The following is a 56,907-nucleotide window of genomic DNA, read 5'->3' on the forward strand; positions in this document are numbered from 1 at the left end:
AGGGCACCAGCGCGGAACCAACCGCTTGTGCCAGTATGTCGCGGCGGGCCGGGATCTCCTGCCCGGCGATCCCTGTCTGGGGGAGGACCTCGGGGGCGAGGGCGAGCCTGCGTTTGGCCTCGCCGATGCCGATCCTCAACCGTGCCCGCAAGAACTCGGCCGCGTTCCGGTACCCGTCATCCAAAACACTGGCCTTGGCCGCGGAACCCCAACTAGCTGATCCTGTTCCTGCCACGGAAGCCTCGCCACCCACGGAAGGGGTGCAGCGTGCTTCACCATCGGGCGCCGGAGCACTGGCAGTTCCCGTCCTAATCAGCGAAGCTGCCGCGGCGTCGGTTCCAAGCTGCGGTGCTGTCCAGCCTGTCCGCCATTCCGGCGCTGCTGCCGAGGACCCCGGACCGGCCCGTAGTGCTTCGGTCCGGGCCCGTTCCACCGCGCGGGCAGCAACAACTTGGAGGTACTCCAGTACCCGTGAGACGTCCTCGACCTTGCCGGCAAAGTCAGCCGCGTCTTCGAACCCAAACAGGGAAGCCTCGCCGGGAGCGGACCGGCGGGCAGTGTCCAGAAGTGCCGCGCTGTGGGTAAGAAGCGCCTTCAGGTCCAGCCCGCCAGCCGCGTTGGGGTCCGGACGCTGGGTGTCGAAACGTTGGACTGGTTGAGCAGGCTTGGAGCCCTGGCTGGTCCGGGGATTCCGCTGTGGTTTAGGGATCGATCCCGTATTTTGGGCCGAAACGTCGGCCGGGCCGGGGTTGGTATGCGATGAAGCCCGGGCGGACTTGGTCTTGCCCTTTAGTAGCCCAGCGCCGTGGAAGTGGCCGACCCAGGTGACGGGCGCTGTCGAATCCTTGAACCCGGCCTTCAGCAAGTCCGGCATGCTCAAGGAGCGCCGTGACCGGACGGCGGACAGGGCAGCGACAGCAGGGGACAATTCCCCCTTCAGTGCTGTCAACTGCCCTTGATCTTCCATAAAAACATCATGTCAGGGGGGTACGACATTATTAGCTGACCATGGATGACGTCCGCAGGCACCCGAAAAAACAAGACAGTCATGCCGAAGTGAGAGCAGCCAACGCCATCTGTTCCAGGATGGGCCTGGCTGACTTTGCGGCAATTTTCCTGCCGTGGTGGCGCACCGAGTGGGGTGTGGAGTTGATCAAGCCAAAGGCTGCGTGCGCCCGGACGCGGAGGCCGGGGACATCGGCGTCGGTATGGATGCGGGCAAGGACGTCCACCCACGTTTCAACGTAACTCCGCTGGAGGGACCTGACTTCTGCCTGGTCGGCATCACTGAGACTTCCGAAGTCCCGGTCCTGGACGCGGATGACGTCGGGATTGCTGAGCGCGAAGTCAACCTGGAACTGGATCAGCCCCTTCAGGGCGGTCAGGGAATCGCCCGACTCTGACACCACCCGTAATCCACCGTCCAGCAAGTCCCGGCTGACGCTGAGGAGAAGTTCGCCGAGGACCGCTTGCTTGCCGGGAAAGTGCCGGTAGACGGCGGGTCCACTGACGCCCGCTGCGGCGCCGAGATCCTCAAGCGACACGCGGGTAAAACCGTTCTCCGCAAAAAGTCCCGCGGCAGCGGACAACAACGCCAATCGTCGGAGTTCCTTGGCCTGCCCCCGTTGCGTGGCGGCGGCACGGGTGCCGTTGTTGCTTGCTTCCGGACCTCCGGTCACTTTTCCTCCTTGGCGCCAGGGCTGACCCGATACTTGCGGGATTTGCCGTGCTGGACATCACAGTTAATAAAGACTAACCTAAATTTCAGTTACGAGGCACTAACCGAAATGGCCTGTGGCCGGGAATGGGACAGGGGTCAATGGAGACAATTGCCAGCCTGATGGGAACCGCCGGCGGCACCTTTGAAGCCAACCACGAGGCGCAGTTGGCCCTGGTGGCAGAACTGAAGGAACGCCTGGCGACGGCGGCCCTCGGTGGTCCGGCCGCGTCGCGTGAGCGACACATCGCCCGGGGGAAACTTCTGCCGCGGGAACGCATTGACTATCTGCTGGATGACGGCAGCCCCTTCTTGGAGATCGCTCCTTTGGCTGCCAATGGCATGTACAACGACGATTGCCCGGGTGCCGGGGTCATAGCGGGCGTTGGCCTGGTCCATGGCCGCCATGTCCTGGTGATCTCCAATGACGCCACAGTCAAGGGCGGCACCTACTATCCCATGACGGTGAAAAAGCACCTACGGGCCCAGGAAATCGCCTTGGAGAACAAGCTCCCGTGCATCTACCTCGTGGATTCAGGCGGAGCCTTCCTGCCCAAGCAGGACGAGGTGTTCCCGGACAAGGAGCACTTTGGCCGGATTTTCTTTAACCAGGCCAAGATGTCTGCGGCCAAGATCCCGCAGATCGCTTCCGTGATGGGGTCGTGCACGGCCGGTGGCGCCTATGTGCCGGCCATGAGCGATGAGACGGTCATTGTCCGTAACCAGGGCACCATCTTCCTGGGTGGCCCGCCCTTGGTCAAAGCCGCGATTGGCGAGATCGTCACCGCCGAGGAACTGGGCGGCGGGGACGTCCATTCAAGGATTTCCGGGGTCACCGACCACCTGGCCGAGAACGACCAGCACGCGCTGGAGATCGTTCGGGACATCGTGGCCACGTTACCGAAGCCGGCGCAGCCGGCATGGGACATACTCGACGTCGTCCTGCCGCCCGTCGTCGATCCTTCAGGGCTTTACGGTGTGGTTCCCACGGACGTCAATGCACAGTACGACGTCCGCGAAGTCATCGCGAGGCTTGTGGACGGTTCCGAATTCCACGAGTTCAAGAAGAACTACGGCACCACTCTGGTGACCGGGTTCGCGCACCTGCACGGCCACCCCGTGGGCATTGTGGCCAACAATGGCGTCCTCTTCAGCGAGTCCTCGCTCAAGGGCGCCCACTTCATCGAGCTCTGCGATCAGCGCGGCATTCCCTTGATCTTCCTGCAGAACCTCTCAGGCTTCATGGTGGGCAAGGACTACGAGCAAGGCGGCATCGCCAAGAACGGCGCCAAAATGGTCACCGCAGTGGCTACAGCCCGGGTACCCAAGCTGACGGTGGTCATCGGTGGTTCCTTCGGAGCGGGCAACTATTCCATGTGCGGCCGCGCGTACTCGCCGCGGTTCCTCTGGATGTGGCCGGCCGCCCGGATCTCCGTGATGGGCGGAAATCAAGCGTCGAGCGTCCTGGCAACAGTCAAAAGGGACCAGTATGAGGCGGCCGGCCAGGAATGGTCCACCGAGGATGAGGAAGCCTTCAAAGCCCCCATCAAGCAACAGTATGAGGACCAAGGAAGTCCGTACTACTCCACTGCCCGCCTGTGGGACGACGGCATCATCGATCCCGCCGACACGCGGCGCGTCCTGGGGATGGCCCTGGACGTTGTCTCCCGCCAACAACTGCCGGAGACCTCCTTCGGTCTCTTCAGGATGTGACCATGACCCTGCCAACAACCACAGCCCCACCCACCCCGGCCATCGCTGCCCGAACCTTCAGCGCTGTCCTCGTAGCAAACCGCGGCGAGATCGCTTGCCGCGTCATCCAGACACTGAAGGAGATGGGCATACGCTCCATCGCTGTGTACTCGGACGCAGACAAAGACGCCAGGCATGTGGCCCTCGCCGATACCGCCGTCGCCATCGGTGGCACGGCACCAGCCGAAAGCTACTTGAAGATCGGCGCCATCATCGACGCGTGCCGCCGCACCGGAGCTGAAGCGGTCCACCCGGGCTACGGGTTCTTGTCCGAGAATGTGGAGTTCGCCAAGGCGCTTGACGCCGCGGGTATCACCTTCATAGGGCCGGGAATCAATGCCATTGACGTCATGGGCGACAAAATCCGTTCCAAGAACCACGTCATGACCTACGGCGTGCCCTGCGTTCCCGGCATCGCACAACCAGGACTTACCGACCAGGAACTGATCGATGCTGCAGCAGCGGTAGGTTTCCCCCTCCTGATCAAACCGTCCGCGGGTGGTGGCGGCAAAGGCATGCACGTGGTGGAACGGGCTGAGGACATGGCGTCCACGCTCGTCACAGCGAGGCGCGTGGCTGCATCCGCTTTTGGCGACGACACTCTCTTCCTGGAACGGCTCATCAGCACGCCCCGGCACATCGAGGTCCAGGTGCTGGCGGACAACCACGGCAATGTGATCCACCTCGGCGAGCGCGAGTGCTCACTCCAACGACGCCACCAGAAGGTCATCGAAGAAGCGCCGTCGGCCCTTTTTGAGTCACTGCCCGACGGCGTGGAGCAGAGGGCCCGTATTGGCGAGGCGGCCTGCAACGCGGCCCGTTCGGTCAACTACAGCGGTGCCGGTACCGTCGAATTCCTGGTGTCCGACGAGCACCCCGACGAGTTCTTCTTCATGGAGATGAACACCCGCCTTCAGGTGGAGCATCCTGTCACTGAGATGGTCACCGGCATCGACCTCGTTGAATGGCAGGTGAGGATCGCCGCCGGTGAGGTGCTCACCGTGGCGCAGTCCGACGTCGTCCTCCAAGGCCACGCCGTGGAGGCGCGGGTTTACGCCGAGGTCCCGGAGCGGAACTTCATGCCATCGATGGGTAGGATCGTGGCGCTCGCAGAGCATGGTCCCGCGGACGCAACCGTTTCGGGCCGGCAACAGGCGCAGGCGAACGTTCGGATCGATTCCGCCATGCGCGACAACCTGGAGATCACAGGGGACTACGATCCCATGCTGGCCAAGGTCATCGCATGGGGTGAGGACAGGATGGCGGCGCTGGATACCCTTGACGCTGCGCTGGGCCGGTACACGCTTCTTGGGGTGGATACGAACGTGGAGTATCTGCGGTTGCTGATCAACGATTCCGAGGTCCGCGCCGGGCAGTTGGATACCGGATTGATCGAGCGCAAACTTCCGTCGATGTCGTTCCGGCACGCAGGTTCGGACGAACTGATCGCTGCCGCCCTCACGCTGTGGCTGGAGCGCACGGGATCGGCGCCGGCGGGGGACGCCTGGGCAACACCGGACTCCTGGCGTGTTGGTGCCCGGGGTGCCTGGACTGCCACGCTGGGGATTCCCGGAGGCAGCGTTGCCACGGTGTCCGTCACCGAAGAGCACGGTACCGTCACGGCAAGCATCGACGGCGGGCAGCCGGTCAACGTCCGGGTAGCGGACCGCCGCGTGGATGGGATTGTCCTGGAGTTCGACGGCGGCCTTGTCACCTACGCGGTTGGCGTGGTGCCACGAGGGCAAAACGGTGTCAGCGGGCTGGGCACTGTCCGTGAAATCCACCTCGGCACCGATGGCTGGTCCTGCAGGCTCGAGGTCCTGAACCGTGCCGGGCGTCTGCGGCGGATGCTTGCGGGCATCCAGCGCGATGAAGGGGCAGCGGACCCGGAAGTGCGCTCGCCGATGCCCGGAACGGTGGTGTCGGTGTCGGTTGCCGATGGCCAGATGGTGGAAGAGGGCCAAGTGCTCCTGGCTGTCGAGGCCATGAAGATGGAGCATCATCTGGTGGCGTCCGTCGCTGGAACCGTCCACCTCACCAGCAAACCCGGCGACCTGGTCAAGGCCGACCAGGTGCTCGCCACCATTCACGTGGACGCAGAGACCACAAGCACAGACAAGGAAATCCAAGCATGAGCACCTTTGAACTCAACGAGGAGTACCAGGACCTCAGCGACTCCGTCCGCGAGTTTGCCGACGAGGTTGTGGCTCCCGTGTCCGCCAAGCATGACGAAGAGCACAGCTTTCCCTACGAGGTTGTGAAGCAGATGGGGGAGATGGGCTTGTTCGGCCTGCCCTTCCCTGAGGAGTTCGGCGGAATGGGCGGCGACTATTTTGCCCTCGCACTGGCATTGGAGCAGCTGGGCCGCGTTGACCAGTCGGTGGCCATCACACTCGAAGCCGGTGTCTCGCTGGGCGCCATGCCGGTGTACCGCTTCGGAACGGACGCGCAGAAGGAAGAATGGCTGCCGGAGTTGGCGTCCGGACGGTCCTTGGCCGGGTTCGGCCTGACGGAGCGCGAAGCAGGGTCTGATGCCGGCGGCACCAAAACCAACGCCCACCTGGAAAACGGCGAGTGGGTCATCAACGGCAACAAGGAGTTCATCACCAACTCGGGCACGGACATCACCACCCTGGTGACGGTCACTGCAGTCACGGGCGGGAAGCAGAACGCGGACGGCAGCACCAAGAAGGAGATCTCCACCATCCTGGTACCAACGGACACGCCCGGGTTCAGGGCGGAAAAGCCGTACAACAAGGTGGGATGGAACGCCTCGGACACGCACCCGCTGACCCTGGACAACGTCCGCGTTCCCGAAGAGAACCTCCTGGGCGAGCGAGGCCGCGGCTATGCGAACTTCCTGTCCATCCTTGATGAGGGACGCATCGCCATCGCTGCCTTGGCCACCGGTGCGGCCCAGGGATGTGTGGACCTGTCCGTGAAGTATGCCAAGGAACGCAGCGCCTTCGGACAGAACATCGGCAAGTACCAGGCCATCCAGTTCAAGATCGCCCGGATGCAGGCCAGGGCCCACACCGCACGTCTTGCTTACTACGATGCCGCCTCCCGGATGCTGGCAGGTAAGCCGTTCAAGACCGAAGCGGCCATCGCTAAGATGGTCGCAGGCGAGGCAGCCATGGACAACGCGCGGGACGCCACCCAGGTGTTCGGCGGCTATGGTTTCATCAATGAATTCACAGTGGCGCGCCATTACCGCGATTCCAAGATCCTTGAAATCGGGGAAGGCACCACCGAGGTCCAGTTGATGCTCATCGCCCGCGAGCTGGGTCTGTAACCGTACGGGAAGGATCAAGGATGATTGACAAGGTTGTTGCCAGCGCCGCGGAAGCGGTAAAGGACATCCCGGACGGCGCCTCTCTGGCTGTGGGAGGGTTCGGCCTCTGTGGTATTCCCGTGTCCCTGATCGAGGCCCTTCACAGCCAAGGCACCACTGATCTTGAGACAGTCAGCAACAACTGCGGCGTGGACGACTGGGGCCTGGGCATTCTCCTGAAGGACGGTCGCATCCGCCGCACCATCAGCTCATACGTGGGTGAGAACAAGGAATTTGCGCGCCAGTACCTGGCGGGGGAGCTGGAAGTCGTCCTCACCCCGCAGGGAACTTTGGCGGAGAAGCTCCGCGCCGGTGGCGCCGGTATCCCGGCCTTCTACACCAAGGCCGGTGTGGGAACCCAGGTGTCGGAGGGTGGGCTTCCGCAAAAGTACGACGCCGATGGGAACGTTGCGCTGGCCTCGTCGCCGAAGGAGGTCCGCGCCTTCAACGACGCCGACTACGTCCTTGAGGAGTCACTGACTCCGGATTTCGGGTTGGTTCATGCATGGAAGGGTGACCGGCACGGCAACCTTGTGTTCCATGCAACGGCCATGAACTTCAACCCGCTCTGTGCCATGGCGGCAAAGACCACCATTGCCGAAGTGGAGGAATTGGTGGAACCCGGGGAGCTTGACCCTGAGCATATTCATACGCCGGGAATCTTCGTCCAACGGGTGGTGCTGGCGACCTCCAGCGAGAAGCGGATAGAAAAGCGGACTGTGGCGCTGGCCCCCACTACGGGCGCAAGCCAGGCTGACTCAAGCCAAGCGGGCGCAAGCCAGGCAGGAGCGGAACGATGAGCGACAACACATTCCACGACATCCCGCCCCGCCCGGAAGCCGTCCGGCACGAGTACCGTCGCGCCGACGTCGAACATCACGAGGCCAAAGGCTGGACCCGCAACGAACTGGCCGCCCGCGTCGCCAGGGAGCTCACCAACGGTCAGTACGTGAACCTTGGTATTGGCATGCCCACCCTGATCCCCAACTACATTCCCCACGGCGTGGAGGTCATCCTGCACTCCGAAAATGGGATCCTGGGCGTCGGTCCTTACCCTGCGGAGGACAGGATTGATCCGGACCTCATCAACGCCGGCAAGGAAACCGTCACCACGAATGCGGGGGCCGCGTTCTTCGATTCGGCGGCGTCCTTCGGCATGATCCGCGGCGGGCACGTGGACGTCGCTGTGCTGGGAGCCATGGAGGTGGCTGCCAATGGGGACCTCGCCAACTGGATGATTCCGGGCAAGATGGTCAAGGGCATGGGCGGCGCCATGGACCTGGTGTTCGGTGCCAAGAAGGTCATTGTCATGATGGAGCACGTGGACCGAAGCGGCCGACCGAAAATTGTTCAGGACTGCACGCTGCCCTTGACAGGTAAAGGGTGCGTGGACCGGATCATCACCGACCTGGCCGTCATCGATGTCGTCAAGGACCAAGGTGACCCTCGATTGGTCCTTCGCGAACTGGCCCCCAACGTCACTCTTGAGGACGTCCTCGCAGCAACCGGAGCCGACCTGTTCGAGGAAGACCAGGAGCTCACCGTATGACCCGGGTTGTTGAGCAGCGGGGGTTGTACTTCGACGAACTCGAAGAGGGCGTGATCTACGCCCATAAGCCCGGGCGGACCGTTACTGAAGCCGACAACGTTCTTTTCACGACCATGACCATGAATACCCAGGCGCTGCACTTGGACGCGGCGTGGAGTTCCACCCAGCCCTTCGGGCAGCGGCTCATGAACTCCATGTTCACCTTGTCCACCATGGTGGGGCAGTCGGTGACCCAGCTGACCCAGGGGACAATCATCGCGCAACTCGGACTGACCGACGTCACCTTTCCGCACCCGCTGTATCACGGCGATACCCTGTACACGGAAACGGTGATCACGGAAAAGAGGCTATCGTCCTCCCGACCCGGTCAAGGCGTGGTGACCATGCAGCACACCGGCCGCAACCAGGATGGGTCGGTGGTGGCGTTGGCCACCCGGACGTGCCTGATGTGGACCAAGGAAGCGCACACGACGCAGACTTAGAACATAGCGCCGCCACGGAACACAGCACAGCCATAGAGCCGCTCCAGTCCCTTGCCAGAACTACAAGCTAGGAATCCGCATGCCTTCTCCCGACCCGTCGTCTCCCTCAGCGGTTCTGCCGTTCACCATGGGTCCGGCCCTCCTGTTCTGTCCAGCTAACCGGCCGGAGCGTTTCAGGAAGGCAGCCGACCGGTCCGATGCCGTGATCCTGGACATCGAGGATGCAGTAGCGCCGACGGACAAGCCCCAGGCCCGCAAAGCGATTCTTGAGCAGCTGGGTGCCGGCGAGCTGGATCCGGGCAGCACTATTATCCGGGTGAACCCTGTGGGGACCCCTGAGTTCGAGCTCGATCTCCACACGCTGGCGAAGACGCCCTACCGGACCGTCATGCTGGCCAAGGCCGAAAATGCGGACCAACTCAAGGCCCTGGCCGGCTACCAGGTCATTGCGCTCTGCGAGACAGCAGCGGGCATCGTCAATGCCTCTTCCATTGCGGCCGAGCCGAACGCCGTGGGACTGATGTGGGGTGCTGAGGATCTGTTGGCTTCCCTGGGCGGGCTCTCCAGCAGGAACGACGACGGCGGCTACCGGGCTGTCGCACTGCACTCACGGTCCGCCGTGCTGCTCGCCGCAAAGGCAGCGGGCAAGGAAGCCATCGACTCCGTGTATGTGAACATCCCGGATCTTGAAGGGTTGTTGGCAGAATCCCACGATGCCGTAGCCAGTGGATTCGGTGCCAAGGCCTGCATCCACCCCAACCAAGTGGCCGTAGTGCGGGAGGCCTACGCTCCCTCCGCGGAGGTGGTGGCCGAAGCCACCGAACTCCTGGACGCAGCGGCAGCCGCGGGCACGGGGGTGTTCCAGTTCAAGGGCAAGATGATCGACTGGCCCATCCTTAAGCACGCCCAAGCGACACTCCGCCGGGCCGGGCACCCCTTTCAAGGCACAGGCACCTAGCGAGGTGACAGTTAATGCCCATGTCCGTCGACGACATGGGCATTAACTGCCACCTCGGCGGGCGGTCAGAGCGCTAGGCGCGTACCGGCGTCGACAGGGCCGTCAGTTCAACGGCGGCTGGCCGTGCTGCCTCGCTCGTGATGGTTACCGCCTTCCCGCTTTTGGCCGATTCAAGCACCGATTCCATGACTTCCAGCGCGTGGAAGGCCAGTTGTCCGCCCGCGCGGGGTTCCTGGCCCGCAGGGGTAGCTGCGAGGTCGGCGATTCCGAAGCCGCGGCCCGAGTCCACGTAGCCGGCCGAAACGGGGAGCGTCTCCCAGTCCCCGGCGCCCAGCGCGAAAAGCTGTACATCGCCGTCGAAGTGGTTGGGGTCCGGGACGATCAAGGAGCCCCTTTCACCATGGATCTCGATGTTGGGGCTCTTGGTCTTGACGGCGTCGAAGCTCATGAACAGGGTGGACAAAGCCCCTGATGCATGGACCAGGACGCCGGTGACGTGCGAGTCAATGTCCACTGGTACCGTCTGTCCCTGCCGCGGGCCCGAACCGATGGTGCGTTCGTTCCGGGTATGGCTGGCAGCCCCCACCACCGACACCACCGGACCCAACAGGGTGACCAGGGCCGAGACGTAGTACGGTCCCATGTCCAGCAGGGGACCACCGCCGGGCTGGTAATAGAAGTCAGGGTTGGGATGCCAGCGCTCATGGCCAGGAGTTGCCATGGTGGCCGTGGCGGAAACGGGCGCCCCGATCAGGCCGTCGTCGATTGCCTTGCGGGCGGTCTGGATCCCCGTACCCAACACAGTGTCAGGGGCGCACCCTACTGCAACTCCAGCCGCTGCGGCAGCGGACAGGACGTCCCGGGCCTCCGCCGTGGTGGCAGCCAGCGGCTTCTCGCCGTACACGGATTTGCCGGCGGCGATGGATCTCAGCGCGATGTCGGCATGGGCCGCAGGGATGGTCAGGTTCAGGACCAGATCCACGTCCTCGGCGCCGAGGAGTCCGTCCACGGTCAGTGCCCGGACGCCCTCGTAGGAGTCGGCGACGGCCTGCGCCCTGGCCGGGTCCAGGTCTGCGACGGCCACCAGGTTGATGGAATCGAGCCGGCGGAAGTTGGTCAGGTACTGCGCGATGATGGCGCCACAGCCAATCACTCCAACGTTGAGCGGCGCATCGGTGCCGAACTCCTTGGCCGGGGTTATCGGGACGCCCACAGCATGCCCCTTTCAATGATGGTGCGGACGTTGCTGTCCTGGAGGATTTCCACGCGGTGGCCGGGAGTGCAGACGAAGATCCTGCCTTCGCCCCACTGACGTGTCCAGATGGCAGGCGAGGTGACCTCACGGTTCCACGGATCCCATTCGCGCACTTTTTGCGTGGTGGTGGCCAGGACGTCGATGTAGTCATCGGACAGGACCCAGTACTGCTCCGTGACGAGGTCGAAGTCGCTGATTCCCTGCGTAATGGGGTGGTCGGCCGCACCCGGCAGCATGTTCACCGTGTAGGGGACGTAGTTGTCGGACTGCTCGCCGATCCGCTCGTCCGCGTGCTTGCCGGGGTGGCAGGCAAACTGGCCGCCGATCAGGTGCAGGTAGTCCGAGTTGTTTCGGTAGGAATCGGCGATGCCCCCGTGCCAGCCGGCCAGGCCCGTGCCGTTTTCGACCGCAGCGCGGAGACCCTCGAATTCGTGTTTCTCGATGGTCGTCATGGTCATGCATTGCACTATCAGGTCCACGCCCGCCATGTACTCGGAGTCGGCATAGATCTTGGGGGATTCTTCCACCCGGACGTCGTAGCCGTTGTCCTTGAGATAGGGGATGAACAGTTCGGTGGCCTCCACCGGCTGGTGGCCGTCCCAACCGCCTCGGACCACCAACGCTGTCTTGTTCTTGTTTGTCATGTTTTCCTTTCAGACTTTCTGCCAGCGGCTTGAGTTATCCGCGCTCGCCTCGACGGCGGCCAGAACCTTTTGGACCTGCAGAGCGTCAGCGAACGACGGCGACGGCTGCTCACCGGCCCCGATGGCGGTCACGAGGTCCACCACCTGATGCGTGAAGCCGTGCTCGTACCCCAGCCCATGGCCGGTGGGCCACCAGTTGCCGACGTAGGGGTGGGAAGGCTCGGTGACCATGATTTTTCGGAAGCCCGCGTCCGGTTCCAGGGCGGCATCGTAGAACTGGAGGGAGTTCATGTCCTCGAAATCGAAGGCAAGGGATCCCTTGGTACCGTTCAGTTCCAGGCGCATGGCGTTCTTGCGGCCCAGGGCAAACCGGGTAGCTTCGAAGATGCCGATCGGGCCGGCGCCGGCACCGGCGTCGTGCCTCCCCTCAAAACGTGCCGTAAACAGCGCAGCATCGTCCACGGTGACCGGCCCCTTGGGGCCGTCAGAGCCGCCGTGGCCGCCCAGCCCCACAAAATCTCCGCCCGCCGGGCGTTCCTTGACGAATGTCTCCAGCAAGGCCGAGACGCCGCTGATGTTCAGGCCGGTGATCCACTGTGCGGCATCGATGCTGTGCGCGCCGATATCGCCCAGTGAACCGGAGCCGGACTTGGATTTATCCATCCGCCAGGTCAGTGGCGCATCCGCGTCGCTCAACCAGTCCTGCAGATACTGTGCGCGGACGTGGCGGATGTCGCCCAGCCGGCCGTCGTCGACCATCCGCTTGGCCAGTGCCAAGGCCGGCGTGCGGCGGTAGCTGAATCCGCACATGGACAGCACCCCACGGTCGGCTGCTGCCTGGGCCACTGCCGTCATCTTCTCCGCTTCCTCCACGGAATTGGCCAGGGGTTTTTCGCAGAGGACATGTTTTCCCGCTTCAAGAGCGGCGATGGCGATTTCGGCGTGGGTGTTGCCCGGCGTGCAGATATCAATGAGGTCGATGTCGTCGCGCTCTATCAGGCGACGCCAGTCGGTTTCGGTTGAGTCCCAACCAAATTTGCTGGCTGCTGCCCGGACACCGGCTTCGTTGCGGCCGGCCACGGCAGTCAATTCAGGCCTCAGCGGCAGGTCGAAGAAGCGGGGCGCTGTCCGCCAGGCGTGGGAGTGGGCGGCTCCCATGAATGAGTAGCCCACCATGCCTACGCGCAAGGGTCGTGGCTGTGTCATATGTGGTCCCTTTCTTACTGGCAGCAGCCAGTTATTTGCTGAAACCGGCGGTCAGGCCACTGAGCAGTTGGCGCCGTGCAACGACGTAAATTACCAGCAGCGGGAGCGTTGCCAGGACAACCGAGGCGAGCACCGCAGGAATGTTGACGCTGAACTCGCCTTGGAAGGTCCAGAGCGACAACGGCAGAACGCGTGTGTCCGGGCTCTGGGTCAAGATCAGCGGGAACAGGAAGCCGTTCCATACATGCAGTGCGTTGTAGATGCCAACCGTGATGACAGCAGGCTTGGTCATCGGCAACGCCAGGCGCCACATCATGGCCCAGTCGGAGCAGCCATCCAGCCGCATCGACTCGAAAAGCTCGTTGGGCACGTCCCTCATGAAGTTGGAGAGAATCAGCACGGAAATGGGGATGGCAAACGCAATCGAGGGCAGGATGAGTGCCAGCAAGGTGTCGTACATGTGGGCTTTGGTGATCATCCAGTAGATCGGGATGATCGTGGCATGCAGGGGAATGGCCAGGCCCAGGAGGAAGACGTTGTTGGTCCAACCCAGAAACTTCCCCTTGCCGCGCACGATCGCGTACGCCGCCATAAAGGCCACAAAGAGGGCTGGAACCACACTGCCCACCGTCACGATCAGGCTGTTGGTGAAGTACTTGGCGAACTCGTTCTCCACCACCAACTTGTAGTTATCCAGCGTTGGTTCCGCCGGTGGCAGCAAGGGATTGGAGGTGAAGAAGCCTGCCTGGTTCTTCAAGCTGGTGATCACCACGTAGTACACGGGCACGATGATGACTGCGAGCCAGAGCCAGCCGCCCAGTCCGCCGAGGAAGTTGGGCCGCGAGCGGCCCGTTTTCTGCGGACGACGGCGGGCTGCCGCCGGTTCAGGCAGTGGTGCCGGTGCTGTGGGGAGTTGTGTGGTGGAAGCCATTACGCACCTTCCAATTGGCTGGCGTTGCGGTTCTTGCCGCCGAGTCGTTGAAGGAACAGTGCCAGGGCCAGCCCGATGACTACCAGAATGACTCCCAGCGCGCTCGCCGCGCCCATGTCGTTGGCTTTGAAACCGGTGAGGTACATGTGCAGCGGCAACAGCCTGGTGGAATAGCCGGGGCCGCCTGCGGTCAGCACGAACACCAGGTCGAAGTACGCCAGGGATCCCACCAGCATGAGGGTGGAGGAAGTGATGATGGTGTACTTCAGCTGGGGGAGCGTGATGTTGACGAACTGCTGCACGCGGCCGGCGCCGTCGATCTGCGCGGCTTCGTAGAGGGAGGCGGGGATCTGGCGGACGCCGCCTTGGTAGATCAGGGTGTGGAACGGAACAAACTGCCAGGCGATGACGAAGACCACCACGAACAGGACCAGATCGGAGTTGCCCAGCCAGTCCTGCGCCAGGAACGGCAAACCCAAGCCGGGGCCGAGGCCGAAGTTCGGGTCCAGCAGGGCCTTGAAGGCGATGGCCACAGCGGCAGAGGAGAGCAACAGCGGAACGAAGTACAAAACGGCCAACGCGGCACGGTACTTCTGGTTTGCTGCGGTGAAGACGCCCAACAAGAGACTGATGGGTGCCTGGACGATGAAGGAGAAGAACATGATCTTGGCGGTGACCAGCAGGGCGTTGCCCGTCACAGGATCGGCCAGGACGGTGTTCCAGCTGGACAGGCCGTCGAGCTTGATCTCGCCCAGGCCATCCCAGCGGGTGAAGCTCAGGAACAGGACTCCCAGGAGCGGGAGGATGGCGAACAGCATGAAGAACGCGAGCGCCGGGGCGGCCAGCCACCCCGACGGACCCTTCTCAAGGGTCCGTCGGGACGGCTGTACCCGGGCGGTCCGGCGGTGCGCAGTAGTGGACGACACCGGGCTACTTTCCGATCGTTGCGTTCATGGTGGAAGCGAACTGTTCCGGGGTGATCTTCTTCAGGAAGATCTGGTCCAGGTTGGCCAGCATGGCATCGCCTTGCGCGGGGCTCAGAGCCTGGTCCCAGGACAGGGTGAAGTCCGGTGCATCTTTGGCGAGCCCATAGACATAGGTCAGGAAGTCCTTGTCGGGGGATGCCGCCAGCTTGTCTTCGATACCGGTGACTACAGGTACGGCTCCTGAGTCGATGAGGCCTTGGACGTTCTCATCGGTGAACATTCCGTCCTTGACGTACTCAAGGGCCGTTTTCTTCTGTTCTTCGGTGGCTTTGGAGGAAACGGACCAGAAGTTGGTGGGGTTGCCCACTACGTTGGCCGGGTCGCCCTTGCCGCCCTCGACGGTGGGGAACGGGGTGTATCCGAGCTTGCCGCTGGTGACGAAGTCCGCTGCGTCCTTCTTCATTCCCTGGTAGATCCAGCTGCCCTGCAGGATCATGGCGGCCTTGCCGGTGTAGAGCAGGGCTTGGTCGGCGTTGCTGTCCGCAGCTATGGAGGAGAACCCGTTGATGAAGCCGCCGGCGTCCACCAGTTCCTGGATTTTGGTCAGTGCTTCGATCACCGCGGGATCGGACCAGGCGCCGGGTTTGTTGGCGGCAATGTTGGCGAACACTTCCGGGCCGCCGATGCGGTCCACCAGGTATTCGAGCCACATGAGGTCCGGCCACTTGGACTGCCCACCCAAGGAGAAGGGTGCCACGCCTGCGGCCTTGAACTTGGGCACCAGTGCCATGAGTTCGTCCCAGGTCCTGGGTGCCTCGGCGCCGATCTTGTCGAAGACTTCCTTGTTGTAGTAGAGAACTACGGGCTGCACTTTGTTGTTGGGGAGGGCGTAGGTCTTGCCGTCGATCACGCCGCTTTCCAGGATGGAGGGAAGGTAGCGGTTCTGGACTTCCGGGTTTTCCTTGAGGAATCCCGTGAGGTCATCCACCTGGCCGGCATCAACGTAGGACTTGAGGACTCCGCCGCCCCAGCCGTAGACGAGGGTAGGTCCCTGGCCGGCTCCGACGGCGGTGCGGACTTTGGTCTTGTAGGCATCGTTGGCGAAGAAGTCGAGCTTGATGGCCGAATCGGGGTGTGATTTGTTCCAGGAGTCCACGGCAGCCTGGACAACGGGCTGGTCACCGCCTGTGAGGCCCCACATGGATGCCGAGTCTCCAGAGGCCCCTGTTCCGGCCGGACCCGAGGACCCGCAGGCTGCGAGTGCGATCGACAATGCGGCTGCAGAAACGGCCATTCCGGCGGTACGCAACTTGAGACTATTCATGTGCAGTTTCCATTCGTCCTTCGGGCTCGACGCTGATGGCCCGGTTGTTCGTGTAAAAGCCGCACTCCGCGGTGGTGGGGATCAGCTTCGATCGTCCCTTTCCGCTGACTTTTCGAAATGTTTCGAAGGTCCTTTCGGAAGTGCCCACCAAACTTAGCGGTGAGGCACGTCACCGTCAAGGGCCAGTATCCAGTAACTGCCACGACCCTGAGCCCATGTTGACGAGCGTACCGACGGCAATGCACACTATCTGCAACCGAAACTTTTCGAAAGCGATAACTGTGAGCATCGACGATCGACCCTCCAAACTGACCCTTTCTGCCGTCGCGCAGGAGGTGGGAGTATCTGTACCCACGGTCTCCAAAGTGGTCAACGGACGAGGGGACGTAGCCCAAGCCACGCGTGCCCGGGTGCTGGCGGCACTGCAGCGCACAGGCTATAAATCTCCCCTCCAGCGCAAAAGCAATCCGGTGCAGCGGACCGTCGAAGCGGTTTTTGATTCCCTCAATTCGGCCTACAACATGGAAGTCCTCAAGGGGATCATGGAGCAGGCAAACGTCTCCGACATGGAAGTGATCCTGTCGGTGACGGGTCTCCAGGCGGCGCCTCCGTTGGGTCCGGAAGAACGGGCCCAACGCATGGTCGATGAAGGCCGCAGCGGGATGATCGTGGTGACCTCAGCCTTTGGCACAGCCCACTTGGAAGCCTTCCAACGGCGTCAGATTCCCATCGTGGTCATCGACCCCCTCAACCCGCCCCCAGCCGACCTGTTCAGTGTGGGCGCCAGCAACTGGGCCGGTGGGAAAGCCGCCGCGACGCACCTCCTGGGGCTGGGGCACCGACGGATTGCATTCATCGGCGGACCTGCCACCGCCGAATGCAGCCAAGCCCGGCTGCACGGCTACATGGCCGCGCTCATGGCCGCAGGAATCGCGGTTGAACACGAATACGTTTCGGCAGGCCCGTTCCGGCCCGAGACCGGGGCCGCCGCCTTCAAGTCCCTGCTGGCGCTGGAGGATCCACCTACGGCAGTCTTTGCCGGCAGCGACAGCATCGCCATGGGCGTCCTGGCCGAGGCCCGCAGGCAGGACGTGCGCATCCCCGAGGAAATGAGCCTGGTGGGGTTCGACGGCACCTACCAGGCCGAAGAATCCACACCGCCCCTCACCTCCGTGAGCCAGCCGCTTCAGGAGATAGGGCGATCGGCGCTGAACTTCATCCTTCGCCAGATGCAGGGCGAAGACATCGACTCCCGGCGCGTGGAACTCGCAACCCACCTGGTGGTCCGGGAATCCACGGCACCCCCCGTGGATCTGCGCTCACGAAAGAAAGCGGCGTCGCGGAACTAGCTGCACGGGCCCAACGGCGTCATACAGCAACACCCGCACCCAACGCTCGCCGTTCTCGCGGAACTCCGCACGGCTGGCGAAACGGTACAGGTAGCTGCGTGCGCGCACCCAACGGGGGCGTTCGCCGTCGAACGGGTCATGGCGAAGCAGCCCAAGCGTGGGTTTGTCTGCCTCCAACAGTTTGTCCAGGAAAGCGTAGAACCAGTCCTCATGGACAGTCCGCAGGGGCAGGAACCACATCAGCCAATCGAGCCTTAGGTGGTACGGCGCCCACTGCCGCGGCAGCCGCCGCACCTCGCCGGGCTTGCCCTTGAAGCCGTACTCCAGCCAACTGTCATCAGGAGCGTCCGGGTCCTCAGCGGTAGTGCCCTCCACCACGATCTCGATGCGCTGCTTGGTGACCGTCCCGAACGCCCCATAGGCGTTGACCAGACGCCAACGGTTGAAGCTGGCATTCATGAGCTGCCGGCGGGAGAACAGGTTCAGGAGTGGCCGGTAGCTGAACACCAGCAGCACCACAGTCACCAGCACGACGACGGCGAGCCACCACACCGGGGTATCGGCGCCCTGGTGCCACTCCAGCGGGATGAACGGAAAGACCGCATGGGCGAGGGGGTCGCTGACGGCCGCGAAGGCAAGGACGATCGCCACCCAGTTCAACCAGGCAAAATTCCCGGTGCCCACCAGCCACAGCTGGGTCACGATGATGATGCCTGCCGCGATGCCGGCCAGGGGCTGTGGCGCGAAGAGGAAAAACGGCACCACCAGTTGCGCGAAATGGTTGCCCGCCACTTCCACTTTGTGCAACGGACGCGGCAGCAGATGTGCTTGCCTGCTGAGCGGGCCAGGCATGGGTTGTGTCTCATGGTGGTAGAACATTGCCGTCATGTCGCGCCACTCGCGGCCGCCGCGGATCTTGATCATGCCCGCCCCGAACTCAAGCCGGAAAACCAGCCACGCAATGAGGATCAGGATGGTGGTGGGCGGGGGAGTCTGGTCCGATCCGAGGAAGGCCACGGTGAACCCGGCCTCGAGAAGAAGGATCTCCCAGCCGAAGCCGTAGAACGTCTGGCCAACGTTGACGATCGACATGTAGAGGAACCACAGGATCAGGAATGCCAGCATGGGCAGCCATGGAGGGCCCGTTTGGGGGAGGCCGATCACAAGCAAGGCAGCTACGCCGATCCCCGCCCAGCACACCGACTTCAGGAGCGCATCGGAGTAGAACCAACGGAAGAGGGTGGGCCTGGCCAGTCTGCGGGCCATGTCCAGGAAAGCCGGCACCGGCAACAGCCCGCGCTCGCCGAGGAGTGCCGGGAACTGGTTCATGGTGGAAAGAAAGGCGACCAGATACAGCGCAGCCGTGCCGCGCTGCAACACCTGCCGGGCGAATTCATAGTCCCGCGCATCAAACCAGGACAGCCACTCCACCTTTCCACCGTACGCGCGGGTTGTGGATGGTCAAGCGATGTAGGTTTCCCAGCATCGTCCCCGCTCTGTTCGCCGCCCGCGTTACTGGCTGGGATACTTGGAGCATGCAGCCGCGCAAGATCGTCATCCTCGGGTCCACCGGTTCCATCGGCACACAAGCGATTGACGTTGTCGATGCTGCCCCGCACCGTTTTGAGGTGGTGGCGCTCAGCGCAGGTGGAGGGAACCTGGAACTCATTGCCCGGCAGGCGGTCCACACCCGGGCGCAGGCTGTGGGCATTGCCCAGGGAGATCCCTCGGTCCTGCGGCAACTGATTGACGCGGCAGCCTCGGCTGCGGGGGTGCCGGATTTTGCGCCGCAGATCTTCGCCGGCCCGGATGCCTCCACACAGATCGCAGCCATTGAATGCGACGTTGTCCTCAATGGCATCACCGGTTCCATTGGCCTGGCACCTACCTTGGCCGCGCTCAGCACCGGCGCCACTCTGGCACTGGCCAACAAGGAATCACTGATCGTGGGCGGTGCCCTGGTCAAGGCCGCTGCCCGGCCGGGACAGATAGTGCCCGTCGACTCTGAGCACTCCGCCATCGCCCAGTGCTTGCGGTCCGGGACCGAACAGGAAGTGGAGAAGCTGATCCTGACGGCTTCCGGCGGTCCGTTCCGCGGACGCACGCGCGATCAGCTTCACGGGGTCACGCCTCAGGAGGCGCTGGCCCACCCCACCTGGGACATGGGCCTGATGGTCACCACCAACTCCGCCAGCCTGGTCAACAAAGGCCTGGAAGTCATCGAGGCGCACTTGCTGTTTGATGTTCCCCTGGACAGGATCGACGTGGTGGTCCACCCCCAGTCGGTGGTCCACTCCATGGTCCAGTTTGTCGACGGGTCCATCATTGCCCAGGCATCACCCCCGGACATGCGCCTGCCTATCGCGCTGGGACTGGGCTGGCCGGATCGCGTCCCGCACGCTGCCAAGCCCTGCGACTGGTCCAAGGCCACCAGCTGGACGTTCGAGCCCCTGGACACCGTGGCATTCCCCGCCGTGGACCTGGCCAAGGACGCCGCCAAACAAGGCAGCACCTTCCCTGCGGTATTCAACGCCGCCAATGAGGAGGCCGTCCATGCCTTCCACGCCGGGCGTATCCGCTTCACGGACATCGTGGATACCGTGGAGTCCGTCCTCAGTGAACATTCAGGCTCCTCCGAGCTAACGGTGGAGTCCGTGCTGGATGCTGAGAAGTGGGCACGCGCCCGCACCCTTGATCGTTTAGCCAGCAGCGCCCTGTAGCTCAGAACCCTTATGGAAGCAGTCCCACCGGCATGAGTCCCGTCCTTCTCTTCATTCTCGGAGTCGTCTTCGTCGCCATCGGCGTCGCCGTTTCCATCGCGCTGCACGAGGTAGGCCACCTGGTGCCGGCGAAGCTCTTCAAAGTCCGCGTCACCAAATACATGATCGGCTTCGGCCCCACCCTCTGGTCCAGGAAGAAGGGCGAGACGGAGTACGGATTCAAAGCCCTTCCACTGGGTGGATACGTCTCCATGATCGGCATGTACCCACCCAACAAGGTGGACGGCGCCGTCCGCCCGTCCAGCACGGGGATGTTCCAAACGCTGGCCACCGAAGCGCGCTCCATGGCGCACGAAGAAGTGGGGCCGGGGGACGAAAACCGCGTCTTCTACAAATTGCCCGTGTGGAAAAAGATCATTGTCATGCTCGGTGGCCCCGCCATGAACATGATCATCGGGTTGATCCTGTTGGCCGTCCTGCTCATGGGCTTCGGCACGGCGCAGGCGACCACCACCATCGCGGACGTTTCCAAATGCCAGGTTGCCGCGGGCGAAACCGTGGACCCGGACTCAGCGGACTGCAAACCCACACCGGCAGCAGCCGCAGGACTGCAGCCGAACGACACCATCACGTCCTTCGACGGGAAGACCGTCACCAGTTGGGAGGAACTGACCGGCTGGATCCGTGCCTCGGCAGGCAAGGATGTGGCCATCACCGTGCAGCGCAACGGTTCTCCCGTGGAGACCACCGTGACCCCGGTGCTCTCCTCCCGTCCCGTGGTTGGCTCCGATGGACGCCAGGCGCAGGACGCCAACGGAGTTCTGCAATACCAGGAGGTCGGCTTCCTCGGGATCGGCGCCCAGAGCGCCTTGGTTCCCCAACCGGCGTCGGCCGTTCTCCCCATGGCGGGGGAGAACATCAAACAAATTTCCGGTGTGATCTTCAACCTGCCGGCCAGGGTGGCCGGAGTGGCGAAAGCAGCCTTCAGCGAGGAGCCCCGGGATCCGAACGGCCCCATCAGCGTAGTGGGCGTCGGCCGGGTAGCCGGCGAAGTCGCGGCCATGGAACAGGTGCCGATGCAGGCCCGCATCGGAACCCTGATCGGGCTGCTTGCAGGGCTGAACTTCGCGTTGGCCATCTTCAACCTCATCCCCTTGCTTCCCCTCGACGGCGGCCATGTGGCCGGGGCTTTGTACGAGGGCGCACGGCGCCAACTGGCCAGGTTGCGGGGCAAGCCCGATCCGGGCTCGTTCGACATCGCGAAACTGTTGCCGCTGACCTACGTGGTGGCTGCGCTGCTGATGGCCATGGGCGCCCTGCTCATCTACGCGGACATCGTGAAGCCCGTGAACATCTTCGGCTGAGCCATGACCATTTTCGGCAGCGCACGAATATTTCCGGCGGATCAGGCGGGATAGGCTATCACCATGACTGTTTTCGCTGTTGAGTACGTATACGTCGCCGACTCCGGCGCCCTCCGCGACGAAGCCCGCCCCGCACACCGCGCCTGGCTGGGCGAACTGGCCGAGGAAGGCAAGCTCCTTACCAGCGGCCCGTACGGTGACGGTGCCGGTGCCCTCCTGATCTTCAAGTCCGCGGATGAAGCCGGGCTCAACGACCTCCTCAAGCAGGATCCGTTTGCCGAAGCTGGCGTGATTGCCGGCATCCGCACTACAGAATGGGCCCCCATCATCGGGGTCCTGGCAGCCCACGCGTCCTAGCCGGGCGTCCTCCACCACAACGATCCACCCCAATCCAAGGAGTCCACGTGACCTCGGTCAGCCTGGGAATGCCAGCAGCCCCACCCCCCGTCCTTGCCCCGCGCCGTAAGACGCGGCAGATCAAGGTGGGGTCCGTTGGTGTTGGTTCTGATTCGCCCATCAGCGTTCAGTCCATGACCACGACGCCCACCACGGATATCAACGCCACTCTTCAGCAGATTGCTGAACTGACGGCATCCGGCTGCGACATCGTGCGTGTTGCGTGTCCTTCGGCGGATGACGCCGAAGCGCTTCCCATCATCGCCCGCAAGTCCCAGATCCCCGTGATCGCCGATATCCACTTCCAGCCCAAGTACGTTTTCGCGGCCATTGAGGCCGGATGCGCGGCTGTTCGTGTGAACCCGGGCAACATCCGTAAGTTCGATGACCAGGTCAAGGAAATCGCGGCAGCGGCCAGGGACCACGGCACGTCCATCCGGATCGGCGTCAATGCTGGTTCCCTGGAGCCGGGCATCATGAAAAAGTACGGCAAGGCAACGCCGGAAGCCCTGGTGGAGTCCGCTGTGTGGGAAGCGTCCCTGTTCGAGGAACACGGCTTCCATGACTTCAAGATCTCCGTCAAGCACAACGACCCCGTCATCATGGTGGCCGCGTACGAAATGCTGGCCGAGCAGGGCGACTGGCCCTTGCACCTCGGTGTGACCGAGGCCGGGCCCGCGTTCCAAGGCACGATCAAGTCCGCTACCGCCTTCGGCGCCCTCTTGTCCCGCGGTATCGGAGATACCATCCGGGTTTCCCTCTCGGCGCCGCCGGTGGAGGAAATCAAGGTGGGAAACCAGATCCTGCAGTCGCTTAACCTGCGCCCCCGCAAGCTGGAAATCGTCTCCTGCCCGTCCTGTGGCCGTGCGCAGGTTGATGTGTACACGCTGGCGGAGCAGGTAACGGCCGGCCTGGAAGGCATGGAGATTCCCCTGCGCGTCGCCGTCATGGGTTGCGTCGTCAACGGACCCGGTGAGGCCCGCGAAGCAGACCTCGGCGTGGCCTCCGGAAACGGCAAGGGCCAGATTTTCGTGAAGGGCGAAGTCATCAAGACTGTGCCTGAGAGTGAAATTGTTGAGACACTGATCGAAGAGGCCATGCGCATCGCCGAAGAGATGGGGGAGGCCGATGGCGAAGATGCTGTCAAGGGTAGCCCCGTGGTTAGCGTCTCGTAACGAGAACGGCTTGGGAGTCAGGGTGCTCGGCAAAGCCGACACCCTGGCTCTGCGCGCGCTGGCAAGCGAAGACGCGGTGGCCAACGTTTTTATCCTGGCCCATTTGGACAGCACGGGCACGGCTGCGCCCACCAGCGGTGGTGCCAGTATTTTCGGTGTGTTCCACGATCAAACGCTCCTCGGTGCCTGCTGGGCCGGGGCCAACCTTGTCCCTGTGCAACTGGATCCCGCCTTGGCCGGGTATGCAGCCACGGCGGCCCATCAAACAGGACGCCGCTACGCTTCCATTTTTGGCCCCGCCGACACCGTCCTGGCCCTCTATTCGCGTTTTGAACAACTGGGCCATGCCGCCCACGAGATCCGGTCCCGCCAACCCCTCCTGACCATCTCCGGAGGACCGGCCATCGGCGCCAATCCAGCCCTGACTTTCGGTGCCATGGAGGACTTCGACCGCATCCTTCCGGCCTGCGCAGCCATGTTCGAGGAAGAAGTTGGTTATTCTCCCTTCCTCGGAGGCCAGGAGTTCTACAGCAGGCGGGTGGCCGGACTGATCCGGCAGGGGCACTCCTTGGTCCACATTGACGCCGGAGGCACGGTGGTCTTCAAAGCTGAACTCGGTGCCGTCACGGCGGACGTGACCCAGGTCCAGGGTGTGTGGATGAATCCGGAACTCCGGGGACGCGGCCAGAGCGCCGGCTACATGGCCGCCGTCGTGAATCTCTCAAAGACCTTTGCCCCGGTGACGAGCCTGTATGTCAACGACTACAACGCCAAAGCCCGCGCCACCTACGAGCGTGTGGGCTTCGAGCAAGTGGGCACGTTCGCGACGGTCCTTTTTTAGGCTCCTGCCGGAAACTTGTAGTCTTGTCCCGGTTGGCGGACGCCAGCCATCACTCGAACTTCCTTGGGGAACAAATGAAGAAGAATGCGCTGCGCGGTTTTGCCGTGTCAGGACTGTTGGTCATGGGCCTCACCGCGTGTGGCGGTGCCGGTACCTCTACGGATGCTGCATCAGCTCCTGCCAGTGAGACGCCGGCACCTGCGCCCGCCCAGGCAAGGCAGTACACCACCCAGGAACTCACGGACCTGGTGAAGCAGATCAAGGCTGCCGACGGAACGGCGCTGATGGTTTCCTCCGTCGACGACCTCGCCGGCCAGCAGGACCCACTCAAGGAGCTGCTGGGCTCCATGAACATTGAGCCGGCCGAGTGCAAGGACCTGGCCATGGCCGGCGCTTCGCAGCCGATCGAGGGCGCCACCGGCGCCAGCGGTGCAAAAATCGACGCCGCTTCCGGCGTCATTTCCAGTGTGACCCTGGCATCCGGCGTCTCCAAGGACGTGCTGGAGAACAACGTCAAGAGCAACGAAGACCAGATCACCACGTGCGCGAACATGTCGATGTCCATGGCCGGCACCACCATGACCATGAAGACGGAAAAGTTCGACGGCATCGGTTCAGTACCCGGGACACTGGGCATCAAGACCACCATGACCCTCCCGGACGGCCAGACTCAGTCCACCCTGATGGCCGCTGCCATTAAGGACGGCGTCCTCATTTCCGCCACAGCCTCGGGCAAGAACGCCGAAGACGGCGGCGCAGCAGCTGCCGGGGCACTCATGGACCAGGCCGCAGCGCTGATTAAGTAACACCGGTCAGCAGCACCCAACTGTGTAGCAGCACAGGCCGTTTTTGGGTTCACTACGGCCTGTGCTGCTGGCTGCGGCAGGCTCAACGCGTCTGTCGGCGTAAAGTCAACGAGGCCAAGACAAGGACACCCACCACGATCCCGCCCATCACGGCGGCGTCCTGCCACATCGCTGCCGTGGCTTCTGCATTCCCGGCAATTTCCTTCAGTGCCTCCACGGAAAATGTCAACGGCAAAGCACCGGCGATGCCACTCAGGGCGTCGTTCATGTCCTGCCGGGCCACGAACAAGCCGCACAGCAGGATCTGTGGGACGACAACCACGGGCATGAACTGCACGGCCTGGAACTCGGTGCGGGCAAAGGCCGAGCACAGCAGGCCGAGGGCAACGCCCAGCACTGCGTTGATCACAGCGATCAACACCACCAACCCGGGACTTCCCTTGATGTCGAGGTCAAAAATCCAATACGCCACAGCCGTAGCCACCAAGGACTGCAGGGCGGCCATGATGGAGAAGGCAACAGCGTAGCCGAACAGAAGGTCGGCTTTGTGGATGGGTGTGGTCAGGAGCCGTTCCAACGTTCCGGACGTCCGCTCGCGCAGCATCGTGATGGAGGTGACCAGGAACATCACCACGAACGGGAAGATGGCCAGCATCATCAGGCCCACACGGTCGAAGGTGCGCGGGAATCCCGGTGGCAAGGTCTCGTTTTCAAAGAGGAAATAAACCGCTGTCAGAAGAAGCGCGGGAACCACGAGGATCAGCGCGACGCTGCGGTGGTCGTGCCGCAGTTGTCCCAGGACGCGGGCGGTCGTGGCGAGGGTCATGCGGAGGTTCATGGGGCCACAGGGCTTTCTTCCTGGCCGCGGTCAGCGGCTTTGATGATGGTCAGGAAGGCCCGCTCCAAATCGGCGCTGCGGCCGCGCTCAGCGAGTTCGGCGGGGGTGAGTTGGGCCAGGAGCAAGCCGTCGCGCAGCAGGAGCAGCGATGAGCAATGCGACGCTTCTTCCATGACATGGCTGGACACCAGCAAAGTTGTTCCAGCGGCCGCCATGGCCGCGAAGCGCTCCCAGAGTTCAGCGCGCAGGACAGGATCAAGACCCACAGTGGGCTCGTCCAGGATCAACAACTGTGGATGTGCCACCAGCGCGCAGGCAAGGGAAACACGGCTGAACTGCCCGCCGGAAAGGTCCGCCGCCTTCTGTCGCGCCAGTGATTGAAGTCCGACGGCGTCAATCGCCGCAGCGGCGTCAGCCGCCGTCGCGCTGTGCATGGCGCCGAAGTACCGGACGTTCGCTTCGACGCTCAAGTCCGGATAGACACTGGCGCCTTGGGTGACGTAACCGACGTCGTGCCTGAGCGGCGCGCTTCCGGCCGGCAGGCCAAGGACCGTCAAGGTGCCCCGCGTGATCCGCTGGACGCCAACTATTGCCCGCATGAGGGTTGTCTTGCCGCTGCCCGAGGGACCCAGCAACCCCGTAATCCGGCCGGAATCCACGGTGAAATCCAGGCCGCGAAGGATGGTGGTCCGCGCACGTGAGACATGAAGGGCGCTGGCCTCAATGGCTGCTGGACGTGGTGGCATGCGGGCCTCCGGGGCCTCCAGTAATTCACCAACTGATGATTTCAACGGTAAATCCGCTGGTCAGGACGGTCAATGCTGCTGATGCGCTGTATGGCACCAACCTTGAAAATGTGTCTGCGATCACATAGGTTCTTCCCAAGCCGTGTCGTTGGGGTGCGGGTGGTATCGGGGGGACACATGAACAAGACCTTGACGGGCGTCGTTGGCGCCCACGCCATCCGTGAGCTCGGCAGTGACCCATGCTTCCCAGCCGCAGGTGATCCCGTTCCGCTGGAGGGAACGGTGATCTAGTCCCAGGACAGAGTCTGCGGCCGGCCGGCCGCTGAGCCACGCCATCGCAGGATGACCAGCCCGTCGGGGCCAGGGGCTTCCACACGCGACGGCGTGGCTCTTCTGTGTGTGGGCACCCGGTAGATTAGTAGACAGTTGTTTTTGCCACACCTGCCATAGAAACGGATACGTACCCGTGGTCCTTCGCCTTTCCCAGTTATTCCTGCGCACCCTGCGTGAAGATCCCGTTGACGCTGAGGTCGCCAGCCACAAGCTCCTGGTCCGCGCCGGGTACATCCGCCGCGCAGCACCCGGCATTTATACGTGGCTGCCGCTGGGACTGAGCGTCCTGCGCAAGGTCGAAGAGATCATCCGCCAGGAAATGTCGGCCATCGGCGCCCAGGAAGTCCACTTCCCGGCGCTGCTGCCCCGCGAGCCCTATGAGGCCACCAACCGCTGGACCGAATATGGCGACGGCCTGTTCCGCCTCCAGGACCGCAAGGGCGCGGACTACCTCCTTGCCCCCACGCATGAAGAAATGTTCACGCTCCTGGTGAAGGACCTGTATTCCTCGTACAAGGACCTGCCGCTGAGCCTCTACCAGATCCAGAACAAGTACCGCGATGAAGCACGTCCGCGGGCCGGCCTCCTCCGTGGCCGCGAGTTCATCATGAAGGATTCGTACTCTTTCGACATTGACGACGCCGGTTTGGATGCCAGCTACGCCGCCCACCGCGCCGCATACCTGAAGATCTTCGAGCGCCTCGGCCTGGAAGTCATCCCTGTTGCGGCTACCGCGGGTGCCATGGGTGGCTCCAAGAGTGAGGAATTCCTGTTCCCCACCGAGATCGGCGAGGACACGTTCGTGCGTTCGGCCGGTGGCTATTACGCCAACGTCGAGGCCGTGACAACTGTCGTCCCGGACGAGATCGATTTCAGCAGCGCACCGGCCGCCCAGGTACTGGACACCCCGAACACTCCCACCATTGATACTTTGGTGGCCGCAGCCAACCAGTTGGCTCCGCGCAGCGAGGCCGACGGCGGCGCCTGGACTGCCGCTGACACGCTCAAGAACGTTGTCCTTGCCGTGACGCTGCCCACGGGTGAGCGCCAGATCGTGGTGATCGGTGTCCCCGGCGACCGCGGAGTGGACCTTAAGCGCGTGGAAGCCAACATCGGCTCCCACCTGCCGATTGCCGGCGAGATCGGCCTTGAGGCCGCCAACGAAGAGGACCTCAAGAAGCTGTCGTGGCTGGTCAAGGGCTACATCGGCCCCGGCCTGTCCCTGGATCAGCCTGTGCTGGGCCTCGAGGGCTCGTCCAAGGTGCTGTTCCTGGTGGATCCCCGTGTCGTCTCCGGCACCAGTTGGGTTACGGGCGCCAACGCCGAGGGCAAGCATGTCTTCGGGTTGGTCGCGGGCCGCGACTTCACCTGGGATGGCGTCATTGAAAGCACCGAGGTGCGTGCAGGCGACCCCGCCCCGGACGGATCCGGTCCGCTGGAAACCGCCCGCGGCATCGAAATGGGCCACATCTTCCAGCTGGGCCGCAAGTATGCCGCGGCCTTGGACTTGAAGGTGCTGGACCAGAACGGCAAGCAGCAGGTTGTGACCATGGGCTCCTACGGCGTTGGTGTTACCCGCGCAGTGGCTGCCTTGGCTGAAGCAAACCATGACGACCGCGGTCTCGTGTGGCCGCGCTCCGTGGCACCGGCGGACGTCCACGTGGTGGCCGTCGGCCGTGGTGATGACATCTTCGAGGCTGCTGAAAAGCTCTCCGCTGAGCTTGAAGCCGCCGGCCTGGACGTCATTTTCGACGACCGCCCGAAGGTTTCTCCCGGCGTGAAGTTCGGCGACGCCGAGCTGGTTGGCGTGCCCACCATCCTGGCCGTTGGCCGGGGACTTGTAGACGGCGTCGTGGAAATCAAGGATCGTCGCAGCGGCGAAGCCGAGAACGTTGCGGTGGACAAGGCCGTGGATTACGTGGTCAACGCCGTACGAAACCGGTGATTTCCGGCTTCGAATCAATCCAGCTCACCACGCTCATCCTGATTGTGGTGGCTGGATTCGCCGCCGGCTGGGTGGACGCTGTAGTAGGGGGCGGGGGACTGATCCAGCTCCCCGCCCTGCTGCTGGTTCCCGGCATCACGCCTGTGCAGGCTTTGGCCACCAACAAGATGGGGTCCATTTTCGGCACCACCACCAGCGCCGTCACCTACTACCGGCGCGTGGGGCCCGACCTCAAGACGGCTGTGCCCATGGCGGTCATTGCGTTGGCGGGAAGCTTCGGCGGGGCCATCCTGGCCGCTTCATTGCCGGCCAGCGTGTTCAAGCCGATCATCGTGCTGGCGTTGATCGCCGTCGCCATTTTCACTGCCCTGCGCCCGCGCGCCGGCGAGCTGACCGCCCTCCGCCACGACGGCCACAAGCATTACGTCGTGGCCTGTCTCATTGGCGCCGTGATTGGCTTCTACGACGGCCTGATCGGCCCCGGTACCGGCTCGTTCCTGGTGATTGCGCTGGTTTCGGCCATGGGTTACGCCTTCCTTGAAGCCAGTGCCAAGGCCAAGATCGTCAACATGGCCACCAATGCTGGTGCCCTGATCTTCTTCCTTCCCCATGGCTCCCTGTTGTGGGGTGTAGGGCTGGTCCTGGGTCTGGCCAACATGGCCGGCGGCTACCTTGGCGCGCGCACCGCCGTGGCCAAGGGGAGCGGTTTTGTGCGCGTTGTCTTCCTGATTGTTGTTGCGGCGTTGATCATCAAGCTCGGCATTGACGTCTGGAATGAGAACTTCGCTGCCTGATTTTCCCGCCGGCGTCAGATGAAGCTTCCGCTGGGATTGGCCAGCGACTTCAAACCGCGGACGACGGCGTGCGGCACCAAAGCGCTGGACGCCGGGTTTCCGGGGGATGCCTCGTTGGTGACGCTGATATCGAACGTACCCAGGCTGGTCTCCGCCACCACATGATGAGTCGTCTGGCGGGCGCCCGGATCTGCGATGAGCACGGCCTCCACCACGTCCCAGTTGCCCGCGGCCAAGGCAAGCGCGGACACCACGTTGGTGGACTTGGGGAAGGCCTTGATCAGCTCCGCAGGGCCACCCCGCAGAAGCTCCACGGGCCGGGTTGCTGCGAGGAGCCCCTCCTTGGTTTCCCCGTCCATCCACGGCTGCACCAGGGCGGCGGGCAGTTTCCGCGATTCCAGGGTGATGCGATGAATGGTTCCGCCGGCGCCGGCGGCTGTGATCGCGTCCAGTCCACCCAGCGCACCGGTGGTGAGGAACGTCCGGCCTGGACCGTCGTCGAGCAGTCTTGTCCGCAGTGACTCCTCGCACAAGGCGCCTATCGAGGTGACCAGCAGGTCCGTGCCTGCCGCTACGATGCGTGGGCCGAACTCCGCGACGGCGGCGACACCGGCGCACTCCACCACCACATCGGCCACTTTCATGGCGTCGTCGAAGCTGAAACCTGTGCCGGCGTTGCCGTGAGGCACAACTCCGGCGAGCCTCACGCCGGGGACAGTCCCGGCGTCGAGCAGTTCCACGATCCGCGAGCCGATGGCCCCGGACCCGATCAAGGCCACTGTAAGTGTCATGGCCTAGAGCGCCGTCGCGCCGGGATCGGGGAGCTCATGCGCCCGTGGAAGGCCCTCAAGCGTCCGGCCCGCGAGAGTGCTCGCAACCCACAAAGACCGCGCCAGGTCTCCGCCGTGGCGGGGAGTCCCCGCGTACCCCAAGGCATTGTCCACCTCGCGGGCAATGCTCCATTGCCGGGCAGCCTCGGGATCAAGCCCCGCGGCGACGCTGAAGTCATGGCAACGCTCCCGCAAGGCAGCCTCAGGGGCCGTCGGGGAGAGGTCCTGGATCCGGTTCCATAAGACAGGCGCCACAGCGAACTCGGCCTCACCAATCTGTGGTTGCGGGTCGATGGCCAGGTAGTCGCCACGGAGCTCCCGATCGCCGCTGGTGACAGCAAGGATGTTCATGAAATGAAGGTCCGTGTGGACCAGGACATCCGTCCCGGAGCGCCGTCCCACGGCGCCACGCGTCTGGCACACCTCAAGTGCCGCTTCCAGCAGCCACCTGGGAAAAGGCCGGTCCAAGCGTTCCCACTCCGCCGGCAGCTCATCGCTCCACCGCTCGGCAGTTGCGGCAACGTGGTCAAAAGCGCGCCACTCCAACCGCTCGTCCGGTTGGATGGAGAGCTGGCGCATGATGCTGCCCCAGGCGTCCATCGCATGATCCATAGGGGCGTCCTGGAGCCAATGGGAGGCATCCAGCCGTTCAAGGAGCATGGTGCAACTGGGAGCATCCGCTGCCATTAGGCGGACCGCACCGTGACCATCCCACAGTGCCAGGGCGTGGCGTTCCACCTGGGCTTCTTCGTGCGGGAAGGCGATCTTCAGGGCGGACGGGACGCCGTTCTGGAGGACGGGTACCACCAGGGCTCCATGGCCGTTCCATGGTTCGGCGCCTGGTGCGAGGTCAATTGAGAGCTGCCACCGATCGAGGGCGTCGGAGATAAGTCCCGGAAGGCTGGCCAGCCAGTCGCGTCCCGCGGAGTCGCGGTTGTACCGGGCGTGGAGGTCGCCCGGGATGGGAATCATCGCGTGAAGGGTCACGCGATCAGCCTAACGCCGAGGGAACCCGCGGTCCCTAGAAAACGCCGCTGGCACCCAAGAGCGTTCCAAGGGAGAACGTGGCGGCAAGGGCCAACGCGCCGCCCAGCACCACCCGGAAGGCCGCACGGAACCGGGAAGCGCCGCCGATCCAGGCACCAACAGCTCCGGTGATGGCCAGGGCAAGCAGGACCGCCACGAAGGTCAGCGGCACCCGGAGTTCCGGTGGAGGCAGGAGGATGGCCAGCATGGGCAGTATGGCCCCGAGGGTGAACGCCACCGCGGACGCCAACGCCGCGTTCCATGGGCTCACAATGTCAGCCTCGTGGATGTTCAATTCCGCAGAGAGATGGGCGGCGAGGGCATCGTGTTCCGTGAGCTCCTCAGCGACCGCCCGGGCAGTCTCCGCACTGAGCCCCTTGGATTCGTAGATGGCCGCCAACTCGTTGAGTTCGTCCTCCGGTTGCTCGGCCAGTTCGAGGCGTTCCTTCTCAATCAGCGCTTTCTGGGTGTCGCTCTGGCTGCTGACGGAGACATATTCACCCAAGGCCATGGAAATGGCGCCGCCCACCAGGCCGGCGGTGCCGGCGGCAAGAATGCTGCCGGTGCTGGTGGTGGCACCTGCCACGCCCACCACGATCGCAGCAACGGACACGATCCCGTCATTGGCGCCCAGGACCCCGGCCCGCAACCAGTTCAACCGGTGGGCCAAGTCATCCCGGTGGGGTTCGTTCTCATGCACGGTGGCGGTGTCTGTGGAAGCCATGCTCCAAGCCAAGCACCGGGTGGGGGTGTTGGCCAGCATGGCTAGGCTGGCCTATCCGGCGGGGGAAGGATTGGATCCGTTCGTGGTGGACCCGGTGGACGGTGTGGTGGAGGCGGAGCCCGACGCTGAGCCCGATGCTGAACCGGGCGTCGGCAGCGGCGGCAAGTCCCCGGCGTCGAGCGTCAGACCCGGCAGCGCAGGTATGTCTGCGCCCCACGCCAGGGCCCTGCGGGCAGCGGCCAGGAGGCTGTCCACCGCCCATGCCCGGGTCTCACCCGTGGACAGGGCAACCAGGTCCCCCAAGACCGGAAGAGCCGACGATTCCAGAGCGGCCAAGGCAGCGGCCGGGTCCTGCGCGAACTGTCCCGGAAGACGGTAGCCGGCTTCGCTGGCAGGTACGTCCCCGCAGTTGGCCCGTGTCAGGGCCTCCACTTGCTGGAGCAAAAGCTCGTGGGCCGCAAGGCCGCTGGCCGCGGTGCCGGCGGCCGCAGTATCCAGCCGTTTGAGCGCCACCTGGTACGCGTAGACCGCCTCCTGATGCGTCCGTACCGTGGCTGCCAGCGCGGAGTCGGTAGTGGCGGACGTTGGCTCGGGAGTGGGGCTGACGGACGGACAGGGTGCCGCCGACGGTGTGGCTGCGGGCACTTTGGACTTTGACGCCGAGGCATCCTTCGGGACCTGCAGCTGCCACGCACCAGCCAGCTTTTCTGCTGCCAATACATGGGAGGTTCCCACCGCGGCGAGGAGCCGGGCGATCCCGCCGTCGGCCTCGCCGGCGTCTGCCAGGCGCCGGGTTCCGCTCGCGGTCAAAGCGGCAACAAAAGCGGTACGTGTGGTGGTCTCTGCTGTGCCCGAAGGGGTCGCGGTGGCTGAGGGCGTTGCTTCCGACGGAACCAGGAGGGCGCGCGCCTGCGTTGTCAGCAAAGTCACAACGTCCTTGAGCGCGGCCTGTGCCGCGCCCTGGCCGGTGGACGAAGACAGGGCGGCGGCCGATTCGCGAAGCTTCAGGGTGTCCTCCAGTGCCCCCGCACGGGCCGCTTCGGAGAAGGGGACAGGCGGGGGAGTGCCGGAATCACGCGGAATAAGCACTATTCCGGTCCCTGCGACGAGCAATGCCACCACGGCAACCAGCAGGACCCGGCCCCAGGGTGGTGTTCGTCGTTTTTCGCTTGTCTGCCCGCTCACAACAGACCATGGTGTCACGTGGGCGGCAAAGTCCGTGCACCATGTTCCCGGGAAAATCGTTAGGCTAGTAGTCACAACAACATCTATCGGGAGGCGGCGGGCAACGTGAGTGACTCGGAAGCCACGACTTCAACACACCGTTCTGAATCAAACTCAACGGCCACCATCCACAACCCGGAAGAGAGCAGGCTTAAGGCGCTGCTTGAACCGGCTGTCCTTGCCAGCAGGCTCTACCTCGAGGATGTTTCCATCCACGTTGCCGGTTCACACCGCACCGTCCACGTCGTCGTGGACCTGCCGCAGGAGGAAACCGGCGGTGTCAGCCTTGACGCCATTGCGGAGGTCTCGCGCGGGCTGTCCGATATCCTGGACAACGATCCCCATGACGACGGACGCCCGTATGATCTTGAGGTTTCATCGCCTGGCGTCAGCCGCCCCTTGACCGAACCCCGTCACTGGCACCGGGCCCGCGGCCGCATGGTCCGGGTCAACGTGATCCAGGGTGACAACCTCCTGGGCCGCATCGCCTCGGTGCAGGAGGACAGCGTGACGCTGATTCCCGAGCACGAGGTCAAGAAGGGCATGAAGCCCAAGCAAGGCGACCCCATCACTATTCCTTTCGACAGGATCCGCCAAGGAAAAGTCGAGATTGAATTCAGCCACCTCCACGAGGCTGCGCTGGAAGACGAGCACAACGGACCTTCTGAGGAGGCCTAATGGATATTGACATGAGCGCACTGAGACTCCTGGAGCGTGAGCGTGAAATCCCGCTGGATCTCCTGATTCCCACCATCGAGCAAGCCCTGCTGGTGGCGTACCACAAGACGCCCGGCGCCTTCGAGAAGGCCCGTGCAGAGTTGGACCGCAAGAGCGGCCACGTGACCATCTGGGCCACTGAGATCGACGACGACGGCGAGCCCATCGGCGAGTTCGAGGACACCCCGGCCGGCTTCGGCCGCATCGCAGCCAGCACGGCTCGGCAGATCATCCTCCAGCGCCTTCGCGACGTCGAGGATGACAACGTGCTGGGCGAGTTCAAGGGCCGTGAAGGCGAACTCGTTGCCGGCATGATCCAGCAGGGCAACAACCCGCATATGATCCAGGTCAACCTGGGAGCCGTTGAGGCACTGCTGCCGCCGCCCGAGCAGGTTCCCGGTGAGAAGTACCTCCACGGAAGCCGGCTGCGCGCTTTCGTGGTGGACGTCCACCGTGGCGCAAAAGGTCCTTCCATCACGTTGTCCCGTTCGCACCCCGGACTGGTCCGCAAGCTGTTCGAAATGGAAGTTCCGGAAATCGCCGACCACTCCGTGGAGATCGTGGCGCTTGCCCGCGAAGCCGGCCACCGCACCAAAATTGCCGTCAAGGCCAACACCCCGGGCATCAACGCCAAGGGTGCCTGCATCGGTGAAATGGGTTCGCGCGTCCGGGCCGTCATGACTGAACTGAACGACGAAAAAATCGACATTGTCGACTTCAGTGACGACCCCGCAACCTTCATTGCCAACTCACTGTCGCCCTCGAGGGTGAATTCCGTCACAATCACGGACGAGTCAACGCGCTCGGCCCGCGTGGTGGTTCCCGATTACCAGCTTTCGCTGGCCATCGGCAAGGAAGGCCAGAATGCCCGGCTCGCCGCAAAGCTGACTGGCTGGCGGATCGATATCGTCTCCGACGCCGCTCCGGCGAAGGTCGACTAGGGGTTCAACCGGCGGCCATGCCGCCGGTTCCGCGCCGCGCTTGCGGCGCCCCTGGTTTCGGGAGTGCGGGGCCGGGGGGCTAGACTAGATGGAACCGGGCTTACGTCCGGTATCCGCGCGCTTTGGCGTGCCTCAGCTGCGTGTGCAGGACCGGGGCCCGTCGGGCGCCAGTAACGTAAGGCAGGTTGGACACGTCGTGGCTGAACTGCTTGAACACGGCCATGGGCCTGTTCGTACGTGCATCGGATGCCGGAAGCAAGGCTCCCGGTCCGAGCTTGTCCGGCTGGTCGCCCAAGGCAGCGGTTCTTCCGCCGTCCTGGTGGATGTCCGACGCCGGATGGCCGGCAGGGGTGCGTGGCTGCACCCCAGCGAAAAGTGCTTGGCATTGGCGATCAAGCGGCGCGCTTTCGGAAGGGCCCTTGCGGGCGCTGCCGAAACGGACGCCGTCGAACGTTACCTGATGCGGGGCACGCCACTTGTGGAGGCCCAGGCCTCCACGGGAAAACCGTCCAAACCTGAAAGCGGGTCAGAAAACTGATGGAAACCCGATGAGTTCCCAGCGATGAGTGCGTAACGATGACAACTTTGTTGCGCTCTGCAATGGGCCTTTCATTCGCGCAAGCGGCGAAGGCCCGCAGTAAGAAGTAGACGGTTCGTGCCTGGCTCGGTGCGGACCGAGACAGGAGAAATGTGGCCAAGGTCCGCGTACATGAGCTCGCCAAAGAGCTCGGTATTACTTCCAAAGATGCAGTAACCAAACTGCAGGAATTGGGCGAATTCGTTCGCTCCGCCTCGTCAACCATCGAGGCCCCCGTCGTGAAGAAGCTTCGCGACGCCTACCCGGGTGCCGGCGCTGCCAAGGCCGCCGCGCCCGCTGCAGCCCCCAAAGCTCCCGCAGCATCCCGTCCGGCAGCTCCGGCTCCGGGCCCCGCAGCACCGAAGGCTCCGGCCCCGGCACCTGCAGCCCCCGCTCCGGCAGCTTCGGCTCCGGCAGCACCTGCGGCCCCCGCAGCGTCCACTCCGGCAGCACCCGCGGCTCCTGCCGCATCCACTCCGGTTTCGGCCAAGCCCGGCGCCCGTCCTGCTCCCAAGGCAGAGACTCCGGCTCCGGCACGTCAAGGTGGCCAGGCTCCCCGTCCCGGTGGTCCCCGTCCGGGCAACAACCCGTTTGCTACCTCCCAGGGCATGCCCCGGGGCCGTGGTGGCGACGGAGATCGTCCGCCGCGTCCGGGCAACAACCCGTTTGCACCGTCCCAGGGCATGCCCCGAGGCGAACGCCGTAACGACGGCGAACGCCCCGGTGGTCCCCGTCCCGCTGCCGGCGCAGGCGGTCCCCGTCCTGCAGCAGGCACCGGTGGTCCCCGTCCGGGCGCTCCGCGTCCGGGTGCACCCCGTCCGGGCGCTCCGCGTCCCGCCGGCGGTCCCGGTGCAGGAAACCGTCCTACTCCGGGCATGATGCCCAACCGCACTGAGCGTCCGGCTCCTGGTGGCGCAGGCCGTCCGGGTGGCGCAGGCCGTCCCGGTGGCGGCCCCGGTCGTCCCGGTGGCGCACCCGGTGCAGGTACCGGTGGCGGAGCTCCCGCCGGCGGTGGCTTCGGTAAGGGTGGCCGCGGTCGCGGTGGTACCCAGGGTGCCTTCGGCAAGGGCGGCGCCGGTCGTGGCAAGCAGCGCAAGTCGAAGCGTGCCAAGCGCCAGGAACTGGAGCAGATGAGTGCTCCGTCGCTGGGCGGCGTATCGGTACCCCGCGGTGATGGCGAGACCATCATCCGCCTGCGTCGCGGTTCGTCCATCACGGACTTTGCCGAGAAGATTGACGCGAACCCCGCATCGCTGGTGACCGTGCTGTTCCACCTCGGTGAAATGGCGACGGCTACGCAGTCCCTCGACGAAGACACCTTTGGCCTGCTTGGCGCCGAACTTGGCTACAAGCTCCAGGTTGTTTCCCCTGAGGATGAAGAGCGCGAGCTGTTGGATCAGTTCGACATCAACATCCAGGATGAGCTCGACGCCGAAGGCGACGACGTTCTCGAGGCCCGCGCACCGGTTGTCACCGTCATGGGTCACGTTGACCACGGTAAGACCCGCCTGTTGGATGCCATCCGCAACTCGAACGTTGTGGCCGGCGAGCACGGCGGCATCACCCAGCACATCGGTGCCTACCAGATCAGCCACGTCCACGAGGGCACTGCCCGCGACATCACCTTCATTGACACCCCCGGTCACGAGGCCTTCACGGCCATGCGTGCACGTGGTGCCAAGGTCACCGATATCGCGATCCTGGTTGTCGCAGCCGACGACGGCGTTATGCCGCAGACGGTGGAAGCGCTCAACCACGCCCAGGCAGCCAATGTGCCGATCGTCGTCGCGGTGAACAAGATCGACAAGGAAGGCGCCAACCCTGACAAGGTCAAGGGCCAGCTGACCGAGTACGGCTTGGTTCCGGAAGAATACGGTGGCGACACCATGTTCGTTGAGGTCTCTGCCCGCCAGAACCTCAACATCGACGAACTGATTGACGCCGTCCTGCTGACGGCCGATGCCGCACTGGATCTGCGCGCCAACCCGGACAAGGACGCTCGAGGCATTGCCATCGAAGCGAACCTGGACAAGGGCCGTGGTGCTGTTGCTACCGTCCTGGTCCAGTCCGGAACCTTGGCCGTGGGTGACACGATCGTGGCCGGTACGGCTCACGGCCGCGTCCGTGCCATGTTCGACGAGAACGGCGAGGCACTCGATGTCGCACTGCCGTCCCGTCCGGTACAGGTCCTGGGCCTGTCCAACGTGCCGCGTGCAGGTGACACCTTCCTGGTGACCCCGGACGAGCGTACGGCCCGCCAGATCGCTGAGAAGCGTGAAGCTGCCGACCGCAACGCCGCACTGGCCAAGCGTCGCAAGCGCATCAGCCTGGAAGACTTCGACCAGGCCGTTGCAGAAGGCAAGATCGACACCCTCAACCTCATCCTCAAGGGTGACGTGTCCGGTGCTGTGGAAGCCCTCGAAGACGCCTTGCTCAAGATCGACGTCGGAGACGACGACGTTCAGCTCCGTGTCATCCACCGCGGTGTGGGTGCCATCACGCAGAACGACGTCAACCTCGCCACCGTGGACAACGCCATCATCATCGGCTTCAACGTCAAGCCGGCCGAGCGCGTTGCTGAACTTGCTGACCGTGAAGGCGTGGACATGCGCTTCTACTCGGTCATCTACGCAGCAATCGATGACATTGAGATGGCTCTCAAGGGCATGCTCAAGCCGGAGTACGAAGAAGTCCAGCTCGGTACTGCCGAGGTCCGCGAAGTCTTCCGTTCCTCCAAGTTCGGCAACATCGCAGGCTCGATCGTCCGCACGGGCATCATCCGCCGTAACACCAAGGCACGTGTCAGCCGCGACGGCAAGGTCATCGGTGACAACCTCACCGTTGAGACGCTCAAGCGCTTCAAGGATGACGCCACCGAAGTCCGTACCGACTTCGAGTGTGGTATCGGTCTTGGTTCCTTCAACGACATCACCGAAGGCGACATCATCGAGACCTTCGAAATGCGCGAAAAGCCGCGCGTCTAGGTTCCGTTTGGAACGGGTCCGTCGGGTAGCCCCGGCGGACCCGTTCCGTCCCCGTTTCTACTTTCCAGGAGGAAGTCATGGCTGATCCCGCACGCGCTGCCAAGCTGGCACAGCGGATTAAGGTCGTCGTCGCTGAGGCCCTCGGTCGTCGGGTCAAAGATCCGCGCGTCGAGTCCATCACGGTCACCGACGCCCGCGTCACCAACGACCTTCAGCACGCCACCATCTACTACACCGTCTTCGGTGACGAGGTAGCCCACGCTGATGCTGCCCGCGCCTTGGAGAAGGCCAAGGGTGTGCTTCGGCAGGAAGTTGGCCGCAACATCACCGTTCGGCTGACCCCGACGCTTGAGTTTGTTGCGGACCAAATCCCGGTCAACGCCTCGAACCTTGAGGAGTTGCTGCGCGAAGCCAAGCGTCGCGATGCCGAGGTAGCCGCTTTGGCTGCCAGTGCCAAGCACGCTGGCGAGGCCGACCCCTACAAGGGCGACGCCCCTGAGGACATCGACGAGGACGACTTCGACGAAGAGGACACTGACCTCTCCGGAGATAAAGAACTCGACGAAGACGCCAACCGCTAAAACCCCAGCGTTTTTGTTCAGCTAATGCCCCTAAGACTGCGTTTTAGGGGCATTAGCTGTACTCAAACTCGTTAGGATCAGTGCATGTCGGCGCACACTGCTCAGCAACGTGATGAATATCTGAACCGTGCCATCCACCTGGCGGTACAGAACGTTTCCGACGGCGGCGGTCCCTTCGGCGCCGTCGTGGTCACCCCGGACGGAACTGTCCATGAGGGGGTCAACCGGGTCACCCGTGACCATGACCCCACGGCCCATGCGGAAGTCGTAGCCATCCGCCGGGCCGCTTCCGCAGCACAACGGTTCGACCTCACAGGGTCGGTTCTTTACGCCAGCTGTGAGCCGTGCCCCTTGTGTTTATCGGCCGCGCTCTGGGCCAGGATCGGCCATGTCTACTTCGCAGCCGACAGGCATGGTGCCGCCCGGGCCGGCTTTGATGACGCCGTGTTCTACGAATATTTCGCCGGAGCCAGGCCCGGGCTGCTGCCGGTAGAGCACGCTGCGTTGCCCGCGTCAGGTGAACCCTTCGAGGCTTGGCTCAACCACTCCCGCCGTACGGCCTACTAAGGCCGGACTGCAGCCTGCCCGGGCGCCCAATTCCTGAAGTCCCCGGCGGCTAGTCCCCGGCAACTAGACCTTGGCCGGGAGCCGGCCGACGCCGTCGAGCAGGTCCTGTTGCCCGCCACAGAGGGCAATCCTGATCCACCCTTCACCGATTGAGCCGAACGCCGTTCCCGGCGCGAAGGACACCCCGGCGTCAGCTAGGAACTTTCGCACCCAGGTGCGGACATCGCCGTTGGTGACATGGGAGACGTCGGCCCACAAATAGAACGCACCCTGCGCGCCCAGGTACGGAATTCCTTTCCCCGACAGCACCGCTGAGGCCGCGTCCCGGTTGCTCCGGTAGTGGTCGCGGGCGTGGGAAACATAGTCCTGGGGGCCTGTGAGTGCGGCCAGCGCGGCGTACTGGGAGGGCGACGCGACGCAGGAAACGATCGACTCCATGACGTTGTTCATCTTCTGTTCCAGTCCTGGAGGGCAGACCAAGGCGCCGATGCGCAGGCCGGTGAGTCCATAGGTCTTGGACAGCGTCAGGGAGGTGAACACCCGGGCTTCACCGGGAACGTCGCTGTCGTAGCGGGCTGGACTGACATGGGGGACATCGAACGTGAAAGCCTCATAGCACTCGTCCGAAATGATCCAGAGGTCGTGCCGCACTGCCAGCTCCACGAGGTGGCGCGTGGCTTCTTCGCTGATGACCGCGCCCAACGGGTTGGAGGGGGAGTTCAACATCAGCACCTTGGTCCGTGGCGTAATGAGTGCTTCGATGTCCTCGATGTTGGGCTGGAAGTCGTTCTTTGGGTACAGCGGGTACTCCACCGGCACTGCGTGCAGGAGGCGGCTGGTCATGGCGAAGGTGGGGTAGCCGGGATTGGGGATGAGGATCTCGTCACCTGGAGCCAGCAGGAGGCTCATGGCGAAGTGCAGGCCCTGCTGAGCGCCGTCCACCACATAGACCCGCTCTGCGCCGATCTGCACGTGCTGCTGTTCACGGAAGCGCGCTGCGAAGGCTTCACGGAGCGCGGGAATCCCGGCGTTCGGTGTGTAATTGGTCTCATCCCGGTCCAGGCAGGCAATGCCTGCGTCCAGGACGTGCCGAGGCAGTGCAAAGCCCGGCTCGCCGATGCTGAGGACGATCGCTCCGGGGGTGGCCCAGGCGGCTTCGGTGATCTCGCGGATCTGGTTCACGGGGACGTCGCGGACATGTGCGGCAAGCTCAGGCATGGGAGCCATCCTAGCCACCCATATACTGGTAAGCGTGCTTTCTGGACTGGTAATCGTTGACAAACCGCAGGGATGGACCAGCCATGATGTGGTTGGCCGGATGCGGCGGCTGGCTGGTACCCGGAAAGTGGGGCATGCGGGAACGCTGGATCCCATGGCTACCGGGGTGCTGGTGCTCGGCATCAACAAGGCTACGCGCCTGTTGACCTATATTGTGGGCACGTCCAAGACCTACACCGCCACCATCAGGTTGGGCGAAACCACCATCACCGACGACGCCGAGGGAGAGGTCACCGAAGCCCGAACCGCTGCGGAGGTTACCGATGACGCCATCGCTGCGGGGGTGGCCGCGCTGACAGGACCCATCCAGCAGGTTCCCAGCAGCGTCAGTGCCATCAAAGTCAACGGCGAACGATCCTATGCCCGCGTCCGGTCCGGCGAGGAAGTCAAGCTTGCCGCCCGCCCGGTCACCATCCATCGTTTCGATGTCCACTCCATCACAAGGGTCGACGGCGGCAGGGTAGTTGACGTCGACGTCACCGTGGAATGTTCTTCCGGCACGTACATCAGGGCGTTGGCCCGCGACCTCGGCAATGGCTTGGATGTCGGTGGCCACCTTACTGCCCTGCGCAGGACCCAGGTTGGTCCGTACACCCTTGACCAGGCCCGCACCTTGGAAGAACTGGCAGAAGAACTCAACGTGCTGGAGATGTCCCTGGCGGCCAGGGCCCTCATGCCCAACCGGGAGCTCAGCGAGGAAGAAACGACGGAGATCTCCTTTGGCCGCCGTATCGCCGCCGGCCCCGGAGCAGGTACGTCCACGGCTGCTACCGCTGAGAACCCCGCAGCCGCGTTCGCGCCGTCGGGGGAGTTGGTAGCACTGCTGGCGGACGCCGGCAGCTTCGCGAAACCGGTGTTGGTCTTCGCTCCGGGAACAGGGCCCGGAACCGGGCAGGCGCAATAAGCATGGACGGATACTTCTATGCCATCCTGATCGTCGGATTGGTGTCCACCATCATGTGCCTCGTGGCAGGCCTGATGAAGAAAGCCCCGAACGATCCCACCATCTTCTCCGTGCTCGCCGTTGAGCTGGTCCTCCTGGTGTATTTGGTGGGTTCGATCGTCCGGGTGATCATGGGCGAGCAGATTGCCGGTGAGGCATGGGAATTCTGGGGCTACCTGGTGACGGCCCTGATGATCCCGTTGGGTGCTGTCTACTGGGCCATCCTTGAACGCACCCGCTGGAGCAACTTCGTCCTGGCCGCAGTGGGCGTCACCGTGCTCGTCATGGGCGCCCGCATGAACCAGATCTGGTACTGACCTTGAAGGAAGAACACGACGTGACTGGAACCGAGACCAACCCGGCAAGCCCGCAGCAGAAAGACACCCGCAATACTGGTCCGGGCCGCCTGCTGATCGCGGTCTACGCGGTGTTCGCTTTGTCGGCAACGGCGCGTGCGGGCTACCAGATTGCCACTAAGTTTGCCGAAGCTCCGTTGGCGCACATCCTTTCGGCCTTCGCCGCCCTCGTGTACATCGTGGCCACCATATCGTTGGCCAAGCCTGGCCGCACCTGGTTCAAGGTTTCCCTCGCGGCCGTGCTGACGGAACTTGTGGGCGTGCTGGTGGTGGGGGCCATCAGCCTCTTCGATCCCGTCGCGTTCCCGCACGACACTGTCTGGTCGCTGTTCGGACGCGGGTACGGGTTCGTCCCCCTGGTCCTGCCGATCCTCGGGCTCCTGTGGCTCAACAAACGCAGGCCGTCCTGAGCCAGCTGCCCTGGCGGGTAACCTTAGAATGTTCCGGCGCCGGAAGGTTGCCGGGCGGAACGAATATCTGCAGTAAAAGGCGAGGTTGATGGTCCACATCTGGAACGATCCCACTGAAGTCCCCAAGGGCTTCGGAGCTACTGTCGTCACCATCGGAAACTTTGACGGTGTCCATCGCGGACACCAGCATGTCCTGGCGCAACTGACTGATACCGCCAGGCGGCACAACATCCCGTCGGTGGCAGTGACCTTTGATCCGCATCCCGCCCTTGTCCACAGGCCGGATTCTGCCCCGGAACTGATCATGGGGCTCCAGGACAAGCTGGACGCCTTGGCAGACACCGGCGTCGATGCCGTGCTGGTGATGAAGTACACCCTGGATCTGGCGGCCATGACGCCGCTGGAGTTTGTGCGCGAAGTCCTCCTGGACGGGCTGCACGGCGCACACCTGGTGGTGGGGCATGACCTCCGGTTCGGCGCCGGCAATGCCGGTGATGTCGTCACCATGCAGGAGTTGGGCGACCAGCTCGGTTTCAGTGTTCAGGTGGTGAATGAGTACGGCGCGGGAGGTTTCCCGGTCCACGACGACGGCGATGCCGACCGCCGCTGTTCCTCCACCTGGGTGCGGGAAGCCTTGTCCGAGGGAGACGTAGTCACTGCCGCGGCAGTGTTGGGCCGGCCCCACCGCATGCGGGGGGAAGTGGTCCATGGCGCTGCCCGTGGCCGTGACCTCGGATTCCCCACTGCCAACCTAGCCCACGATTCCACCGGCTATGTTCCTGCGGACGGAATCTATGCCGGCTGGTTGATCGACCAGTCCGGAACCCGGTGGCCGGCTGCCATTTCCGTGGGTTCCAACCCCACGTTTGATGGTGTCAGCCGTCAGGTGGAAGCCCACGTGATCGATCGTCCCGAGGAAAATGTGGAGGACTTCGACCTCTACGGCCAAACCGTCGCCGTTGAATTCACCCAGCGCCTCCGGGGCATGGTGGCGTACCGGGGACCCGAGGCACTGGTCGAGCAAATGTGCCTGGATGTCGCCCAAGCGCATGAGCTCTTAAGCCGGAGCTAGGCGCATTTCGACAACACTGCTGGCCTGCCGGTAAACTGATGAGTGGATCCGGCTGCAGTCCGTGGCGGCTGGACCTGTTTTTGTGTGCGGCGACGCACCAAAAGCAACCCGTCAGCGAGGCGCTGCACCGGGAGGCACGGCACAACTCTAGGAGTTCACGTGGCACTTGAAGCCGCTGTAAAGCAGTCCATCATCAAGGAATACGCAACCTCTGAAGGCGACACCGGTTCGCCCGAGGTACAGGTTGCAGTCCTGACCCAGCGGATCAAGGATCTGACTGAGCACATGAAGGAGCACAAGCACGACTTCCACACCCAGCGCGGTCTGCTGGCCATGGTTGGTCGTCGCAAGCGCATGCTTTCCTACCTGAAGAACACCGACATCGCCCGCTACCGTGCGCTCATCGAGCGTCTCGGCCTGCGTCGCTAGTCTGACTTCAGGGGCGGCCCGGTCCCTCGTGGAACGGGCCGTCTTCTTCACCAACAACTAAAAACAGGAATCAACCGCATCGCGCATTCGCGGTCCTCGGTAGTGATTCCCGGGAACAATCGGTGACGATTGGCCCGTGGATCTCGATCGATGACCGGGTGTCGTACAGGCCAGGAAAAAAGAAGAGGCCTGGGTTGATGCGGCGGACTTCCGCTAACAGAAACGGAGGTGACTCTCTATGGAGGGTCCCGAAATCCAGTTCTCCGAAGCCATTATCGACAACGGTCGTTTCGGCAAGCGCGTCATTCGCTTCGAAACCGGCCGCCTTGCCAAGCAGGCAGCCGGCGCTTCGATGGTCTACATCGACGAAGACACTGCGTTGCTTTCCGCAACCACCGCAGGCAAGCAGCCGCGCGAAGGTTTCGACTTCTTCCCGCTGACGGTTGACGTTGAAGAGCGCATGTACGCTGCCGGCCGCATTCCGGGCTCGTTCTTCCGCCGCGAAGGCCGCCCGTCCACCGAAGCCATCCTGGCTTGCCGCCTCATGGACCGTCCGCTGCGCCCCGCGTTCGTCAAGGGCCTGCGCAACGAGGTCCAGATCGTGGTCACCGTCCTGGCGATCAACCCCGATGAGCTCTACGACGTCGTCGCCATCAACGCGTCCTCGATGTCCACGCAGCTTTCCGGCCTCCCGTTCTCCGGCCCGATCGGTGGCGTCCGCGTCGCCCTCATCGCCGACGAACAGGGTTCGCAGTGGGTTGCTTTCCCCAAGCACTCCCAGCTTGAGAACGCCGTCTTCAACATGGTTGTAGCCGGCCGCATCACCGGTGACGACGTCGCCATCATGATGGTTGAAGCCGAAGCCACGGACAACTCCTGGAACCTCATCAAGGAACAGGGCGCCACGGCTCCCACCGAAGAGGTTGTCTCCGAGGGCCTTGAGGCTGCAAAGCCGTTCATCAAGGCACTCTGTGAAGCACAGGCGGACCTGGCTGCACGCGCTGCCAAGCCCACCGTCGAGTTCCCCGTGTTCCTGGATTACCAGGACGATGTCTACGCCGCTGTTGAAGCCGCTGCTGCCGACAAGCTGGCTGCTGTCTTCCAGATCGCTGACAAGCAGGACCGCGACACCGCCTCTGACGAGCTCAAGGACGAAGTCCTGGGCGCGCTTGCCGGTAACTTTGAAGGCCGCGAGAAGGAACTGTCCGCAGCTTTCCGCTCGGTCACCAAGCAGGTTGTGCGCCAGCGCATCCTCAAGGACCAGATCCGCATCGACGGCCGTGGCCTGACGGACATCCGCCAGCTCACCGCCGAGGTAGAGGTTCTGCCCCGCGTCCACGGTTCGGCCATCTTCGAGCGCGGCGAGACCCAGATCATGGGTGTCACCACGCTGAACATGCTCAAGATGGAGCAGCAGATCGACTCGTTGTCGCCGGTAACGCGCAAGCGCTACATGCACAACTACAACTTCCCGCCGTACTCCACCGGTGAGACCGGCCGCGTGGGTTCCCCGAAGCGCCGCGAAATCGGCCATGGTGCTCTCGCAGAGCGCGCCCTGGTTCCGGTTCTGCCGACGCGTGAAGAGTTCCCGTACGCCATCCGCCAGGTATCCGAGGCCCTCAGCTCCAACGGCTCGACGTCCATGGGATCGGTCTGTGCTTCGACGCTTTCCATGCTCAACGCCGGTGTGCCGTTGAAGGCAGCAGTTGCCGGTATCGCCATGGGCCTGGTTTCCGACCAGGTTGACGGCCAGACCCGCTACGCAGCGCTGACCGACATCCTCGGCGCCGAAGACGCTTTCGGCGACATGGACTTCAAGGTTGCCGGTACGTCCGAGTTCGTCACGGCCATCCAGCTGGACACCAAGCTCGACGGCATCCCCGCTTCCGTGCTGGCAGCAGCACTGAAGCAGGCCCGCGAAGCCCGCCTCCACATCCTCGAGGTCATCAACGCAGCGATCGACACCCCGGATGAGCTCTCCGAGTTCGCTCCGCGCGTCATCGCCGTGAAGATCCCCGTGGACAAGATCGGCGAGGTCATTGGCCCCAAGGGCAAGATGATCAACCAGATCCAGGAAGACACTGGCGCTGACATCTCCATCGAAGATGACGGCACGGTCTACATCGGCGCTACCAACGGTCCGTCTGCCGATGCAGCACGTTCGGCCATCAACGCCATCGCCAACCCGCAGGTACCGGAAATCGGTGAGCGCTACCTGGGTACGGTCGTCAAGACCACCACCTTCGGCGCCTTCGTCTCCTTGACCCCGGGTAAGGACGGCCTGCTGCACATCTCCGAGCTCCGCAAGCTGGCCAACGGCAAGCGCGTGGACAACGTTGATGACGTTGTCTCCGTGGGCCAGAAGGTCCAGGTCGAGATCACCAAGATCGATGACCGCGGCAAGCTTTCCCTCTCTCCGGTTGTTGCCGAGGAAGAAGGCGCAGCTGCCGAGGACGCTCCGGCCGAGGCCGCGGAAGAGTCCGCAGAGTAGTCTGTAAGCAGTACACCCGGCAGGGCCGGTGGGCTTGAAAAAGCTCCACCGGCCCTTCCGGCCTTAACCCGAAAACCTGAAAGGCCTTGATGACTGTCGTACCCTTGCCGCTGGAGCAAACTCTTCCCGGCGGCGAATTGATCCATGGTGCCGAGGGCGGTTCCGTCGTACGGCGCTCGGTCCTTCCCGGCGGCGTGCGCGTCCTGACCGAGGCAATGCCCGGCCAGCGTTCGGCCACCATAGGGTTCTGGGTGGCAGTGGGTTCGCGCGATGAAGCGGACGGCCAGCACGGTTCCACGCACTTCCTTGAGCACTTGCTGTTCAAAGGCACCAAGCGGCGCACCGCCTTGGAGATCGCGTCGGCTTTTGACGAGGTGGGCGGCGAATCGAACGCCGCCACAGCGAAGGAAAGCACCTGTTACTTCGCCCGGGTCCTGGACACGGACCTTCCCATGGCCATTGATGTCATTGCCGACATGATTACTGGCGCCGTCCTGGATCCTGCTGAATTGGAGCAGGAGCGCGACGTCATCCTTGAGGAAATCGCCATGGACAGCGATGACCCCACAGATGTTGCCCACGAGAAATTTGTGGCAGCCGTCCTCGGCAACCACCCGCTGGCCCGTCCTATCGGTGGAACGCCCGACGCCATCAAGGCTGTGGCAAGGGACGCGGTCTGGGCACACTATCAGCGCTACTACCGCCCGGAGGAACTGGTCATCACCGCTGCCGGCGGCTTGGACCACGACGTCGTCTGTGACCTTGTCCTCGATGCCCTGACGGCCGCGGGCTGGAAGCTCGATCCCCAGGCAGCCCCGGTCAACCGCCGTGGAACGGACCGCGCCGTCATCAGCGGAACGTCCGGCCTCCATGTGGTCAAGCGCCCCGTCGAGCAAGCCAACATCATCATGGGTTGCCCCACGATTGTGGCAACCGATGACCGACGATTCGTCATGAGCGTGCTCAACGCTGTCCTGGGTGGGGGCATGTCCTCCAGGTTGTTCCAGGAAATCCGCGAGAAGCGGGGCCTGGTGTACTCCACGTACTCCTTCACCGCTGCCTACGCAGACGCCGGCTATTTCGGAATGTACGCAGGATGCACGCCGTCCAAGGTCCGTCAGGTGCTGGACCTCCTGGGCGTTGAGCTGGAGAAGCTTGCCAAAGAGGGCATCACGGAGGAAGAACTTCGTAAGGCCGTAGGACAGCTCAGCGGTGGAATCGTCCTTGCCTTGGAGGACACGGGATCACGCATGTCACGGTTGGGCCGGGCAGAGTTGGTCTCCGGAGAATTCCAGGACATTGACGAAACCCTCGCCCGGATCCAGGGTGTCACAGTGGAAGAAGTGCAGGACCTGGCCCGCGAACTCGCGGCAGCACCCCGAACCATCACTGTGGTGGGTCCTTTCGAGGAATCCGAGACTTTCGGTCTCTAAGCCTCTGGACTCACGCACTGTCAACAGGGCAGCATGATCACACGGTGATGATGCTGCCCTGACGATTTTGGAGACGTGATGGATCTGCCCTCGAGCGGCCAGGCCGCGGAGCTGTTGCAGGACTTCATCGGTCACTGGCGGGGCATTACGGAGATTGCCGCGTCGCCTTGGGGGAGTGCCCGGACGGCCGAAGCGGAAGTGGTCTTCACCAAGGCTGCCGGCGGGTATGCCGTCGTCCAGAGCTACCGGCACCGCGAGGCGGACGGCACGCACTTCGAAGGGCACGGCATGTTCACTGTGGACCGGGACCACGGGGATACTCTGTGGTATTACGTTGACAGCTTGGGGAGGTCTCCGGCCAGCCCGGTCCGGGGAGCCTGGAGTGCAGGGACCCTGACCTTGGACAGGAGGACTGCCGATGGAGTCGCCAGGCACACCTTCCGCGTCGAGGGCGGGGTCCTGGTGCACACAGCCGACCTACGGCTGGAAGGGACACCGGATTTCAGTCCGTTGCTCAAGAGCGTCTTCCGTAAGGCTTGAGCCTGAGCCTGAGCCTGAGCCTCAGCCTCAGCCTCCGGCGAAGGGCGGCAGGACATCGATGACATCCTGGGCTCCAAGCGGCGCTGAGCGGTCCCGCACAGCGACCTCATTGCGCAGGAAACTGCTCCGGGCCACAATGCGGTCCAGCGTCGGAGTGCCTTCGGGAGGCAGCGGACGTTCGACGGCGAGCGCAGCTTCCAGCAGTGCCTCCAGGCTGGTGCCTTCGGGGAGGAGGTGACGTTCTTCTTCGACACCGGCCGCAGCGCGTGCGGCAGCGAAGTAGCGGACAAGCAAGGGTTCAGCCTCCGATTGCGCTCATGCTGCGGTCCGGCTGGACGAAGTCCGCTGCGCCGAGACCTGTGTGGTCCATGCCGTGGGCTTTGGGTTTGACCCACATGGCGTCCTGCCACCGCGATGCCAGTTCCTGATCCGTGGCCCCGTCACGAAGCAGGCCCAAGAGGTCGAATTCTTCGCGGGAGAAGAGGCAGCTCATGATCTTGCCCTCAGCGGTGATGCGCGTTCGGCGGCAGTCGGCGCAGAACGGTTCGGTGACCGAGGCGATGATGCCGACTGTACCGAGGACCGGACCCGTAGCCTCACCGGAAGCCGTGTCCCGGCGTCGTACTTCAAAGCGTTCGGCCGGGGCGCCGTCCCGTTCGCGGGGGTCGTGCCCCAGCACAAAGTCGCGGGAGAGCAGGTCCCGGATTTCTGCGGCCGTGATCATGTTGCGCCGGGTCCACCCGTGATCGGCGTCCAGTGGCATTTGTTCGATGAAGCGAAGCTCGTAACCGCGGCCCAATGCCCAAGCGAGCAAGTCCGGCGATTCGGCGTCGTTGATTCCGCGCATCAGCACGGCGTTCAACTTGACCGGCCCCAGGCCCGCCGCCCAGGCGGCATCTACGCCGGCCAGGACACGATCCAGGAACGGCCGGCGCGTGAGTTTGGTGAAGGTTTCCTCGTGCAGTGAGTCGAGCGAGACGTTGATACGGGTGAGGCCTGCAGCCTTCAGCGCCGCCGCCTTCTTGTCCAAGCCAACACCGTTGGTGGTCATGGAGATCGGGAGGTCCGGGTGGTCGCTGCGGATGCCGGAAATGATGTCCACCAGGTCAGCGCGGACCAAGGGCTCGCCGCCGGTGAGGCGCAGTTCCCGCACGCCCAGGGCGTTGACGCCGATGCGGACGATCCGGACAATTTCGTCCTTGGTCATCACGGCTTGTTTCGAGAGCCATTCCAACCCCTCGGCCGGCATGCAGTAAGTGCAGCGCAGGTTGCATTTGTCCGTCAGGGACAGCCGCATGTCCGTAGCCCGCCGCCCATAGCGGTCCCACAGGCCCGCAGGCGTTCCGGCGGGGCGCGGCGGTGGTACCGCGCTGCCACTTTCCTTGCTGCCTGCGGCGCCACCCGGAGGGGGCACCGGCATTCCCAGCTGAACACTCATAAATTCAGGCTACGCCACCGTGGCAGGATCAGTGACACCGATTACAGCCATACAGTTATTACGGATTCCCTACGCTTGCACCGTGGATGCTTGAATCGGGTGCCGGGGACCGCCGGCAAACCTATGCTGAAAGCGTGACCACACCTACGGCATCATCAGCGGAACCAGGGAATCGCCGCATCCTCCTGGTGGAAGACGAACAGACCATTGCCGATGTTGTCCGGGACTACCTGCTGCAAGCGGGCTTCCAAGTGGATATGGCCGGTGATGGCTTCACCGCCCTGCAGCTGGCAGCGGCACGCCAACCCGACCTGGTGATCCTGGACCGCATGCTGCCCGGTTTGGATGGCGTGGAGGTGTGCCGCCGGCTCCGTCAGACCATGAGCGTACCGGTGATCATGGTCACGGCTTTGGGAACCGAAGATGACCGGATCCTGGGCCTGGAGATGGGAGCTGACGATTACGTCACCAAGCCCTTCTCACCGCGGGAGCTGGTTCTCCGGGTGAAATCGGTGCTCCGTCGCAGCATCAAGGAGTTCGCGCCGGAACCACCGGTGGAAGCTGCAGGCCTCGAACTCGATCCTGCGTCCCGGACGGTCACGCATCACGGAGTTCGGTTGGCCCTGACGGTGCGCGAATTCGACCTCCTGGCGTTCCTGATGCGGCGGCCAAACCAGGTTTTCAGCCGGGAGGAACTCATCAAGGCCGTGTGGGGATGGGACTTCGGCGATCTCTCAACTGTCACAGTGCATGTGCGTCGCCTGCGGGAAAAGATCGAGGCCAACCCCACCAAGCCGGAGTTGATCAAAACGGTCTGGGGCGTGGGGTACCTTTTCGATTCCGGCGCCGGCAACGTACCGGAGCAGGCCGACCGCGGGGAGCGTGGCCATGGAGGGCAGTGAGCTGTGGACCATTCTGGCCTGGGTCCTGTTCTGGGCCGTCCTCATCGGCGCGGCAACCTTGGCCGGCCTGAAACTGCTGCGGCGGGCCTCGGTCCTGGCGCAGATCTGCCTGGTGGTGGTAGCTACGGTTGCGGTCCTGGTGGCAGGAATGGTCAGTGCGTTCAATGCCATGTTCATCTCTGCCGGGGACCTGGAAGTCATGTGGTACATCCTGGCCGTGGCATCAGCGGTGGCTGTTGCCTTGTCACTGATGCTGGGCGCGGGCGTGTCCCGTAACGCTGCCCGTTTGGTGGATGCCGCGCGGCGCCTGGGCCGCGGGGAAACCCTGGAGCACGCAGGGGAGGGGCGGGGCGCCGCTCCCGCCATGACGTCCGAGCTTGCCGCGCTGGCCAAGGAACTTGAGGCCAGCAGCCGCAGCCTCGCCGAGTCACGGGAACGTGAAGCAGCCATTGAGACTGCCCGGCGGGAATTGGTGTCGTGGATATCGCATGATCTTCGGACCCCGTTGGCCAGCATGCGCGCCATGACCGAGGCTCTTGAAGATGGCATGGCGTCCGATGTGCCGGGCTATTACCGGAAGATCATCGGTCAGACCGAGCAGATGACCGCCATGGTCAATGACCTCTTGGAATTGTCCAAGATCCAGGCAGGCACTCTCCGTCTCCGTGCTGAACCCTTGGACCTTTACGATCTTGTCAGCGATGCTTTGTCTGACCTCGCACCTTTGGCCGCTCAACGCGGCATCACGCTCGACGGCGGCGGGGACCGTGAGTGCATGGCCGTCGCCGATGGTCCCAGCCTCGCCCGGGCCGTGCGGAACATCCTGCTCAACGCCATTATCTACAGCCGGCCGGACACTGAGGTCCACGTCAGCGTCGGACGCGACGGCATGGGGCTGAACGGCGGAAACGCCGTGATTGCAGTGAAGGACCAGTGCGGGGGCATCCGCAGTGAGGACCTGCCGCATCTGTTCGAGACGGGTTGGCAGAAAGACCCCGCACGGGGAACTGCTGACGGACTGCGGGGCAGTTACAGTGGCGCGGGCATCGGGCTGAGCATGGTGGCCGGCATCGTCAAGGCCCACGGGGGATCTGTCACCGTGGACAACGTCGACGGCGGCTGCCGGTTTGCGCTGTCCCTTCCGGCAGGATCTGTCCCGGCTGCGTCCGGTCCGGTCGCGTCCGGTCCGGCGGAGGTTGTCCGGCCATCTTCTTTCCCGGCCACAACCGGGATTTCTGTCGACGAGCGCGCAGGAGGCGCATCATGAGCACGCACAGCAGTGTGGACAAGCCGGAAACCGACGCCCCCGCCCCAGCACGCGGCCGGCTCAGCCCACGTCTGTGGCCTGCCGCGGCCGGTCTGGCATCGGGCGGTGCCGGGATCGCGGCCGGTGAACTGACCGCCGGGCTGCTGAGCCCGTTGGTTTCCCCTGTCACGGCCTTGGGCGGAGCTGTGATTGATGCCGTGCCTCCCGGGGTGAAGGACCTGGCCGTGCAGTTGTTCGGCACAGCGGACAAGATCGTCTTGATTGCATCCATCGGTCTGGTCGCGGGGTTGTTGGCGGCGCTGGCCGGCGTTCTGGAGCGTCGCCGCACCGGCTGGGGGCTGGCGCTGGCCGGGGTGGCCGGAGCGGCCGGACTGACCGCCGTCGTAACGCGTGCCCAGGCAAGCCCGCAGGCGGCCCTGGCCCCGATCGTCGCTGCGATCGTCACGGTGCTGCTGTTGCGCATGCTCATTCGGCGGTTCATCACGTGGGCTCCCGAGACCACAAGAGGGGATCTGCAGGGGCATGATCCAGCACCCCTGGCACGGCGAAGTTTCCTGAACGCTCTCGCCGGCACCTCCCTCGCCGCCGTCGTGGCCGGAACAGTCACCGCGGTCCTCACCCGGGCCACCGCCGTGGCGTCGGGTTTCCGCGGATCCATGACGCTTCCGGAGCCCGTTACCCCACCGCAGGAAATACCCGCCGGGGCCTCACTGTCCGTGGACGGCATCAGCCCCCTGGTAACCCCGAACCCCGATTTCTACAGAATCGACACGGCGCTGACGGTGCCGGCCATCGACCCGCCGGCGTGGAAGCTGAAGGTCACCGGAATGGTGGAGCGGGAGATAGAGATCGACTTCGCCACGCTCCTCGCCAAACCCATGATCGAACGGCACGTCACCATCGCCTGCGTGTCCAACAACGTCGGCGGCGACCTCATTGGCAACGCTCTCTGGCTGGGTTGGCCCATCCGCGAACTTCTTGCCATGGCCGGTCCCAAGGCCGGCGCAGACATGGTGCTCTCCACCAGTAACGACGGTTGGACGGCAAGCACACCTTTGGAGGCCTTGACTGACGATCGTGACGCCCTCTTAGCCGTCGGCATGAACGGCGAACCGCTCCCGCTGGAGCATGGATTCCCGGTCCGCATGATCGTTCCCGGACTCTATGGATTCGTCTCGGCCACCAAATGGTTGACCGAACTGAAAGTCACGCGCTTCGCAGACGACACCGCCTATTGGACTCCCCGTGGCTGGAGCGATCACGGCCCCATCAAAACGCAGTCACGGATCGACGTACCCCGCAGCGGCAGGATGGTCCAGCCGGGCACGGTGCAATTCGGTGGTGTGGCATGGGCCCAGCACCGGGGCATCAGCAGGGTGGAGATTCGTCTCAACCGAGGGTCCTGGCAGCCGGCCACCCTGGCGGGCGGGATCTCCACCGATACGTGGTATCAGTGGCAGCTGGGCGTGGACCTCACCCCCGGCGACTACGAGGTCCAAGTGCGGGCCACCGATTCCACCGGCCAGCCGCAGACCGAGGACAAAGCCCCTGTGGCTCCGGACGGCGCCACGGGCTATCACACCATCAGCGTCAAGGTGGGCTAAGGCCCTAGTCTGGGAACGTCCGGAGAAATTCCCGGAAGCCAGCGTGTCACAACAGGAGGTTGTCCGTGCCCAGATCAGTTGTAAACCATCGCCAGGCAGTGGTGGAACTGCTGGCGGGCGCTGCCACCGCCAAGGGAAAGCACCGTGTGCCGTTGCTCGACGCGCTGGGGAAGCCGCTGGCCGTCGATGTCCATGCGCCCCTCTCCCTGCCACCGTTCGCCAACTCCCAGATGGACGGCTTTGCCGTCCGGTCACAAGACATTCCCGACGACGGCGGGCAGCTCTGGGTGGCGGCGCCCGTCCCGGCAGGTGCGACACCAACAGCGCTGAAGGCCGGCTGCGCAGCCCCGATCATGACCGGGGCCATGATTCCGGAGGGGGCCGACGCCGTCGTACCCATCGAGAAGGCGAACCCCAGTACCTTCCCTGACCCCACCGCCAGGGATGCCGTCGTCGACCTTCCCGCGGTGGCTCCAGGTACATACGTACGGAACACCGGCAGCGACATCGACAAGGGTGACCTGGCGCTGGCAGCAGGCACCCTTCTGGGACCGGCCCAGCTTGGCCTGCTGGCAGCGCTGGGCCTGGCAACAGTTGAGGTCCCTGAACCGCTGCGTGTCCTCCTGGTCACCACAGGAGACGAGGTAGTGGAACCGGGCGAAGACATCACGCCCGGCAAAATTTTCGACTCCAACGGAACGCTGCTTGAAGCGTCCATGATCCAGGCCGGCCTGGATGTTGTTCGTACGGGCATCTCGGACGACGACCCTGCACGCCTCCTGACCGTCCTTGACTCTCACACCCGGGAGGCGGTCCATCCCGTGGATGTCATTGTCACCACCGGGGGAGTGAGCAAGGGCGCCTACGAGGTGGTCCGCCAGGCGATGGCCGGCCAGCCCGTTGATTTCCTCCCCGTGGCAATGCAGCCCGGAGGGCCGCAGGGGCTGGGGACCTACAACGGTGTTCCGTTCCTCGGATTTCCCGGAAATCCTGTCAGCTGCCTCGTCTCCTTCGAGATGTTCCTCCGGCCCGCCCTGTCGGAGGTTATGGGAACTCCTGCGCCACGGCCCGTTCAGAGGGTACGGCTGGCTGAACCACTGACCTCGCCTGACGGCAAGCACCAGGTCCGGCGCGGCTCGGTGGGGCCGGACGGCATCCTTCGTATGGAAGGCGGCGCCGGCTCGCATCTGGTCCATGCCCTTGCCCGTGCCAACGCGCTGGTCCAGATCCCGGCCGACGTCACGGAACTCACCGCAGGAGCCGAAGTGGAAGTATGGATGCTGTGAATGAAACTCCCGGGACAACAGAGGCCGCCGGCGGCTTGACACACCTCAGGCATGACGGCACTGCACAGATGGTGGACGTCTCCGCGAAGGCGGTGACCACACGCGAAGCCACCGCCACGGCAACCGTCCGCACGACCCCGGACGTGATGGCGCTCCTGGGCGCCGGTGAGTTACCCAAAGGCGACGCGCTCGCCGTGGCCCGGGTGGCCGGCATCATGGCGGCAAAGAAGACGCCCGAGCTCATCCCCTTGTGCCATCCGTTGCCGATTTCCAAAGTAACCGTGGATTTCCACTTGGGCGCCGACTCGGTGGACATCCTGGCAACGGTCAAGACAAAGGGCGTGACCGGCGTCGAAATGGAAGCCCTGACGGCGGCATCAGTAGCGGCGCTGAGTGTCTACGACATGATCAAGGCCGTGGACAAGCACGCCGTGCTGACCGACATCCGCGTGCTGGCCAAGAGTGGCGGCAAGAGCGGCGACTGGGACGTCTCCGGGGAACCGATCCAGGCGGCCGGCGAATGAGTGCTTGCGAGCCGAACAGTCTCCGGCGGGCCGGCGTTGTGATCGCCTCCACCCGGGCTGCTGCCGGAATCTACGCTGATGAGACGGGCCCCATCATCCTCGATTGGCTCAATGAGCACGGCTTCGAGACGTTTCCCACCATGGTGGTGCCGGACGGTGAGCCGGTGGGAGCTGCCCTCAGGGCGCTCCTGACCCAGGACCCCGCCGTCGTCATCACCAGCGGCGGAACGGGCCTGAGCCCGGATGACAAGACACCGGAGATGACGCTTCCGCTCCTGGACCGTGAAATACCGGGCATCATGGAAGGTATCCGGCGCGCGGGCGCTGCGAAAACCCCCATGGCCATGTTGAGCCGCGGCCACGCGGGAGCTGCGGGAAAGACGTTCATCATCAACCTGCCGGGATCCCCAAAGGGCGTTATGGATGGATTGGCTGTCCTGGACCCCGTGATCGGGCACCTGTGCGAACAAATGGAAGGTAGCCATGGGCACTGAAACAGATTTCGAAGTAGTCAGCGCCGTCCTCAGCCCAGAACCCATCTCGGTGGACCAAGCCATCGCGGCGGTCGAATCGGACACCGCCGGGGCTGTGGTCAGCTTCAGTGGCGTGGTCCGGAACCACGATTCCGGCAAGGCTGTGGACCGGCTCAGTTACAGCGCCCATCCCACGGCGCACCAGGTCATGTCCGACGTCGTGGCCCAATTGGTCGCGGAGCACTCAGGCGAAGCCGATCAGCCCGTCCGCATCTGGGCAGCGCACCGCATCGGGATGTTGGAGATCGGTGACCCGGCGCTGGTCTGTGCCGTCGCGGCGGCCCACCGGGGACAGGCGTTTGCTGTCTGTTCCGAGCTGGTGGACAGGGTCAAGGCGCAGGTTCCCATTTGGAAGGAACAGTTCTTCACCGACGGCACCGTCGAGTGGGTGGGGGCGGGGGAGTAGGCCTGGGTCACGGTTCCTGCCGGGCCCCGGCCCGGCGGTAGGGTTAATGGCATGACCGAACAACTTGCTGTTGCAGTGCTGGGCGCCCACGGGCGCATGGGAATCGAAGCCGTGAAAGCTGTGGAAGCAGCTGATGACATGAAGCTTGTAGCCGCCCTGGGTCGCGGCGATTCCCTGGAAACCCTGCTCGACGCCGGCGCACAGTATGTTGTTGACCTCACCGTCCCGGACACCACCGAAACCAACGTCCGGTTTGCCGTGGAGCATGGCATCCACGCTGTTGTGGGTACCACAGGCTGGAATGCCGACAGGCTGGAGTCCCTCCGTGCGCTGCTGGTGCAGAAGCCGGACACCGGCGTCCTGATCGCCCCGAACTTTGCCCTGGGGTCTGTACTGGCCTCCGCTTTCGCGGCCAAAGCCTCACAGTATTTTGAGTCCG

General features: G+C 63.9%; 56 protein-coding genes and 1 pseudogene (1 of these 57 only partly in view). 38 read left to right on the top strand and 19 right to left on the bottom strand.

The genetic code is table 11. From position 1 onward, the window contains the following. Together RQH14_RS16180 and RQH14_RS16185 are read right to left on the bottom strand one after the other, a co-directional pair. Positions 1 to 967, bottom strand: a pseudogene (locus tag RQH14_RS16180) (HNH endonuclease); the annotation flags it as partial. 79 nt (positions 968 to 1,046) lie between these two features. Continuing rightward, entirely contained in the window at positions 1,047 to 1,679 is a 633-nt protein-coding gene (locus RQH14_RS16185) for a TetR/AcrR family transcriptional regulator (protein WP_311214185.1), read from the bottom strand. Positions 1,680 to 1,819: 140 nt separating this feature from the next. On the opposite strand from RQH14_RS16185, the gene RQH14_RS16190 reads away from it, so the two are divergent. From RQH14_RS16190 to RQH14_RS16220, 7 genes are all read left to right on the top strand, one after another. After that, the gene (locus RQH14_RS16190; protein ID WP_311214186.1) at positions 1,820 to 3,430 is read left to right on the top strand and encodes a carboxyl transferase domain-containing protein; all 1,611 of its coding nucleotides are present in this window, start codon (positions 1,820 to 1,822) and stop codon (positions 3,428 to 3,430) included. A 2-nt stretch (positions 3,431 to 3,432) separates the two neighbouring features. Further along, positions 3,433 to 5,604, top strand: coding sequence for a biotin carboxylase N-terminal domain-containing protein (locus tag RQH14_RS16195; protein WP_311214187.1), 2,172 nt, complete (start codon positions 3,433 to 3,435; stop codon positions 5,602 to 5,604). Further along, entirely contained in the window at positions 5,601 to 6,764 is a 1,164-nt protein-coding gene (locus RQH14_RS16200) for an acyl-CoA dehydrogenase family protein (protein WP_311214188.1), read from the top strand. The genes RQH14_RS16195 and RQH14_RS16200 overlap by 4 nt, the downstream gene beginning before the upstream one ends. Before the next feature lie 20 nt (positions 6,765 to 6,784). Beyond that, positions 6,785 to 7,603: a CoA transferase subunit A gene (locus RQH14_RS16205; RefSeq protein ID WP_311214189.1), complete on the top strand. Its 819-nt coding sequence runs from the start codon at positions 6,785 to 6,787 to the stop codon at positions 7,601 to 7,603. Beyond that, a complete protein-coding gene (locus RQH14_RS16210) occupies positions 7,600 to 8,352 on the top strand; it encodes a CoA transferase subunit B (protein WP_311214190.1) in 753 nt (250 codons plus the stop codon). The genes RQH14_RS16205 and RQH14_RS16210 overlap by 4 nt, the downstream gene beginning before the upstream one ends. Next, a complete protein-coding gene (locus RQH14_RS16215; RefSeq protein ID WP_311214191.1) occupies positions 8,349 to 8,834 on the top strand; it encodes a MaoC family dehydratase in 486 nt (161 codons plus the stop codon). Before RQH14_RS16210 ends, RQH14_RS16215 begins: the two co-directional genes overlap by 4 nt. A 79-nt stretch (positions 8,835 to 8,913) precedes the next feature. After that, positions 8,914 to 9,792, top strand: coding sequence for a CoA ester lyase (locus tag RQH14_RS16220; RefSeq protein WP_311214192.1), 879 nt, complete (start codon positions 8,914 to 8,916; stop codon positions 9,790 to 9,792). Positions 9,793 to 9,865: 73 nt separating this feature from the next. On the opposite strand, the gene RQH14_RS16225 is transcribed toward RQH14_RS16220, so the two are convergent. From RQH14_RS16225 to RQH14_RS16250, 6 genes are read right to left on the bottom strand one after another with little or no spacing between them, the layout of a single operon-like run. After that, entirely contained in the window at positions 9,866 to 11,005 is a 1,140-nt protein-coding gene (locus RQH14_RS16225; RefSeq protein WP_311214193.1) for a Gfo/Idh/MocA family oxidoreductase, read from the bottom strand. Beyond that, positions 10,990 to 11,691 carry a ThuA domain-containing protein gene (locus RQH14_RS16230; protein WP_311214194.1) on the bottom strand — a complete coding sequence of 234 codons (702 nt, stop codon included), beginning with the start codon at positions 11,689 to 11,691 and terminating at the stop codon, positions 10,990 to 10,992. Before RQH14_RS16230 ends, RQH14_RS16225 begins: the two co-directional genes overlap by 16 nt. A gap of 9 nt (positions 11,692 to 11,700) precedes the next feature. Further along, the gene (locus RQH14_RS16235) at positions 11,701 to 12,897 is read right to left on the bottom strand and encodes a Gfo/Idh/MocA family oxidoreductase (protein ID WP_311214195.1); all 1,197 of its coding nucleotides are present in this window, start codon (positions 12,895 to 12,897) and stop codon (positions 11,701 to 11,703) included. Positions 12,898 to 12,928: 31 nt separating this feature from the next. Further along, a complete protein-coding gene (locus RQH14_RS16240; RefSeq protein WP_311214196.1) occupies positions 12,929 to 13,828 on the bottom strand; it encodes a carbohydrate ABC transporter permease in 900 nt (299 codons plus the stop codon). Further along, positions 13,828 to 14,754 carry a carbohydrate ABC transporter permease gene (locus tag RQH14_RS16245; protein WP_396136319.1) on the bottom strand — a complete coding sequence of 309 codons (927 nt, stop codon included), beginning with the start codon at positions 14,752 to 14,754 and terminating at the stop codon, positions 13,828 to 13,830. Before RQH14_RS16245 ends, RQH14_RS16240 begins: the two co-directional genes overlap by 1 nt. Before the next feature lie 4 nt (positions 14,755 to 14,758). Next, complete coding sequence (locus tag RQH14_RS16250; RefSeq protein WP_311214197.1) at positions 14,759 to 16,078, bottom strand: extracellular solute-binding protein; 1,320 nt, start codon at positions 16,076 to 16,078, stop codon at positions 14,759 to 14,761. Positions 16,079 to 16,317: 239 nt separating this feature from the next. Between RQH14_RS16250 and RQH14_RS16255 the strand changes: the two genes are divergently transcribed. Continuing rightward, complete coding sequence (locus tag RQH14_RS16255; RefSeq protein WP_396136321.1) at positions 16,318 to 17,427, top strand: LacI family DNA-binding transcriptional regulator; 1,110 nt, start codon at positions 16,318 to 16,320, stop codon at positions 17,425 to 17,427. Here RQH14_RS16255 and RQH14_RS16260 read toward each other — a convergent pair. Further along, the gene (locus tag RQH14_RS16260; RefSeq protein WP_311214199.1) at positions 17,398 to 18,858 is read right to left on the bottom strand and encodes a lipase maturation factor family protein; all 1,461 of its coding nucleotides are present in this window, start codon (positions 18,856 to 18,858) and stop codon (positions 17,398 to 17,400) included. The two genes, RQH14_RS16255 and RQH14_RS16260, sit on opposite strands and share 30 nt — an antisense overlap. Before the next feature lie 104 nt (positions 18,859 to 18,962). Between RQH14_RS16260 and dxr the strand changes: the two genes are divergently transcribed. The 6 genes from dxr (at position 18,963) to RQH14_RS16290 (ending at position 24,729) form a co-directional block, all read left to right on the top strand. Beyond that, positions 18,963 to 20,147 (top strand): 1-deoxy-D-xylulose-5-phosphate reductoisomerase, encoded by a 1,185-nt coding sequence (gene dxr, locus RQH14_RS16265; RefSeq protein WP_311214200.1) that lies wholly within the window; start codon positions 18,963 to 18,965, stop codon positions 20,145 to 20,147. Positions 20,148 to 20,179: 32 nt separating this feature from the next. Then, a complete protein-coding gene (locus RQH14_RS16270) occupies positions 20,180 to 21,511 on the top strand; it encodes a site-2 protease family protein (RefSeq protein WP_311214201.1) in 1,332 nt (443 codons plus the stop codon). A 63-nt stretch (positions 21,512 to 21,574) separates the two neighbouring features. Continuing rightward, complete coding sequence (locus tag RQH14_RS16275) at positions 21,575 to 21,868, top strand: YciI family protein (RefSeq protein ID WP_311214202.1); 294 nt, start codon at positions 21,575 to 21,577, stop codon at positions 21,866 to 21,868. 47 nt (positions 21,869 to 21,915) lie between these two features. Then, positions 21,916 to 23,082 (top strand): flavodoxin-dependent (E)-4-hydroxy-3-methylbut-2-enyl-diphosphate synthase, encoded by a 1,167-nt coding sequence (gene ispG / locus RQH14_RS16280; protein ID WP_024820317.1) that lies wholly within the window; start codon positions 21,916 to 21,918, stop codon positions 23,080 to 23,082. Beyond that, positions 23,045 to 23,923, top strand: coding sequence for a GNAT family N-acetyltransferase (locus RQH14_RS16285; protein WP_311214288.1), 879 nt, complete (start codon positions 23,045 to 23,047; stop codon positions 23,921 to 23,923). The genes ispG and RQH14_RS16285 overlap by 38 nt, the downstream gene beginning before the upstream one ends. A gap of 74 nt (positions 23,924 to 23,997) precedes the next feature. Beyond that, complete coding sequence (locus RQH14_RS16290; RefSeq protein WP_311214203.1) at positions 23,998 to 24,729, top strand: hypothetical protein; 732 nt, start codon at positions 23,998 to 24,000, stop codon at positions 24,727 to 24,729. 82 nt (positions 24,730 to 24,811) lie between these two features. Here the strand turns inward: RQH14_RS16290 and RQH14_RS16295 are convergent, their stop codons facing one another. After that, the gene (locus RQH14_RS16295; protein ID WP_311214204.1) at positions 24,812 to 25,555 is read right to left on the bottom strand and encodes an ABC transporter permease; all 744 of its coding nucleotides are present in this window, start codon (positions 25,553 to 25,555) and stop codon (positions 24,812 to 24,814) included. Between the two features lie 8 nt (positions 25,556 to 25,563). After that, positions 25,564 to 26,313, bottom strand: coding sequence for an ABC transporter ATP-binding protein (locus RQH14_RS16300; protein WP_311214205.1), 750 nt, complete (start codon positions 26,311 to 26,313; stop codon positions 25,564 to 25,566). A gap of 466 nt (positions 26,314 to 26,779) precedes the next feature. Here RQH14_RS16300 and RQH14_RS16305 point away from each other — a divergent pair, with 466 nt between their 5' ends. Further along, complete coding sequence (locus RQH14_RS16305) at positions 26,780 to 28,591, top strand: proline--tRNA ligase (RefSeq protein WP_311214206.1); 1,812 nt, start codon at positions 26,780 to 26,782, stop codon at positions 28,589 to 28,591. Then, positions 28,588 to 29,385 (top strand): TSUP family transporter, encoded by a 798-nt coding sequence (locus RQH14_RS16310; protein WP_311214207.1) that lies wholly within the window; start codon positions 28,588 to 28,590, stop codon positions 29,383 to 29,385. The genes RQH14_RS16305 and RQH14_RS16310 overlap by 4 nt, the downstream gene beginning before the upstream one ends. A gap of 14 nt (positions 29,386 to 29,399) precedes the next feature. Here the strand turns inward: RQH14_RS16310 and RQH14_RS16315 are convergent, their stop codons facing one another. From RQH14_RS16315 to RQH14_RS16330, 4 genes are read right to left on the bottom strand one after another with little or no spacing between them, the layout of a single operon-like run. Then, positions 29,400 to 30,176, bottom strand: coding sequence for an aspartate dehydrogenase domain-containing protein (locus tag RQH14_RS16315; protein WP_311214208.1), 777 nt, complete (start codon positions 30,174 to 30,176; stop codon positions 29,400 to 29,402). A gap of 3 nt (positions 30,177 to 30,179) precedes the next feature. After that, the gene (locus tag RQH14_RS16320; protein ID WP_396136320.1) at positions 30,180 to 31,187 is read right to left on the bottom strand and encodes an aminoglycoside phosphotransferase family protein; all 1,008 of its coding nucleotides are present in this window, start codon (positions 31,185 to 31,187) and stop codon (positions 30,180 to 30,182) included. 49 nt (positions 31,188 to 31,236) lie between these two features. Further along, positions 31,237 to 31,965, bottom strand: a complete 729-nt coding sequence (locus tag RQH14_RS16325) for a VIT family protein (RefSeq protein WP_311214210.1) — start codon at positions 31,963 to 31,965, stop codon at positions 31,237 to 31,239. A gap of 51 nt (positions 31,966 to 32,016) precedes the next feature. Beyond that, positions 32,017 to 33,150: a DUF4439 domain-containing protein gene (locus RQH14_RS16330; protein ID WP_311214211.1), complete on the bottom strand. Its 1,134-nt coding sequence runs from the start codon at positions 33,148 to 33,150 to the stop codon at positions 32,017 to 32,019. A 105-nt stretch (positions 33,151 to 33,255) separates the two neighbouring features. On the opposite strand from RQH14_RS16330, the gene rimP reads away from it, so the two are divergent. Continuing rightward, entirely contained in the window at positions 33,256 to 33,867 is a 612-nt protein-coding gene (gene rimP / locus RQH14_RS16335) for a ribosome maturation factor RimP (protein WP_311214212.1), read from the top strand. Further along, positions 33,867 to 34,847: a transcription termination factor NusA gene (nusA, locus tag RQH14_RS16340; protein WP_089594374.1), complete on the top strand. Its 981-nt coding sequence runs from the start codon at positions 33,867 to 33,869 to the stop codon at positions 34,845 to 34,847. Before rimP ends, nusA begins: the two co-directional genes overlap by 1 nt. 100 nt (positions 34,848 to 34,947) lie before the next feature. Here the strand turns inward: nusA and RQH14_RS16345 are convergent, their stop codons facing one another. After that, positions 34,948 to 35,211: a hypothetical protein gene (locus RQH14_RS16345; protein WP_311214292.1), complete on the bottom strand. Its 264-nt coding sequence runs from the start codon at positions 35,209 to 35,211 to the stop codon at positions 34,948 to 34,950. On the opposite strand from RQH14_RS16345, the gene RQH14_RS16350 reads away from it, so the two are divergent. The 4 genes from RQH14_RS16350 (at position 35,131) to RQH14_RS16365 (ending at position 39,556) form a co-directional block, all read left to right on the top strand. Further along, positions 35,131 to 35,385, top strand: coding sequence for a YlxR family protein (locus tag RQH14_RS16350; protein ID WP_311214289.1), 255 nt, complete (start codon positions 35,131 to 35,133; stop codon positions 35,383 to 35,385). The two genes, RQH14_RS16345 and RQH14_RS16350, sit on opposite strands and share 81 nt — an antisense overlap. Positions 35,386 to 35,537: 152 nt before the next feature. Continuing rightward, entirely contained in the window at positions 35,538 to 38,408 is a 2,871-nt protein-coding gene (infB, locus tag RQH14_RS16355) for a translation initiation factor IF-2 (RefSeq protein ID WP_311214213.1), read from the top strand. 77 nt (positions 38,409 to 38,485) lie between these two features. Then, on the top strand, positions 38,486 to 38,989 hold the full coding sequence (rbfA, locus tag RQH14_RS16360; protein ID WP_089594377.1) for a 30S ribosome-binding factor RbfA: 504 nt from the start codon (positions 38,486 to 38,488) through the stop codon (positions 38,987 to 38,989). A gap of 84 nt (positions 38,990 to 39,073) precedes the next feature. Further along, positions 39,074 to 39,556 (top strand): nucleoside deaminase, encoded by a 483-nt coding sequence (locus RQH14_RS16365; protein WP_311214214.1) that lies wholly within the window; start codon positions 39,074 to 39,076, stop codon positions 39,554 to 39,556. Between the two features lie 63 nt (positions 39,557 to 39,619). On the opposite strand, the gene RQH14_RS16370 is transcribed toward RQH14_RS16365, so the two are convergent. Then, positions 39,620 to 40,774 carry a pyridoxal phosphate-dependent aminotransferase gene (locus RQH14_RS16370; RefSeq protein ID WP_311214215.1) on the bottom strand — a complete coding sequence of 385 codons (1,155 nt, stop codon included), beginning with the start codon at positions 40,772 to 40,774 and terminating at the stop codon, positions 39,620 to 39,622. Between the two features lie 34 nt (positions 40,775 to 40,808). Here RQH14_RS16370 and truB point away from each other — a divergent pair, with 34 nt between their 5' ends. The 8 genes from truB (at position 40,809) to RQH14_RS16410 (ending at position 48,508) form a co-directional block, all read left to right on the top strand. Continuing rightward, positions 40,809 to 41,738, top strand: coding sequence for a tRNA pseudouridine(55) synthase TruB (gene truB / locus RQH14_RS16375; RefSeq protein WP_311214216.1), 930 nt, complete (start codon positions 40,809 to 40,811; stop codon positions 41,736 to 41,738). Positions 41,739 to 41,740: 2 nt separating this feature from the next. Next, entirely contained in the window at positions 41,741 to 42,094 is a 354-nt protein-coding gene (locus tag RQH14_RS16380; protein ID WP_311214217.1) for a hypothetical protein, read from the top strand. Between the two features lie 2 nt (positions 42,095 to 42,096). Next, on the top strand, positions 42,097 to 42,543 hold the full coding sequence (locus RQH14_RS16385) for a hypothetical protein (protein WP_311214218.1): 447 nt from the start codon (positions 42,097 to 42,099) through the stop codon (positions 42,541 to 42,543). A gap of 88 nt (positions 42,544 to 42,631) precedes the next feature. Then, positions 42,632 to 43,615: a bifunctional riboflavin kinase/FAD synthetase gene (locus RQH14_RS16390; RefSeq protein WP_311214219.1), complete on the top strand. Its 984-nt coding sequence runs from the start codon at positions 42,632 to 42,634 to the stop codon at positions 43,613 to 43,615. 159 nt (positions 43,616 to 43,774) lie between these two features. Next, the gene (rpsO, locus tag RQH14_RS16395) at positions 43,775 to 44,044 is read left to right on the top strand and encodes a 30S ribosomal protein S15 (RefSeq protein ID WP_089594382.1); all 270 of its coding nucleotides are present in this window, start codon (positions 43,775 to 43,777) and stop codon (positions 44,042 to 44,044) included. A 238-nt stretch (positions 44,045 to 44,282) separates the two neighbouring features. Beyond that, positions 44,283 to 46,535: a polyribonucleotide nucleotidyltransferase gene (locus RQH14_RS16400; RefSeq protein ID WP_311214220.1), complete on the top strand. Its 2,253-nt coding sequence runs from the start codon at positions 44,283 to 44,285 to the stop codon at positions 46,533 to 46,535. Positions 46,536 to 46,624: 89 nt separating this feature from the next. Next, positions 46,625 to 47,968 carry a pitrilysin family protein gene (locus RQH14_RS16405; RefSeq protein ID WP_311214221.1) on the top strand — a complete coding sequence of 448 codons (1,344 nt, stop codon included), beginning with the start codon at positions 46,625 to 46,627 and terminating at the stop codon, positions 47,966 to 47,968. A 78-nt stretch (positions 47,969 to 48,046) separates the two neighbouring features. Continuing rightward, positions 48,047 to 48,508 carry a DUF1579 family protein gene (locus RQH14_RS16410; RefSeq protein ID WP_311214222.1) on the top strand — a complete coding sequence of 154 codons (462 nt, stop codon included), beginning with the start codon at positions 48,047 to 48,049 and terminating at the stop codon, positions 48,506 to 48,508. A 27-nt stretch (positions 48,509 to 48,535) separates the two neighbouring features. Here the strand turns inward: RQH14_RS16410 and RQH14_RS16415 are convergent, their stop codons facing one another. Both RQH14_RS16415 and moaA read right to left on the bottom strand, forming a co-directional pair. Further along, the gene (locus RQH14_RS16415) at positions 48,536 to 48,802 is read right to left on the bottom strand and encodes a MoaD/ThiS family protein (RefSeq protein ID WP_311214223.1); all 267 of its coding nucleotides are present in this window, start codon (positions 48,800 to 48,802) and stop codon (positions 48,536 to 48,538) included. A gap of 4 nt (positions 48,803 to 48,806) precedes the next feature. Then, positions 48,807 to 49,946, bottom strand: a complete 1,140-nt coding sequence (gene moaA / locus RQH14_RS16420; protein WP_311214224.1) for a GTP 3',8-cyclase MoaA — start codon at positions 49,944 to 49,946, stop codon at positions 48,807 to 48,809. Positions 49,947 to 50,080: 134 nt separating this feature from the next. Here moaA and RQH14_RS16425 point away from each other — a divergent pair, with 134 nt between their 5' ends. The 8 genes in view from RQH14_RS16425 to dapB are tightly spaced (at most 59 nt apart) and all read left to right on the top strand, a layout consistent with a single transcriptional unit that may run on beyond the window. Then, positions 50,081 to 50,848 (top strand): response regulator transcription factor, encoded by a 768-nt coding sequence (locus tag RQH14_RS16425; protein ID WP_311214225.1) that lies wholly within the window; start codon positions 50,081 to 50,083, stop codon positions 50,846 to 50,848. Next, positions 50,835 to 52,115, top strand: a complete 1,281-nt coding sequence (locus RQH14_RS16430; protein WP_311214226.1) for a HAMP domain-containing sensor histidine kinase — start codon at positions 50,835 to 50,837, stop codon at positions 52,113 to 52,115. Before RQH14_RS16425 ends, RQH14_RS16430 begins: the two co-directional genes overlap by 14 nt. Further along, positions 52,112 to 53,719: a molybdopterin-dependent oxidoreductase gene (locus RQH14_RS16435; RefSeq protein WP_311214227.1), complete on the top strand. Its 1,608-nt coding sequence runs from the start codon at positions 52,112 to 52,114 to the stop codon at positions 53,717 to 53,719. The genes RQH14_RS16430 and RQH14_RS16435 overlap by 4 nt, the downstream gene beginning before the upstream one ends. Positions 53,720 to 53,778: 59 nt before the next feature. Beyond that, positions 53,779 to 55,005 (top strand): gephyrin-like molybdotransferase Glp, encoded by a 1,227-nt coding sequence (gene glp, locus RQH14_RS16440; protein WP_311214228.1) that lies wholly within the window; start codon positions 53,779 to 53,781, stop codon positions 55,003 to 55,005. After that, positions 54,993 to 55,529, top strand: coding sequence for a cyclic pyranopterin monophosphate synthase MoaC (moaC, locus tag RQH14_RS16445; protein WP_311214229.1), 537 nt, complete (start codon positions 54,993 to 54,995; stop codon positions 55,527 to 55,529). The genes glp and moaC overlap by 13 nt, the downstream gene beginning before the upstream one ends. Beyond that, positions 55,526 to 56,023, top strand: coding sequence for a MogA/MoaB family molybdenum cofactor biosynthesis protein (locus tag RQH14_RS16450; RefSeq protein WP_311214230.1), 498 nt, complete (start codon positions 55,526 to 55,528; stop codon positions 56,021 to 56,023). The genes moaC and RQH14_RS16450 overlap by 4 nt, the downstream gene beginning before the upstream one ends. Next, positions 56,013 to 56,468, top strand: a complete 456-nt coding sequence (locus RQH14_RS16455) for a molybdenum cofactor biosynthesis protein MoaE (RefSeq protein ID WP_311214231.1) — start codon at positions 56,013 to 56,015, stop codon at positions 56,466 to 56,468. Before RQH14_RS16450 ends, RQH14_RS16455 begins: the two co-directional genes overlap by 11 nt. A 51-nt stretch (positions 56,469 to 56,519) precedes the next feature. Then, on the top strand, positions 56,520 to 56,907 hold the 5' portion of the coding sequence (gene dapB, locus RQH14_RS16460) for a 4-hydroxy-tetrahydrodipicolinate reductase (RefSeq protein ID WP_311214232.1). The gene runs 371 nt beyond the window's last position; only the first 388 of its 759 coding nucleotides appear in the window; it begins with the start codon at positions 56,520 to 56,522; its stop codon lies beyond the right edge, outside the window.

The sequence above is a fragment of the Arthrobacter sp. WCS2018Hpa-7 genome (genome assembly GCF_031843805.1).
Lineage (GTDB): Bacteria > Actinomycetota > Actinomycetes > Actinomycetales > Micrococcaceae > Arthrobacter.

Coding starts and splice junctions, on each gene's coding strand:
- RQH14_RS16190 (WP_311214186.1), top strand. CDS start 1,820: ATGGAGACAATTGCCAGCCTGATGGGAACCGCCGGCGGCACCTTTGAA.
- RQH14_RS16195 (WP_311214187.1), top strand. CDS start 3,433: ATGACCCTGCCAACAACCACAGCCCCACCCACCCCGGCCATCGCTGCC.
- RQH14_RS16200 (WP_311214188.1), top strand. CDS start 5,601: ATGAGCACCTTTGAACTCAACGAGGAGTACCAGGACCTCAGCGACTCC.
- RQH14_RS16205 (WP_311214189.1), top strand. CDS start 6,785: ATGATTGACAAGGTTGTTGCCAGCGCCGCGGAAGCGGTAAAGGACATC.
- RQH14_RS16210 (WP_311214190.1), top strand. CDS start 7,600: ATGAGCGACAACACATTCCACGACATCCCGCCCCGCCCGGAAGCCGTC.
- RQH14_RS16215 (WP_311214191.1), top strand. CDS start 8,349: ATGACCCGGGTTGTTGAGCAGCGGGGGTTGTACTTCGACGAACTCGAA.
- RQH14_RS16220 (WP_311214192.1), top strand. CDS start 8,914: ATGCCTTCTCCCGACCCGTCGTCTCCCTCAGCGGTTCTGCCGTTCACC.
- RQH14_RS16230 (WP_311214194.1), bottom strand. CDS start 11,691: ATGACAAACAAGAACAAGACAGCGTTGGTGGTCCGAGGCGGTTGGGAC.
- RQH14_RS16235 (WP_311214195.1), bottom strand. CDS start 12,897: ATGACACAGCCACGACCCTTGCGCGTAGGCATGGTGGGCTACTCATTC.
- RQH14_RS16240 (WP_311214196.1), bottom strand. CDS start 13,828: ATGGCTTCCACCACACAACTCCCCACAGCACCGGCACCACTGCCTGAA.
- RQH14_RS16250 (WP_311214197.1), bottom strand. CDS start 16,078: ATGAATAGTCTCAAGTTGCGTACCGCCGGAATGGCCGTTTCTGCAGCC.
- RQH14_RS16255 (WP_396136321.1), top strand. CDS start 16,318: ATGCACACTATCTGCAACCGAAACTTTTCGAAAGCGATAACTGTGAGC.
- dxr (WP_311214200.1), top strand. CDS start 18,963: ATGCAGCCGCGCAAGATCGTCATCCTCGGGTCCACCGGTTCCATCGGC.
- RQH14_RS16270 (WP_311214201.1), top strand. CDS start 20,180: ATGAGTCCCGTCCTTCTCTTCATTCTCGGAGTCGTCTTCGTCGCCATC.
- RQH14_RS16275 (WP_311214202.1), top strand. CDS start 21,575: ATGACTGTTTTCGCTGTTGAGTACGTATACGTCGCCGACTCCGGCGCC.
- RQH14_RS16285 (WP_311214288.1), top strand. CDS start 23,045: ATGCTGTCAAGGGTAGCCCCGTGGTTAGCGTCTCGTAACGAGAACGGC.
- RQH14_RS16290 (WP_311214203.1), top strand. CDS start 23,998: ATGAAGAAGAATGCGCTGCGCGGTTTTGCCGTGTCAGGACTGTTGGTC.
- RQH14_RS16295 (WP_311214204.1), bottom strand. CDS start 25,555: ATGACCCTCGCCACGACCGCCCGCGTCCTGGGACAACTGCGGCACGAC.
- RQH14_RS16300 (WP_311214205.1), bottom strand. CDS start 26,313: ATGCCACCACGTCCAGCAGCCATTGAGGCCAGCGCCCTTCATGTCTCA.
- RQH14_RS16315 (WP_311214208.1), bottom strand. CDS start 30,176: ATGACACTTACAGTGGCCTTGATCGGGTCCGGGGCCATCGGCTCGCGG.
- RQH14_RS16320 (WP_396136320.1), bottom strand. CDS start 31,187: ATGATTCCCATCCCGGGCGACCTCCACGCCCGGTACAACCGCGACTCC.
- RQH14_RS16325 (WP_311214210.1), bottom strand. CDS start 31,965: ATGGCTTCCACAGACACCGCCACCGTGCATGAGAACGAACCCCACCGG.
- nusA (WP_089594374.1), top strand. CDS start 33,867: ATGGATATTGACATGAGCGCACTGAGACTCCTGGAGCGTGAGCGTGAA.
- rbfA (WP_089594377.1), top strand. CDS start 38,486: ATGGCTGATCCCGCACGCGCTGCCAAGCTGGCACAGCGGATTAAGGTC.
- RQH14_RS16365 (WP_311214214.1), top strand. CDS start 39,074: ATGTCGGCGCACACTGCTCAGCAACGTGATGAATATCTGAACCGTGCC.
- RQH14_RS16370 (WP_311214215.1), bottom strand. CDS start 40,774: ATGCCTGAGCTTGCCGCACATGTCCGCGACGTCCCCGTGAACCAGATC.
- RQH14_RS16380 (WP_311214217.1), top strand. CDS start 41,741: ATGGACGGATACTTCTATGCCATCCTGATCGTCGGATTGGTGTCCACC.
- RQH14_RS16390 (WP_311214219.1), top strand. CDS start 42,632: ATGGTCCACATCTGGAACGATCCCACTGAAGTCCCCAAGGGCTTCGGA.
- RQH14_RS16400 (WP_311214220.1), top strand. CDS start 44,283: ATGGAGGGTCCCGAAATCCAGTTCTCCGAAGCCATTATCGACAACGGT.
- RQH14_RS16405 (WP_311214221.1), top strand. CDS start 46,625: ATGACTGTCGTACCCTTGCCGCTGGAGCAAACTCTTCCCGGCGGCGAA.
- RQH14_RS16410 (WP_311214222.1), top strand. CDS start 48,047: ATGGATCTGCCCTCGAGCGGCCAGGCCGCGGAGCTGTTGCAGGACTTC.
- moaA (WP_311214224.1), bottom strand. CDS start 49,946: ATGAGTGTTCAGCTGGGAATGCCGGTGCCCCCTCCGGGTGGCGCCGCA.
- RQH14_RS16430 (WP_311214226.1), top strand. CDS start 50,835: ATGGAGGGCAGTGAGCTGTGGACCATTCTGGCCTGGGTCCTGTTCTGG.
- RQH14_RS16435 (WP_311214227.1), top strand. CDS start 52,112: ATGAGCACGCACAGCAGTGTGGACAAGCCGGAAACCGACGCCCCCGCC.
- moaC (WP_311214229.1), top strand. CDS start 54,993: ATGGATGCTGTGAATGAAACTCCCGGGACAACAGAGGCCGCCGGCGGC.
- RQH14_RS16450 (WP_311214230.1), top strand. CDS start 55,526: ATGAGTGCTTGCGAGCCGAACAGTCTCCGGCGGGCCGGCGTTGTGATC.
- RQH14_RS16455 (WP_311214231.1), top strand. CDS start 56,013: ATGGGCACTGAAACAGATTTCGAAGTAGTCAGCGCCGTCCTCAGCCCA.